The sequence below is a fragment of the Rheinheimera sp. genome, from assembly GCF_037442525.1.
Classification (GTDB): domain Bacteria; phylum Pseudomonadota; class Gammaproteobacteria; order Enterobacterales; family Alteromonadaceae; genus Pararheinheimera.
On the sequence record NZ_JBBIQD010000012.1, the window covers coordinates 1 to 57671 of the forward strand.

At 54.8% G+C, this 57671-nt stretch carries 46 protein-coding genes and 2 pseudogenes (1 of these 48 running past the window's edge); 24 read left to right on the plus strand and 24 right to left on the minus strand.

The annotated features are described in order from the left end of the window. Positions 1–133 precede the first annotated feature (133 nt). The 3 genes from WKJ03_RS15090 to WKJ03_RS15100 are packed head-to-tail and all read right to left on the minus strand — an operon-like array spanning position 134 to position 1760. Entirely contained in the window at positions 134–601 is a 468-nt protein-coding gene (locus WKJ03_RS15090; RefSeq protein ID WP_337843063.1) for a hypothetical protein, read from the minus strand. Continuing rightward, a complete protein-coding gene (locus WKJ03_RS15095; RefSeq protein ID WP_337843064.1) occupies positions 598–1275 on the minus strand; it encodes a hypothetical protein in 678 nt (225 codons plus the stop codon). Before WKJ03_RS15095 ends, WKJ03_RS15090 begins: the two co-directional genes overlap by 4 nt. After that, on the minus strand, positions 1272–1760 hold the full coding sequence (locus tag WKJ03_RS15100; protein ID WP_337843065.1) for an RNA polymerase sigma factor: 489 nt from the start codon (positions 1758–1760) through the stop codon (positions 1272–1274). The genes WKJ03_RS15095 and WKJ03_RS15100 overlap by 4 nt, the downstream gene beginning before the upstream one ends. 117 nt (positions 1761–1877) lie before the next feature. Between WKJ03_RS15100 and WKJ03_RS15105 the strand changes: the two genes are divergently transcribed. Continuing rightward, complete coding sequence (locus WKJ03_RS15105) at positions 1878–3218, plus strand: S8 family serine peptidase (RefSeq protein ID WP_337843066.1); 1341 nt, start codon at positions 1878–1880, stop codon at positions 3216–3218. Here WKJ03_RS15105 and WKJ03_RS15110 read toward each other — a convergent pair. The 3 genes from WKJ03_RS15110 to WKJ03_RS15120 all read right to left on the minus strand — a co-directional run bounded on the left by WKJ03_RS15110 (position 3186) and on the right by WKJ03_RS15120 (position 6697). Continuing rightward, the gene (locus tag WKJ03_RS15110) at positions 3186–4091 is read right to left on the minus strand and encodes a hypothetical protein (protein ID WP_337843067.1); all 906 of its coding nucleotides are present in this window, start codon (positions 4089–4091) and stop codon (positions 3186–3188) included. The two genes, WKJ03_RS15105 and WKJ03_RS15110, sit on opposite strands and share 33 nt — an antisense overlap. Positions 4092–4405: 314 nt before the next feature. Then, entirely contained in the window at positions 4406–5236 is an 831-nt protein-coding gene (locus tag WKJ03_RS15115; protein ID WP_337843068.1) for a hypothetical protein, read from the minus strand. Between the two features lie 102 nt (positions 5237–5338). Further along, the gene (locus WKJ03_RS15120) at positions 5339–6697 is read right to left on the minus strand and encodes a serine hydrolase (protein ID WP_337843069.1); all 1359 of its coding nucleotides are present in this window, start codon (positions 6695–6697) and stop codon (positions 5339–5341) included. Positions 6698–6855: 158 nt separating this feature from the next. Here WKJ03_RS15120 and WKJ03_RS15125 point away from each other — a divergent pair, with 158 nt between their 5' ends. From WKJ03_RS15125 to WKJ03_RS15135, 3 genes are all read left to right on the plus strand, one after another. Further along, entirely contained in the window at positions 6856–8109 is a 1254-nt protein-coding gene (locus WKJ03_RS15125) for a sterol desaturase family protein (RefSeq protein WP_337843070.1), read from the plus strand. Beyond that, positions 8090–10519: a TonB-dependent receptor gene (locus tag WKJ03_RS15130; protein ID WP_337843071.1), complete on the plus strand. Its 2430-nt coding sequence runs from the start codon at positions 8090–8092 to the stop codon at positions 10517–10519. Before WKJ03_RS15125 ends, WKJ03_RS15130 begins: the two co-directional genes overlap by 20 nt. Positions 10520–10594: 75 nt before the next feature. After that, a complete protein-coding gene (locus WKJ03_RS15135; RefSeq protein ID WP_337843072.1) occupies positions 10595–11146 on the plus strand; it encodes a hypothetical protein in 552 nt (183 codons plus the stop codon). A 30-nt stretch (positions 11147–11176) separates the two neighbouring features. Here WKJ03_RS15135 and WKJ03_RS15140 read toward each other — a convergent pair whose 3' ends face one another. Together WKJ03_RS15140 and WKJ03_RS15145 are read right to left on the minus strand one after the other, a co-directional pair. Continuing rightward, the gene (locus tag WKJ03_RS15140; protein WP_337843073.1) at positions 11177–12502 is read right to left on the minus strand and encodes a 5-methyltetrahydrofolate--homocysteine methyltransferase; all 1326 of its coding nucleotides are present in this window, start codon (positions 12500–12502) and stop codon (positions 11177–11179) included. Positions 12503–12573: 71 nt separating this feature from the next. Further along, the gene (locus tag WKJ03_RS15145; RefSeq protein WP_337843074.1) at positions 12574–14967 is read right to left on the minus strand and encodes a TonB-dependent receptor; all 2394 of its coding nucleotides are present in this window, start codon (positions 14965–14967) and stop codon (positions 12574–12576) included. A 331-nt stretch (positions 14968–15298) separates the two neighbouring features. On the opposite strand from WKJ03_RS15145, the pseudogene WKJ03_RS15150 reads away from it, so the two are divergent. Further along, a pseudogene (locus tag WKJ03_RS15150) lies at positions 15299–16057 on the plus strand (GTP-binding protein). On the opposite strand, the gene WKJ03_RS15155 reads toward WKJ03_RS15150, so the two are convergent. The 5 genes and pseudogenes from WKJ03_RS15155 to hemN form a co-directional block, all read right to left on the minus strand. Next, positions 16049–17569, minus strand: a complete 1521-nt coding sequence (locus WKJ03_RS15155) for a diguanylate cyclase (protein ID WP_337843075.1) — start codon at positions 17567–17569, stop codon at positions 16049–16051. The pseudogene WKJ03_RS15150 and the gene WKJ03_RS15155 overlap by 9 nt on opposite strands. After that, positions 17562–18002 (minus strand): nucleoside deaminase, encoded by a 441-nt coding sequence (locus WKJ03_RS15160; protein WP_337843076.1) that lies wholly within the window; start codon positions 18000–18002, stop codon positions 17562–17564. The genes WKJ03_RS15155 and WKJ03_RS15160 overlap by 8 nt, the downstream gene beginning before the upstream one ends. Positions 18003–18097: 95 nt before the next feature. Next, positions 18098–18274, minus strand: a pseudogene (locus tag WKJ03_RS15165) (YfhL family 4Fe-4S dicluster ferredoxin); the annotation flags it as partial. After that, positions 18259–19584: a tRNA 5-hydroxyuridine modification protein YegQ gene (yegQ, locus tag WKJ03_RS15170; protein WP_337843144.1), complete on the minus strand. Its 1326-nt coding sequence runs from the start codon at positions 19582–19584 to the stop codon at positions 18259–18261. The pseudogene WKJ03_RS15165 and the gene yegQ, both read right to left, overlap by 16 nt. Positions 19585–19628: 44 nt before the next feature. After that, entirely contained in the window at positions 19629–20993 is a 1365-nt protein-coding gene (hemN, locus tag WKJ03_RS15175) for an oxygen-independent coproporphyrinogen III oxidase (protein ID WP_337843077.1), read from the minus strand. Positions 20994–21184: 191 nt separating this feature from the next. On the opposite strand from hemN, the gene WKJ03_RS15180 reads away from it, so the two are divergent. The 4 genes from WKJ03_RS15180 to WKJ03_RS15195 are packed head-to-tail and all read left to right on the plus strand — an operon-like array spanning position 21185 to position 27560. Then, positions 21185–22348, plus strand: a complete 1164-nt coding sequence (locus WKJ03_RS15180) for an efflux RND transporter periplasmic adaptor subunit (RefSeq protein WP_337843078.1) — start codon at positions 21185–21187, stop codon at positions 22346–22348. 12 nt (positions 22349–22360) lie between these two features. Continuing rightward, positions 22361–25495, plus strand: a complete 3135-nt coding sequence (locus WKJ03_RS15185; protein ID WP_337843079.1) for an efflux RND transporter permease subunit — start codon at positions 22361–22363, stop codon at positions 25493–25495. Continuing rightward, complete coding sequence (locus WKJ03_RS15190; protein ID WP_337843080.1) at positions 25488–26900, plus strand: efflux transporter outer membrane subunit; 1413 nt, start codon at positions 25488–25490, stop codon at positions 26898–26900. Before WKJ03_RS15185 ends, WKJ03_RS15190 begins: the two co-directional genes overlap by 8 nt. Positions 26901–26948: 48 nt before the next feature. After that, complete coding sequence (locus tag WKJ03_RS15195) at positions 26949–27560, plus strand: TetR/AcrR family transcriptional regulator (protein WP_337843081.1); 612 nt, start codon at positions 26949–26951, stop codon at positions 27558–27560. Between the two features lie 81 nt (positions 27561–27641). On the opposite strand, the gene WKJ03_RS15200 is transcribed toward WKJ03_RS15195, so the two are convergent. Further along, on the minus strand, positions 27642–28190 hold the full coding sequence (locus WKJ03_RS15200; protein WP_337843082.1) for an acyloxyacyl hydrolase: 549 nt from the start codon (positions 28188–28190) through the stop codon (positions 27642–27644). Positions 28191–28292: 102 nt separating this feature from the next. On the opposite strand from WKJ03_RS15200, the gene WKJ03_RS15205 reads away from it, so the two are divergent. Then, positions 28293–29120, plus strand: coding sequence for an AraC family transcriptional regulator (locus tag WKJ03_RS15205; RefSeq protein WP_337843083.1), 828 nt, complete (start codon positions 28293–28295; stop codon positions 29118–29120). Between the two features lie 3 nt (positions 29121–29123). Here the strand turns inward: WKJ03_RS15205 and WKJ03_RS15210 are convergent, their stop codons facing one another. After that, complete coding sequence (locus tag WKJ03_RS15210; RefSeq protein WP_337843084.1) at positions 29124–29588, minus strand: hypothetical protein; 465 nt, start codon at positions 29586–29588, stop codon at positions 29124–29126. A 198-nt stretch (positions 29589–29786) separates the two neighbouring features. On the opposite strand from WKJ03_RS15210, the gene WKJ03_RS15215 reads away from it, so the two are divergent. The 4 genes from WKJ03_RS15215 to WKJ03_RS15230 all read left to right on the plus strand — a co-directional run bounded on the left by WKJ03_RS15215 (position 29787) and on the right by WKJ03_RS15230 (position 35348). Next, positions 29787–30170 (plus strand): hypothetical protein, encoded by a 384-nt coding sequence (locus tag WKJ03_RS15215; RefSeq protein WP_337843085.1) that lies wholly within the window; start codon positions 29787–29789, stop codon positions 30168–30170. Positions 30171–30628: 458 nt separating this feature from the next. After that, positions 30629–31549, plus strand: a complete 921-nt coding sequence (locus tag WKJ03_RS15220) for an ABC transporter ATP-binding protein (protein ID WP_337843086.1) — start codon at positions 30629–30631, stop codon at positions 31547–31549. Continuing rightward, on the plus strand, positions 31539–34406 hold the full coding sequence (locus tag WKJ03_RS15225) for a Gldg family protein (RefSeq protein ID WP_337843087.1): 2868 nt from the start codon (positions 31539–31541) through the stop codon (positions 34404–34406). Before WKJ03_RS15220 ends, WKJ03_RS15225 begins: the two co-directional genes overlap by 11 nt. A 9-nt stretch (positions 34407–34415) precedes the next feature. Further along, a complete protein-coding gene (locus WKJ03_RS15230) occupies positions 34416–35348 on the plus strand; it encodes a DUF4340 domain-containing protein (RefSeq protein WP_337843088.1) in 933 nt (310 codons plus the stop codon). A 45-nt stretch (positions 35349–35393) separates the two neighbouring features. On the opposite strand, the gene WKJ03_RS15235 is transcribed toward WKJ03_RS15230, so the two are convergent. Both WKJ03_RS15235 and WKJ03_RS15240 read right to left on the minus strand, forming a co-directional pair. Then, the gene (locus WKJ03_RS15235; protein ID WP_337843089.1) at positions 35394–36197 is read right to left on the minus strand and encodes a hypothetical protein; all 804 of its coding nucleotides are present in this window, start codon (positions 36195–36197) and stop codon (positions 35394–35396) included. A 185-nt stretch (positions 36198–36382) separates the two neighbouring features. Then, a complete protein-coding gene (locus WKJ03_RS15240; RefSeq protein WP_337843090.1) occupies positions 36383–36775 on the minus strand; it encodes a rhodanese-like domain-containing protein in 393 nt (130 codons plus the stop codon). Positions 36776–36897: 122 nt separating this feature from the next. Here WKJ03_RS15240 and WKJ03_RS15245 point away from each other — a divergent pair, with 122 nt between their 5' ends. After that, entirely contained in the window at positions 36898–37842 is a 945-nt protein-coding gene (locus WKJ03_RS15245; RefSeq protein WP_337843091.1) for a helix-turn-helix domain-containing protein, read from the plus strand. 134 nt (positions 37843–37976) lie between these two features. Then, complete coding sequence (locus WKJ03_RS15250; protein WP_337843092.1) at positions 37977–38438, plus strand: hypothetical protein; 462 nt, start codon at positions 37977–37979, stop codon at positions 38436–38438. Positions 38439–38455: 17 nt separating this feature from the next. On the opposite strand, the gene WKJ03_RS15255 is transcribed toward WKJ03_RS15250, so the two are convergent. Both WKJ03_RS15255 and WKJ03_RS15260 read right to left on the minus strand, forming a co-directional pair. Continuing rightward, entirely contained in the window at positions 38456–39181 is a 726-nt protein-coding gene (locus WKJ03_RS15255; protein ID WP_337843093.1) for a transporter substrate-binding domain-containing protein, read from the minus strand. Positions 39182–39211: 30 nt separating this feature from the next. Then, on the minus strand, positions 39212–41470 hold the full coding sequence (locus tag WKJ03_RS15260; RefSeq protein WP_337843094.1) for a patatin-like phospholipase family protein: 2259 nt from the start codon (positions 41468–41470) through the stop codon (positions 39212–39214). Between the two features lie 232 nt (positions 41471–41702). Between WKJ03_RS15260 and WKJ03_RS15265 the strand changes: the two genes are divergently transcribed. From WKJ03_RS15265 to WKJ03_RS15275, 3 genes are read left to right on the plus strand one after another with little or no spacing between them, the layout of a single operon-like run. After that, the gene (locus tag WKJ03_RS15265) at positions 41703–44030 is read left to right on the plus strand and encodes an EAL domain-containing protein (RefSeq protein WP_337843095.1); all 2328 of its coding nucleotides are present in this window, start codon (positions 41703–41705) and stop codon (positions 44028–44030) included. After that, positions 44027–44857, plus strand: coding sequence for a DUF3034 family protein (locus WKJ03_RS15270; RefSeq protein WP_337843096.1), 831 nt, complete (start codon positions 44027–44029; stop codon positions 44855–44857). Before WKJ03_RS15265 ends, WKJ03_RS15270 begins: the two co-directional genes overlap by 4 nt. Then, on the plus strand, positions 44854–45270 hold the full coding sequence (locus WKJ03_RS15275) for a group 1 truncated hemoglobin (RefSeq protein WP_337843097.1): 417 nt from the start codon (positions 44854–44856) through the stop codon (positions 45268–45270). The genes WKJ03_RS15270 and WKJ03_RS15275 overlap by 4 nt, the downstream gene beginning before the upstream one ends. 30 nt (positions 45271–45300) lie before the next feature. Here the strand turns inward: WKJ03_RS15275 and WKJ03_RS15280 are convergent, their stop codons facing one another. Beyond that, positions 45301–46047, minus strand: a complete 747-nt coding sequence (locus WKJ03_RS15280) for a kinase (RefSeq protein WP_337843098.1) — start codon at positions 46045–46047, stop codon at positions 45301–45303. A 149-nt stretch (positions 46048–46196) separates the two neighbouring features. Between WKJ03_RS15280 and WKJ03_RS15285 the strand changes: the two genes are divergently transcribed. Further along, positions 46197–48161, plus strand: coding sequence for a tetratricopeptide repeat protein (locus tag WKJ03_RS15285; protein WP_337843099.1), 1965 nt, complete (start codon positions 46197–46199; stop codon positions 48159–48161). Here WKJ03_RS15285 and WKJ03_RS15290 read toward each other — a convergent pair. Then, positions 48158–48979: an RluA family pseudouridine synthase gene (locus tag WKJ03_RS15290; protein WP_337843100.1), complete on the minus strand. Its 822-nt coding sequence runs from the start codon at positions 48977–48979 to the stop codon at positions 48158–48160. The genes WKJ03_RS15285 and WKJ03_RS15290 overlap by 4 nt on opposite strands. Before the next feature lie 81 nt (positions 48980–49060). Here WKJ03_RS15290 and WKJ03_RS15295 point away from each other — a divergent pair, with 81 nt between their 5' ends. After that, the gene (locus WKJ03_RS15295; protein ID WP_337843101.1) at positions 49061–49726 is read left to right on the plus strand and encodes a choice-of-anchor H family protein; all 666 of its coding nucleotides are present in this window, start codon (positions 49061–49063) and stop codon (positions 49724–49726) included. Positions 49727–49734: 8 nt separating this feature from the next. On the opposite strand, the gene WKJ03_RS15300 is transcribed toward WKJ03_RS15295, so the two are convergent. Next, positions 49735–51126, minus strand: a complete 1392-nt coding sequence (locus WKJ03_RS15300; RefSeq protein WP_337843102.1) for a PhoH family protein — start codon at positions 51124–51126, stop codon at positions 49735–49737. A gap of 264 nt (positions 51127–51390) precedes the next feature. On the opposite strand from WKJ03_RS15300, the gene rapA reads away from it, so the two are divergent. From rapA to WKJ03_RS15315, 3 genes are all read left to right on the plus strand, one after another. Next, entirely contained in the window at positions 51391–54300 is a 2910-nt protein-coding gene (gene rapA, locus WKJ03_RS15305; RefSeq protein WP_337843103.1) for an RNA polymerase-associated protein RapA, read from the plus strand. An 8-nt stretch (positions 54301–54308) separates the two neighbouring features. Further along, a complete protein-coding gene (locus WKJ03_RS15310) occupies positions 54309–54962 on the plus strand; it encodes an RluA family pseudouridine synthase (RefSeq protein WP_337843104.1) in 654 nt (217 codons plus the stop codon). Positions 54963–55152: 190 nt separating this feature from the next. Continuing rightward, a complete protein-coding gene (locus WKJ03_RS15315) occupies positions 55153–56211 on the plus strand; it encodes an OmpA family protein (RefSeq protein ID WP_337843105.1) in 1059 nt (352 codons plus the stop codon). 63 nt (positions 56212–56274) lie between these two features. On the opposite strand, the gene WKJ03_RS15320 is transcribed toward WKJ03_RS15315, so the two are convergent. Continuing rightward, entirely contained in the window at positions 56275–56949 is a 675-nt protein-coding gene (locus WKJ03_RS15320) for an EF-hand domain-containing protein (RefSeq protein ID WP_337843106.1), read from the minus strand. A gap of 237 nt (positions 56950–57186) precedes the next feature. Continuing rightward, a protein-coding gene (locus WKJ03_RS15325) for a methyl-accepting chemotaxis protein (protein ID WP_337843107.1) crosses the window boundary here: on the minus strand, positions 57187–57671 show its 3' portion. 1417 nt of this gene lie beyond the right edge of the window; only the last 485 of its 1902 coding nucleotides appear in the window; its start codon lies beyond the right edge, outside the window — the gene reads right to left on this strand; it ends in the stop codon at positions 57187–57189.

Below are 57671 nucleotides of genomic sequence, written 5' to 3' on the forward strand. Positions count from 1 at the left end.
CCACCATTTCAAACCAGGTTTTCATGCTGACCCTCACCGGACTAACCCCACTTGCGGCTAAAGCGGCTGCACGTTCAACTCGCATAAAGCAATGCTTATAACTGCGCTCGTTTCACCCAGCTGGGGCTACCCTTTAGTCCTCTGTGGTTATTTTTTTCTGCGCTTTTTCCTGTGCAAACAACAGATCTGCCGCGCTAAACGCCAGAGGCAGTGCGGGTTGAATGCCGGTGCCGAGGCGGATGTCCAGGCGGATCAGCCTGGCTGCTTGAACAGTCGTGCCTTGAACCTGGCTGTCGCTGAGCAGGCAATAAGCTGTGCTGCAACCGGCGGCAGGCCCTGGTTGCCATAACGCTGCTTTCTGGTTGATTTGGCTTTGCTCTGCTTCAATCACAAACCAGTCATAACCTTGCTGTTCAGTCAGCAACGCAGCCGCCAGCAGGCTGCTTTGGGTCCAGGCACCGGCATTCAGCTGGCGGTGAATATAGAGTCGGTGGTAGTTGGAAGCCAGAGCTTCGCTGTGCACCCAGGCGGGCAGCGCGGGCCTGGTACTGCTGCAGCTTTGCAGCAATACCGCCAACAGCAGCAACAGCACCCTGATCATGGTTGCGGGCGCCAGCCGTTTTGCAGCAGCTGTTGCTCCTGCAGCAGCGTCATAGCACCAGATGCCATCTGCTGATCCAACAGGGCATCCAGGGCTTCACTGTGAGTCGCCGTCTGATAGCCCTGCCCGGCTGCACTGGTTTCGCTGTGCATTAAAGTCCATTCAGCGCTGCGGCAGGCCAGCTGTTGTTGTACTTCATTGTTGCTGCCCAGCCGATAAACCCGGCAGTACTGGCCGTTTTGTGCAACAAAACTGAACTGCACTTCCAGCGATCTGCCGTCCGCCAGCACCACTCGCAGGCCTGAGGCTTGCTGTTCCAGGCGCTGCTGCACCAGAGACCAGGGATCGGAAGCAGTACCGCCGGAACCCAATTGCAATAACAGGGCTACAGCAGTCACTGAGGCTGCAGCCGCCAGCCAAGGTAAGGGCCTGCGCCGTAGCGGCACCACGTCAGGCTGTTCAAGTCTGTGCAGGCTTTGAGCTAAACCTGCACTTAATGGGCTGTCATCGATGCTGGCCGCAAACTGCTGCACTTTGCTGTCCACAGCCGCCAGTTCAGCCAGGCGGTCGGCCAGCTCCGGCTGAGCCACAATGGCCTGACGCACCTGCGCCATCTCGGCCGGACTAAGCTCTGCATCCAGAAATGCGCTGAGTTGTTCGTTACTGGGGCTCATTCTGTCACCTCCGAAGGCTGGGCAAACCAGCGTGCCAGTTGTTGTCGTGCCCGTGCCAGCCGGCTCATCACAGTACCACCAGGCACCTGCAGCATCTCGGCGGCTTCGGCATAACTGAAGCCCTGCACAGCCACTAAAGCCAGCACCTCCCGCTGTTCCTGCGGTAATTGCTGCAAAGCCCGGCCAACCTGCTGCAGTTCAATCTGCTGCTGCGGGTCGCTGCTCTGGCCCGGTACTTGTTCCAGCTGCTCAGGTTCTGCCAGCTGGATCCCCTGCTGCTGACGGGCTCTGTACTGATCGATCCACTGATTGCGGATCACCCGAAAACACCAGGCCAGTACCGGCACTTCGGCAGCAGGCGGCGACAGCCAGAGTTTTTCGATGCACTGCTGTACCAGATCATCGGCGTCGGCCGTATTGGCACAGAGCGCGTAGGCAAAACGGCGCAACTGTGGCAATAATACTTTTATTTGGTTGTTGGTCATATCCGGCTCCTTTTTTAACTAAACGAGCCACTCAGAATTTTATTCCAGCCCTGGCGGAATTTTTTTCTGTGCCTGACGTTAACACTGTGAATGATCAAGCAGAACCAAGGAGCTTGTATGCGTTACCTGAGTCTGATACTGCTGCTGAGCACAGTGACAGCGCATGCCCAGCTTAGCCCTATACTGAACCAGTTACCAGTGCAGTTGCCTGTGACACTGCCCGAAGTACGGCCTGAACTAAAGCCATTGAAATCAGCTGCTTTGCCTCAGGCCGAACTCAGAGAGCTGCGCCAGTTACGGCAGCAACTGCAGCAACAGCTGGACCCTTTAACCCGCCTGCCAGAGCGGCTGACTTTGGGCATACCTGGCCGGCAAAGCCTGACTGAAGTGCAGATAAGCCCCGGTCAACGCGCGGTGGAGCGGGAGTGGCTGATGCTGCTCAGCAGCACTCAGTGGCAGGCGTTAAAACCTGTATTGTCTTTGCCCCACCGGGTCCGGCATCTGGCTGCTTTGGATTTGTACCAGTTGACATTACAGGTGAGCACGGAGCAAGACCAGGCAGAGCAGCTTCGGCTGCTGTTGCCCGCGGAGCTGCATCTGCAGCTGGACCGTCATTATATTTATCAGTTGCAGCAGGGAGCGGCGAATGAGGCGGTGCCCAGCCCCCAAACCAGCACCGCGAGCTGGCTGCCAGTTTGCAATGCACCGGTCAGCCTGGGCCTGGTCGACAGTGCGGTCGAGCCCTCCCACCCGGCCCTGAGTTCTGCCCGCATTCAAAGCCGCCGTTTTTTGCCGGCCACAATGGCTGGATCCGCAGCGCATGGCAGCGCCGTTGTGTCAGTGCTGGTGGGGCGTTATCAGCAGCTGCAGCCGTTGCTGCCGCAGGCACAGTTGCTGGTGGCGGAAGCCTTTTACCAGCAGAACCCCTATCAGCATGGCGCCACTTTGGATTCTTTATTGCAGGCGCTGGACTGGCTGGCTGGTCAGCAGGTGAGTGTGATTAATCTGAGCCTGACCGGACCGGCCCATCCGGCACTGCAGCAGGTGGTCGAACAACTGAGTCAGAAATTGGTGTTGGTGGCCGCAGCAGGCAATGCAGGCCCGGCCGCCGCCCCTTTGTACCCGGCAGCTTACCCGCAGGTGCTGGCGGTCACCGCAGTGGATCAGCACAGAACCTTGTATCGATGGGCCAATCAGGGCGACTACATAGATTTTGCTGCGCCCGGTGTGAAGGTATGGACAGCCAAAGCTGGCGGTGCTTTAAGCCAACAAAGTGGCACCTCGCTGGCAAGCCCTGTGGTGGCGGCTTTTGCCGCCTGCGCTTTGCAGCAGGGGGTGCCGCAGCCACAACTGCCTGACTTTTTACGCCAGCAAGCCTCAGATTTAGGCGAACCCGGGCCGGACCCTCAGTTTGGTGCAGGGCTGTTAGAACCCGGAAAACTTGTAACTCAGCCCTAACTGCAGCTGCAACTGCCGGTAATTCAGGCTGTCGGTGCTGGAGTGCACCCACTGTTGTTCCAGCGAGCTTTGCAGCGCCAGGCTGCGCCAGAGCGTCCAGTCCAACCCCAGCCCCAGGTAGCTTTGCCTGTCCTGCCGCGCTTGCGGTTCTTGCTCAGACCAGGGAGCCTGATAATCGCGCCACTGGTAACCGGCTTTGACCTTCCACTGCCGCTGGCTTTCGGCCTGTGTATAAGCCCAGCTCAGTTCCAGCGCTGGCCCCTGATAACTGAAATTGGCCAGGTGCGCCCGCTCCCACTGATAAGCACCGGCCATTTGCACTCGCTGCCGGCCATCTGTGCTGAACCAGAATTGGTCCCAGCGCAGCTGATGCTGACGGGCATCCCTGTCGGCCAGTGCAGCAAACTGTTTCCCGCTCCATTGCCAGCTGGCACGCTGGTACCAGCCCGAAGGCCAGAGCCGTGCCAGATAAAGCCCTGGCTGGTAGAGCTGTAAAAAATCCTGCGCTGCAACATCGGCATCAGCGTAATTCAGCGTCAGTCCGCCGCGCCAGTCGGCCAATGCTGTTGACCAGTCCAGGCTGTGGATCCACAACCTGGTGTCAAACTCCGGGTTGTGCTGCCAACGCTGCAGCTGCAACAGGCTGTTCCAGTTCAGCTGGTGGTCACCCGATTGCCACTGGGCTGACACCGAAGCGCTGTGCTGCCAGCCTTGATCAGACTGACCAGAGGCTTGTTCCAGCTCTTTCACTTTCAGGTTGTCGGAATAAATGCGGGCCGTTTTCAGTTCAGCCTGCCAGTTCGTTTGTGCCGCCAGGGCAGGCGTTGTGGCCAGGGTAAGGGCCAGCAGGGTGACGCTCAGTGTGCTGTTCATTCTCAGATCCTCCCCCCCGGTGCTAGAGCACCGAATAGTTTAAAAAAGCGACAGCAGCGAAAGTCAGAATGGCCGCAGGCAAGGCAGATTTTTGAAGGTTTAGTGGGCCTAAATCGAGAAAATCTAACACCGCATGCGGCCATTCTGATTTCGCCCGTACGGGAGCGCCTGAAAAACCCTCACTCCGCGTTGTAACAGCTCGAAAGAGCCCCACTATTCCTTCGCTGTTACGCCTTGATTGAGCCTTTTTCAGGCTGCTCTGCTGCTCACTTCTTAAACTAATCGGTGCTCTAGGCAGCACCAGGGGATGTTAACTACAGGCCAATACCTAATACGGTGTTCAGGTTCGTTTGCACTGACTGCATCACCTGCTGATTCACGCTCTGCTGCACAGCGGAGGACAGCTGCTGACTGACTTGTTGGTTCAGTTGCTGCTGCACTGAGGTTTGGCTTTGTTGTTGCACAGCGCCCGCCACAGCACCGGTCACTGCAGGTTGCAGCGTCGGTGTTTGTGGCACTGCCGGGGCTTGTGGTAACGCCAGATCCTGGCTGGTGGCCAGAGCTGCCGCACTTGCACTGCTGAGGGCAGTGTTGCCAGCGGAGGCCGTCGTTGCCGTCAAGCCTGCAGCTAAGGTGTTGCTTGCTGTGACCAGCTGCGACTGCGCCACTGCAGAGGTTGTACTTTCGGCCGCACCCAATGCATCCACTGCAGGCAGCTGCAGTGCCTGGCTGGGAGTCGCGCCTGCACTGCCGGTGCCGCTTTGTGGTGAGCCAGTCGTCACAGAGGCCTGGCCAGAGCCTGCAACTTGCCCTTCTGTTGCGCTTTGGCTGGACGCCGTCACGCCCTGACCGCTGCTGGCTGGATTGGAGCTCTGTACGCTGACAGAAGCTGCAGCTGTGGAGTTGCTGTTGGCTGAAACCCCAGCAGGGCTCAGTTGCAGTTCTGTGTTGTGGTGGCCTTGTGCTGAGCCAGCTACACCAGCCTGAGCGCCGGGCGCCATGCTGGCAGCAGGAGTGGCCGTCGTGCTGATGGTGCTGTTGCCAGACGGGCTGGCCGAAGTGGCAGCGTCAAACTGATTGGCCAGCACCAGGCTGCTGCACAGCAGACCCGCTGTGGTGAAGGATAAAACAGATAAAGTTTTCATAACCGTTGCTCCTGTGACGTTAGTGTCATAGCGATAACGGTCAGCAGAGGTTTTTATTCCCGGCAGGCGTAATTTTTTTTACATCTGCACGGAAAAAAGCACTCAGTGGCTGAGCAGCAGGTGGAAATTGCTGGCCATAGGGTAGTCGGTTTTACTCCAGCCAAGCCGCACCAGCACTGTGTTTTGCGACGGGATCATCATCACCGTCTGATGGCGGTTGCCCATCATGGCATAAGCATCAGCAGGCAGCTCAGGCCAGCGCAACGCGGCGTCGCCACTGTTCAGCCAGAACTGGAAGCCATAGGCTTTTTCGTTGTCACTGGAATTGGGCGCCGTCGCCTGCTGCACCCACTTTGCATCCAGCAGTTGCTGGCCATTAAACTGCCCTTGTTGCAGCATTAACAGACCCAGCCGGGCCCAGTCACGCGCCGAGGCATAGAGGTAAGAGCTGCCAACAAAATCACCGGAGGGGTCCATTTCAAACAGAAAATGCTGCATACCCAAAGGCGCAAAAAGTTGCTGGTTGGCAAAATCCACTGTGGCCTGCGGACCACCGGGAATGCGGTCTGACAATAAGCGGCTCAGCAGGTTGGTGGTGCCGGACGAATACGAAAACTGCTGACCTGGCGGCAACAACAAAGGGCTCTGCAGTGCTACATCGGCAGCGCTGGCAGCGGTAAATAGCATATGGGTGGCGTCACTGCCCGGCGCATAGGTTTCATCAAAACCCAGGCCTGAACTCATTTGCAGCAGTTGCTGAAGCCGGATGCCAAAGCGCTGGTCCTGGGCCCAGGCCGCAAATAACGCCTGGTCGTCAAGCTGCAGCTGCCCTTGTTGTATCAGACGCCCCAGCAACATAGCGGTGACACTTTTCGCCATAGACCAGCCCAATAATGGCGTTTGGGCAGTCACCCCATCAGCATAACTTTCGGCCAGCAGTTGACCATTTTTAACCACCAGCAATGCCCGGGTTTCCAGGCCTTGTTGGTTGTCTTGTGCCAGCATCTGATCCAGTTGTTGCTGCAATTGTGGCTGAACAGAACTCAGCCTCTCACCAGCCGGCCAGTCCAGCTCAGCTTGTGCAGGCAACACAGGCGCCGTCAGCCCGGCCAAAGGTTCGGCATCAAGCAACTGCAAAGCACAGCCGGTGGCTGGGTAGTATTTCGCGGTCACGCCAGCCAGGCCAAATAAATCGGCCTGCACAGTGCGCTCAGCCTCCCGATACTGCAAATTCACCTGCCGGTTCACCGGTGAATAAGAGGCTAAATCCTCCACAATACGTTCAGGCGAATAGCCGGAAATGTAACGGGCCGAACAGGCCAGCTTGGCACTCATATGAGTGGATACCTGCAGCGCGTGGCCCAGATGCCAGGGGGCAAAGCCCAGCAGCACCGGCACAGCGGCCATACAAAATGTAAACACAACTAGTAAAGCCACTAAAATAAATGTTACAAATTTCATAGTTTGATAGCTTTTTTTCGGTCAATCTGGGGTCATTTGACAGGAAAAAGCACTGAACAGGCAACAACTCTTCGCCAACAAAAAAAGCTATAGACAATAGCAACAGCTCTGCTAGTCTGGTCTGAACAGTTGGCTGAATTCTGATAACAATAACGCCTATGAATTTTGTCATTTACGCTATACCCGCTTTTTTGTTGTTGATAATGCTGGAGATTTATCTGGACTGGCGCTATCAACGGCACACCTATCGATTTAACGACGCCATTAATTCACTGAACCTCGGCATGATGAGCCAGGTGACTGGCATTGCCCAAAAAACAGTGCAGTTCAGTGCTTACCTGCTGGTGTTTGAGCATATTGCCTTATGGAACCTGGGCCGTGACAGCTGGTGGATTTGGCCTTTTGCTTTTGTCGCTTACGACTTCTGCTACTACTGGTTTCACCGGATCAGCCATGAAATTAATCTGTTCTGGGCCGGTCATGTGGTGCATCACCAAAGCGAAGAATACAACCTGAGTACCGCCTTGCGGCAAAGCAGCGGCACCTTTTTGGGCTTTTTGTTTTATCTGCCGCTGGCACTGATTGGCATTGAACCTTATGTGCTGGTGACTGTGGGTTCGCTGAACCTGATTTACCAGTTCTGGGTGCATACCCGTCATATCAACCAAATGCCGGCCTGGTATGAGGCCATTTTTGTAACCCCCAGTAACCACCGCGTGCATCATGCACAAAACCCTATTTATATGAATAAAAACCATGGTGGCGTTTTTATTGTCTGGGACCGGCTCTTTGGCACCTTTCAACCTGAACTGAGCGAAGAACCGGTGATCTTTGGCGTCACCAAACCGCTGGCCAGCTGGAACCCGGTCTGGGCCAATCTGGATGTGTATTGGGCCTTGGCCAAAGACAGCTGGCGCACCGAAAAATGGTCCGACAAAGTCAAAGTCTGGTTTAAAAAAACCGGCTGGCGTCCGGCCGATGTGCGTAAAGCTTACCCGAACAAAAGATTCGACCCTTACCAGCAAGTGAAATTTGACAGCCCGCTAACCAGCTTACAAAAGCTGTACGTCGCCTTTCAGCACCTGACGCTGATAGCCTTGGTGCTGCAGTTTATTCTGGCCTCAGCCAATATGGCGCACAGCGGCATTTTGCAGGGGGCGGCGCTTTTGGTATTTACCTTATTCTGCCAGGGCTATTACCAGCAGCAGCGGCCCTATTGGCTCTGGCTGGAAGCAGCGAAAAACCTGCTCCTGGCCGCTTTGTATTACCAGTATTTAGGCCCGGCGTCTGCGCCTTACCTGCTGTTATGGCTGCTGCTTGCCAGCCTGCTGCTGGTGACGGCCAGAGGCCAAAAGGTCGCAACATTAAAACAACAACACGACAGGGGAGACTATGAGTCACAACAGCAGTAAAGCACGGACGCCAGTATGCCTGGCCGTCAGCCTGGCGCTCGCCAGCGGCCTGGTGCAGGCACAACAGACCGATGAAGGTATTGAAGTGATTGAAGTGACAGCACAAAAACGTGCTGAGAATATGCAGGAAGTGCCGATTGCCATCACGGCGTTCAGCGCCGACACCATTGATAAAATGGGCCTGAAAAATATCAACGATCTGGGCCTGATCACACCGGGCCTGGAAACCAACAACGCCACAGCCACCCAAACCAGTTTTAATATCCGCGGCATTTCCACCAACGATTTTGGCATAGGCCTGGACGCCGCCGTGGCTGTCTATATTGACGGCGTTTATGTCGGCCGTCGTGGTACCTCCAACCTGAACTTCAACGATGTGGAGCGGGTGGAAGTATTAAAAGGCCCTCAAGGCACCCTGTTTGGCCGTAACTCGGCCGCCGGCGCCATTCATATCATCACCAAAGCCGCCAGTGCTGACCCGGAAGGCCAGTTTAAAGCCACCTTGGGCAGCCATGGTAAAAATAAAATGGAGTTCTCTGGCACTGCGGCGCTTGGCGACAATCTGAACGGCCGCATCAGCCTGAACCGCAATAAACGCGACGGTTATCTGGATGTGAAAGACAGCGACGAAAAATACGGCAATCAGAATGACTGGGCGGTGCGTGGGTCGTTGGAATGGGCCTGGGAGCGGGCTGAACTGGTACTGCGTGCCGATTATTCCGATATCGATCAGCAGGCACGCCCTGCCGTGACCTTAAACACCACCTTTGGCAGCGGTGACCCCTTTGGCCCTATTGAATACGACTTCGAAGGCAAAGAAACCCGTGAAGCAGGTGGCCTGTCAGCTGAACTGAATTACGATCTGGGGGATGAGATGAGCTTCACCTCCATCACGGCTTACCGTCAGTTTGACCGCGGTAATGCGATGGAAGATGACGGTTCAGCCTACGCCAGCGCTTATTTTGTCAGTAACCTGATTGAAGACCAGAGCCAGTACAGCCAGGAATTCCGTTTAAGCCAGAACACGGAAAACTTTAAATGGACCTTTGGCACCAACTGGTACAAAGAAGACATAGACCAGACCACTCAGGCCACCTTTAATACCCTGACCTTCGACAGTTTAGCCGTGGTGCAGATGGGGCTGGACCCACGTATTGTGCTGCCGATGGGCACTGGGGTGGCCGGTGCTTATATGACCATGGGCACCGCCAAAGCTCAGCAGGCCGTTGCCAGCGAAATTGGCCGTCTGATGATGCAGGGCCTGACCTTTGCCCAGGCCCAGGCCTCGGTGGCCAACACCCTGATCAACGCCAACCTGACCAAAGTCTTGGGTCAGCATATGGAACAGTTTGACAACAATGGCGTGACCGAAAGTGTGGCCATCTATTTCGACGGCACTTATGCGCTGACCGACAAACTGGACCTGACGCTGGGTGGCCGTCTGACCTATGACGTAAAAGATTTTTACCTGCACAGCGAGCCACAAAACTTCTTTACCGTGCCTTTTGGTGGGGTAGGCGAAGTGCCGCTGGCAGTGGCTTTTATTCCACAAAGCGCCACTCAGGAAGCGGATTGGTCTAAGTTCACGCCACGTGCCGTGCTGGATTACCAGTGGACACCAGAGCTGATGACCTACATTTCGTATGCGGAAGGCTTTAAAGCTGGCGGCTTTAATACCCTGGGTGAAGCCCCTGCGGTCAAAGAAGAAACGGTTGAAAACACCGAAATTGGTATGAAATCCAGCTGGCTGGACAACCGTCTGCGGGTCAACCTGTCGTTGTACCAATACGACTACACCAACCTGCAGCAACTGGAACTGGTGGGCCCACCGGGCGGCGTCCCGACTTACAACCTGCGTAACGTCGATGCGGAAGGCAATGGCTATGAAGCCGAAGTGATTTGGCAGGCCACGCCGGATCTGCGCCTGACCGCCAACTATGGTCATGTGGAAACTGAATACACCAAATGGCAGTACTTTGCCTGGGAAAACTCAGGCAGCAAAGTGGGCCAGGCTATTTCAGGTATGCCGGAAGATCAGGCCAGTGTCTGGCTGGATTATTATTTCAGCGGCCTGAGTGGTCAGTTTAACCTGCACTTAAGTTACGCCTACACAGGCGACCGCACCCAGGGCGTCGACGGGCCTGAACTGGCGGTATTGCCTTTTGAACAAGGCAGTGTCACTGGTCTGAACGACGATGAATTGAACTCCATTAAAGGCTATGGCCTGCTGGACGGGCGTTTAAGCTGGCACAGCGACAACCACCCCTTCTCTCTGTCGTTTTATGTGCATAACGCGCTGGATAAAGAATACATTATCCAGACCGGCGGTCAGGCCATGGCGGTAGGTTCGCCTATCGCCACTCCGGGCCTGCCACGGATGTACGGCTTTGAGTTTGGTATGACCTTCTAAGCCTGACCGAACCAACCCCGGTGATCAGCCTGGCTGCGCCGGGGTTTTTGTTTGGTCCTTTTCTGGAGCAAAGCAATGATGATTCTGGCTTTTGCCGGCGAGCTCTGCCTGATCGCCGCGTTATTTTGGGCTATTTACAGCTTAAACCGGCACGCGACAGCCCCCAAAGCCGCAGTCTTGGTATTCGGTGTGGCCTTAGGTTTTATTGCCGTGACCGCCAGTATGGGGGCCGGCCGTTATCTGGGGGACAACGCTGTAATTGCCTGGCATGACTGGGCCTCTTACTGGTCTAAAACAGTAGCGATGCCGCTGTATCTCTGTGCAGTGCTATGGCTGTGGAGCCCGTCAGGCCGCTGGTTGGCCTTATTGTTTGGCCTGTTGGGTTGCAGCCCTGTGCTGGGCGCACCGGCCATGCTGACGGATCTGGCGTTAGTACTGGCGCTGCTGCGGCTGATCCAATGTTGCGCCCCTAAAGCCAGCATAATAGCTGCCTTGCTGGCACTGGGCCTGGTGCCGCTGTGTGCTTTGCTGAATGACGCCGATCTCGCTATGGGCTTATTCCACTTGGCACTGGCGCTGCACTTTGGGTTGATCGCTTGGTTTATCCAACAACAAAAAGCGGCCTGACAGCCGCTTTTTGTTCGTTTCAGCACAGCCTTAGTGGCTGTGTTCTTCGGTTTCCCCCGCCACACCTAACCACACCAGTTTATGTGGGGTGTAATCCAACTCCAGTGTGGTGCTGATTTGCGCACTTTCCAGTTCGACAGTTTGCAGGGTTTTGCTGGCCGGGTTCAGCACAAAAGCCTGCTCAGCACCGGCTGATAAACTCAACTGCAATGCAGAACCTGTGGGCATCGCGCTCAGGTTAGTGGCCACCTGAATTTTACTGGCCAGGCTAAAAGCCGGTTCAGCCTCGTGGCCCTTGTAGTGCAGAATACTCAGGTAACCGGCAGAATCGAGCAGCACAAAGTGGTCACCTGAGGCAGAAAAACCATAACCTGCAATAGTGGCTCCTGTGGTGATAGGCCAGTCAATTTTATCCAGCTGTTCATGTTCAGCATCCACCGCAAACAGGCTGGTACCGGCAATACCGACAAAGTGTTCCACCGCCGGGTGAGCTTCCAGAGTGCCGATCCGCATGGTGCCGGTAAAATCGGCGGTATTGGCCAGTTTTTTACTGCTGAAGCTGTCACCGTCCTGCTCTATCAGCAGCACACCATCACTGCAACCAAAAGCTATCCAGTCTTCTGTCTGCGCGCTGCCATGCAACGAAGGGCAGCTGTCGGCAAACACCTCTTCATCATGGTAATGGTCGCCATGTGCATGGAACAAGCCCACTTTATCTGGCAGGGTGCCGGTGGCTCCGGCATCACGCAGCGTGGCCAGCAAGTAATCACCACGGGCCTGTGCTGCGCCATGCTGATAAGTACTTAGCTGCAGTACAGGGTAATCGGTTGCCGCTTGACCAATTTGCTCGTCAGTCAGTACCACAGCTGAAGCTGGTAAGTTGCTGGCTGCCAGCCCGTCGTTAAAAATAGCTACCTGGCTGCTGTTGGTTTGCACATGAGTCGGCCGCACACCACTCAATTGAAAACTCAGTAAGCTGGGCTCTTCTTCGTAGCCATGCTGATGGTCGCCGTGATCTTCGGCATAAACGCCACCATCAATAAACTGCACCTTGTCTGAAGTGCGGTGTACCGCCAGCGCATAGCGGAAGGTCGGCGACGCATACAGATACTCCGGGCTGGCCAGCAGATCAAACTGCTCCACCAGTTCTTTGTCTTCCAGGCCATAAAGCCGCAGCACCGGACTGTCTTTATCAGAAATAGCCAGACGGCCAACACCGCTTTCTTCGTCATGATCATGGTCGTCTTCGACCGGGATCGGCTCTTTTTCCACAATCTGGGTGGTGCTGTCGCCACAGGCAGCCAACAAAGCCGCAGACATCAGCACAGCCAGTAAGTGAGGTTTGGTTTTCAACATAAAAAAACTCCGTGTAAAAAAAGCTGCAGCACCGCCAGGAACAAGTGCACAAGGCACTGCAGCCAGAAAAGTTAAAATTCGCCGCGAATACCGACACCAATGGAACGGCCTGGTAAAGGCGCCAGGTCTTTCAGGAACGAGCTGTGCACCCGCGCTTCGCGGTCGGTCAGGTTGCTGCCTTTGACATAAAAGGCCATGTCCTGGCCAGCCCAGTCGAAGTAATAATTCAGGTTGGCGTCCAGCACTGTGTAACTGGCGCTGGCAGTTTCCAGCGCTTCCAGCTTGTCTTGTTTACCGTAATGGGTCAGACGGACATCAGACGAGAACCATTGGCCCTGATACGCCAGTTCTGTGCTGAAACGCAGTGGTGGCGTGCGGGGTAAATCCCCCCCCTCTTTTAAGCGGGCACGGATATAGTCAGCCTGGTTGGTCCAGGTCCACTGTGGAGCCAGCTTCCAGACCAGCTGGGCTTCGAAACCATGCAAAAGCGCATCGGCTGGCTGAAACAGATAAACCGGCAGCTCATCGTTATGTTCTTCGTGCTCTTCGCCTTCATGCTCATGTGAATGGCCACTTTCAGCAAACAGACCTGTATTGGCCTGGTAGTAGTAGTTGTCCACCTGGTTGTAGAAAGCATTGAGCACAAAACCAAAGTCACCACTGATCTTACGCAAGGTCAAATCCAGGTTATTGGCCGTTTCCACTTCAATGGGGTTGGGGTTCAGCACAAAGGCGGCTTCACCTTCTGCATCCGGGTTACGGATAAAAAGCGCCCCCACTTCATAGGATTGAGTCCCAATATGCGGACCAAAAGATAACAACTCAGCCGCCGAAGGCGCCCGCTCTGAATGTGACAACGAAACCCCCAGGTTATAGCCGTCGGTAAAATCCCAGACTAAACCGGCAGACAAACTGGAAGGTTCAAATTTGTGTTCAGCGTCAAACACCCGAATGGCATTGCCACCATACCCGTGGTCGTCGCCCTCATGGCTGTGGGCCGATAAAGGCGGCAACAGTACATCTGAGGCTGAAATTTTCACCTGTTCAACCCGGGCCCCCAACTGCAGTAATACAGCGCCAAAATGCCGCTCTTCAATCCAGCCCAGCGCCAGGCTTTGTGACTCTGAAGGCGGGGTAAAAGCTTCTTCACCTACAGCTTCGAAATCACTGTGTTTGTAATGCAGGCTGAGGCCACCTTTCCAGTTCAGCCATTCGCGGTGCAGCAGTTCAAAGCGGGCTTCTTCACTTTGGTTTTTGAAGGTGGTGCCAACTGTGTCGCCCTCAATTTCAGCGTGCTGGTAGTCGGTGTAGCCAATACGGCTGTTCAAGCCGCTGATCCAGCTGTGGTCAAAATGCAGTTCACTGAGCAGCTGTACCCGGTTCTGTGTCATATCGGCGTAAACCGCTTCCGCTGATTCGTCCTCTTCCGCCTCATCACCTTCTTCCCCGTGGTGATGGCCTGGGATACCGTACTGACGCTCTAAGCGGCCAAAAGACAAGCCGACATAGCCATTGTCCAGCAGGTAGCTGCTGCCAAGCGTGTACCCTTGCGCTTCGCCCTGCGTGTTTTCCACCCGGCCTGTCTGCTCTTCCCCTGCTTCCGGGCTCACTTCTGCTGTGCCCGGAATTTTGTAACTGTCATTTTCGCGCCAGAAGGCGTCTGCATAAAAGGCTACAGCACCGACAGCCGACTGACCGGCGGCAGAGACCAGTTTTTCGTTATTGACCGATTCGCGTTGCAGCAGATAACTGGCTTTGGTTTCATCCGTGGTTGGGATACGCTGGTCCACCACATTCACCACTCCGCCTATAGCGCCACTGCCATAAAACAAGGTGGCTGGGCCACGCAGCACTTCAATTTGTTCAGCGGTACTGGCTTCGGCCGACACACTGTGATCGGGGCCAACGCGGGACGCATCACCGGCATCCAGGCCATTCTGGGTGATCAGCACACGAGGGCCGTCCAGGCCACGGATAATAGGGCTGCTGGCGACAGAACCATAAAAATTGCTGTGCACACCCACTTCATTTTTCAGGGTGTCGCCCAACGTCGCCGCCTGGTTCATTTTCAGTTTTTCACCGGATAACACAGTGACCGGCATGGCGGATTCAACCACCGATGCGTGGAAAGGACTGGCTTTGATATCAATCACTTCCAGCGCTGTCGCAGGCAGGGTCAGCACCAGGCCATTCAATCCTTCGGCTGGTACATCCAAACGCCAGTTTTTATGCACAAACTGCTCTGCTTCCGCATGCAGCTCAATCACACCAAAGCGATTCAGCTGCAGTGAAAAACTGCCGTCTGCCGCTGTTTTGAAGTCAGTGTTGGAACCCGCCAGACTGACCTGCGCATTGGCCACAGGCTGGCCCTGTTCATCAACAATTTTACCCGTCACCTGCTGCGCCGCAGCCACATTGCAGCACAGAGCGGCAACAGCCAGAGCCAGCTTATGTTGTTTTCTCATCACGCTTTTTAATCCCGCAGTTTGACCTTTAAAGTGAAATCAGATTCTGTGATAGTGTCACAAAAACAATGCCGTGATACTATAACATTTTCTCACGTTATACTATAACAATTCATCGCTTTACGCTGGAGGATGGTCGGAACGAACGACTTAGTTGCAACCTGATGTTCCGGCTTTGTCAGATGACGCCTTGCTGCTTGGTTTAGCCCTGAAGAGCTGGCCGTCTGGTGTCCTGTCGCCGGCACCTTATTGCAGATGTTGGGTCAGGAGCTCAATCACTCGGATTGAACGCAACAACAGCTGTTGCCTCATTATTCAAAGGAGCATTCGAATGCCACGTCTTTTGCCTGTCACAGTGTTATCCGGTTTTCTTGGCGCCGGTAAAACCACCTTATTACGGCATATTCTGCAAAACCGTCAGGGCCTGAACCTGGTCGTGATTGTCACTGATAGAAGCGGACTCACTATTGATGCCGCCATAGTAGAAAACGAAGCGAACCTGCGCCGTGCAGAAGAAAAGCGGGTCGAACTCAGTAGTGGCTGAATTTGCTGTACCCTCAGAGAAGATTGGTTGCAGTAAACCAGCCAACTGGCCGCAGCACAGCCTTTTGATTATCCGGTGATCGAAACCACAGGGATCTCGGAGCCTTTGCCTATTGCCGAAACCTTTACCTTTGAACTGGAAGATGGCTCATCATTGCAGCAGATTGCCAGGCTTGACAGCATGGTCACAGTGGTCGATGCGGTGAACTTTCTGCGTGATTACCGTGAGGCCAAAGCGCTGCAGGACACACAGCAGCACCTGGGTGACGAAGACGAACGCAGCGTAGCGGACCTGCTGGTAGAACAGGTGGAGTTCTGTGATCTGCTGGTGCTGAGCAAAACCGATTTAGTCAGCGCCGACGAACTGGCTGAACTGCAGGCCATTTTGCGCAGCCTGAACCCTGACGCGGAGCAACTTTGTGCGCGCATGGGCGAAGTGCCACTGGATAAAGTGCTGAACACTGGCCGTTTTAACTTTGACAAGGCACAGCAGGCACCAGGCTGGCTGAAGGAACTACGGGGTGAACATCAGCCAGAGTCAGAGTGAACAGCTTTGGTATTTGTGCTCGTACATCCGTTGGTCAGCCACTTTCATCAGTTCCAGATCGGTCAGGCCGTCATGTGGATAGTGTGCCGTCCCCACAGAACAGCTGATCTGCACCCGAACTTCATTCAGCACAAAATCCAACTGCAGCTGCTGGCGGATTTTCTCTGCAACCGCCTGCACCTCGATGTCCGTCTCCACCTGATGAAGCAGAACAACAAATTCATCACCACCAATCCGGGCCACAGTGTCTGAACTGCGAACGGACTGCAATAACCGCTGTGCCACCTGCTGCAGTAACAAATCCCCGACCGCATGACCGTAGCTGTCGTTCACAGGTTTAAAACGGTTCAGATCCAACAGCAACAAAGCCAGACCTTTCTGGTGACGATGAGCGTAATGCAGTGCAGTCGCAAAACGGTCCGCAAACAAGGCCCGGTTTGGTAAACCGGTCAGGCTGTCGTGTTGAGCCATATAACGCATTTGTTGTTCAATTTTGTGCCGTTCGGTTAAATCCCGGCCTACGCCCAGAATACCGATAAAGCGACCGCTCTCGTCATACATACCACTGGTTTTTACTTCCAGCCAGAGCGTTTTTTTGCCTTTGCAGATGAGCTCCAGTTCGGCGACGAACTCAGGATATGCAGACTGCCCATCCATTTCTTTTGTTGCGTGACGCCACTGGAGCAACACTTTGCGATAAGAGGCCGGGCTTAACAGCTGTCTCAGACCCGCTGCTTTGAGCTCTGCACGGCTAAAGCCGGTCAGCTTGCTGGCCGATGGGCTGATGTAGGTCAGCAAGCCTTTTTTATCCATGGTCCAAATCAGGTCTGTGGCGTTGTCGGCCAGCAAGCGGTGACGCTCTTCACTGCGTTTTAACAGCTGTAATGATTTACTGTGTTCAATCGCAATCTCGGCCAGCGCAGCACTTTCTTCAATCAGCTGAATATCCTGCGCCGAAGGCGTGGAGATGCTCTTGTGGTAAATCGCGAAAGTACCCAGTACTTTGCCGGACTTATCTTTGATAGGCTCAGACCAGCAGGCCCCTATCCCTGCCAACTCAACCAGGGCCTGGTAAGGTGCCCAGAGTGGATCCGTGCTGACATCAGTCACAATGATCCGTTGCCCTGTCGCCGCTGCAGTGCCGCAGGAACCCACGCCATATCCGGCCTGAATACCTTCGATCGCCTGATTGTAAGACTCCGGCATTCCATGCGCCGAAGCCACATGCAGTTTGCCCTGCTCATCCAGCAGCAATACGGTGCAGGTCGCTGTCGGATCCAGCTGCTCAGCGCCTTCCACCAACGCATCCAGCAGCTGCTGCAGAGGGACTTGCTCAACCAGCAGGCTGAGTACCCGGCTGCGGTGCTGCTGCAACAGGCTGGCCTGACGCTCCTGACGCAGAGCCGCCTGCAACCTGCTGTTGATCCTGCCGATATACCAGAGCAGCAACACCGCCAGAGCAACGCCAGCAGCCGCCAGCACTCCCCCGTAAAACCAGCCTGAACTATTCACCAATATCCTCATTCCACAGCTCTGGCTGTTGTCGGATAAAATCCTGCATCAGCCCGATGCATTGTTGATCCTGCTGCACCACCAACTGCACACCGCGGCTCTGCAGGTAGGCCTCAGGGCCCTGGAACGTCTGGTTTTCCCCCACCACCACTTTACCAATGCCATAGAGCAGCACAGTGCCACTGCACATATCACAGGGGGACAAGGTGGAATACAGCGTGGCTTTACGATAATCGCTGGCTTTCAGCCGGCCGGCATTTTCCAGGCAGTCCATTTCGGCATGCAAGACGCAACTCCCCTTCTGCACCCTTTGATTGTGCCCTTGCCCGACGATCTGACCGTCGATCACCAGCACAGATCCAATAGGGATGCCTCCTTCTGCCAGACTTTTTCTGGCCTGCGCTATTGCTGCCTGCATAAAGGGATCCTGCATGCCTGACTCCTTGTTGTTTACGCCATTTGTTTCAAACTATAGTCAGTGAAGATTGCAAAAGATAGTCAGTATTTTCAGACAGATGGCAACGTCTCAATGCAGTCCAGCGGACAGACCTCCACACAGGCAGGCTGGTCGTAAAAACCAGCACATTCAGTGCAAAGGTTGCCGTCTATCTGGTACTGCCTGCCATCATAGGCAATCGCCTGATTCGGGCATTCAGGGGCACACATATCACAGTTGATGCAGCTGGCGTCTATCCGCAACGACATGAGGCCTCCTCACAGTGCGGTACATTCCGGCTCTGGCGGATTAACATGGCATGCTGAGGCTCCAGGCCGTCAGGCAACGCGAGATACAGGGTGTAACCAGAACCCGGGGCCACCAGCACAGCCTGGCCTTGGGCATCCCGCAGATCCACTGCCGTCAGCCATTGGTTACCTGAGGGATGCATCAGCAGTAAGGCGTCTGTTACCGCAAAGCGGTTTTTCACCTCCAGCTCTGCCCGGCCCATGCGGTCAATACCGCCCGTAAATTCGCCCACCAGCACCTGTTGCCCCTCGCTGTGGCTGGTCTGGTAATTTTGCAGCTGTTGTGGCTGATGGCGCTGCAGAAAACCGGCGGTAAAACCGCGATTGGCCATGCCTTCAAGTTCCTGCAGCAACGCCGGGTCAAAGCCTTTGCCCGCTGCAGCATCGTCAATGGCGCGTCGATACACCTGAGTGGTTCTTGCCACGTAATAAGGCGATTTAGTCCGGCCTTCAATTTTCAGCGAGTGCACGCCCATGGTCAGCAAGTCAGGTACAAACTCCACCGCTCTTAAATCTTTGGAGTTCAGGATATAACTGCCATGCTCGTCTTCTTCCATGCTCATCAGTTCGCCGGGGCGGCCCTGCTCTTCCAGCAACACTGGCGCAGAGACAGGCACAAACTGGCCGACTGCATCTTCGGTGGCCTGATGCAGCTGATAACTCCAGCGACAGGCGTTGGTGCAGGCGCCCTGGTTTGGGTCACGTTTATTGAAATACCCTGACAGCAGGCAACGGCCAGAGTAGGCCATACACAAGGCACCATGCACAAAGACTTCCAGCTCCATTGCCGGTACCTGGCGGCGGATTTCGGCAATTTCGTCCAGCGCCAGCTCACGCGACAAAATGACGCGTTCAATGCCCAGCTGCTGCCAGAATTTCACCGCCGCCCAATTCACTGTATTGGCCTGTACTGACAAATGCAGTGGCACCTGAGGAAAATGCTCACGCAGCAAATACAACACGCCGGGGTCGGAAACAATAAGCGCGTCAGGCCCCAGCGCCACGGCCGGAGCCATCTCCTCAACAAAACGGCTCAGTTTGCTGTTATGCGGCGCTATATTGACCACCAGATAAAACTTTTTCCCCTGCTGATGCGCTTCGTCTATGCCTTGCTTTAAGCGGGGTAAGTCAAATTCGTTATTGCGCACACGCAGACTGAAACGCGGCTGACCGGCGTAAACCGCATCAGCACCATAAGCAAAAGCCAGCCGCATGGCTTTTAAACTGCCAGCTGGCGCCAATAATTCAGTGTTCACAAGGACCTCAAAAATAAAAAGGCGGCGGACCCGAAAGCCCCCGCCAGACTCACGAATGCTTACACCACTTTGGAGTAGCTGGTTTGCACCGCCAATTGCAGGTAGCGGTCAAAACAGGCGCAGACCAGCCGCACCAGCAACCGGCCCAGCGCTGTCACTTCAATCCGCTCCGGCGTTACTCTGACCAGGCCATCCGCAATCAACGGCTGCAGCTGGCTGCGGCTTTGTGCAAAATAGTCCCAGAAATCGCTGAGCTGCCACCTGGCTGAAAATGCCGGAATATCCAGCTGGAAGTGGCACATCAGCTGGCTGATTAAAGCGGCGCGGATTTTGTCGTCGCCGGTGGAGCTGTACCCACGTTCCACTGGCCAGGCCCCCTGTGCCAGCAACGTCTGGTAGGCTTGCAGTTCTTTATGGTTTTGCCACATGACACCGCCGACCTGGCTGATGGATGACATGCCAAGTCCCAGCAAGGCATCCTGTCCCTGCGTGGTATAGCCCTGAAAGTTACGCTGCAGGCGGCCCTGTTGCTGCGCCTGTGCCAGTGGGTCCGAAGCTTTGGCAAAATGATCCATCCCAATGGCCTGATAACCGGCCTGAGTCAGGCGCTCAATGGCCAGCTCTAACAAGGCGAGTTTTTCGTCAGCCTGAGGCAGACTCTGTGTCGGGATTTTGCGCTGGGCTGCAAAGCGGGTAGGCAGATGGGCATAACTGAACAGTGACACCCGATCCGGGTTCAGTGCAATGACCTGCTGCAGGGTGCTGGCAAAGCTTTCAGCCTGCTGCAGCGGCAAGCCATACACCAGGTCCAGGTTGACCGACTCAACCCCCAGCTGCTGCGCCTGACGCACCAGCGCTTCGACCATGTCATAAGGCTGAACCCTGTTAATGGCCTGCTGTACCTCAGCGTTAAAGTCCTGCACACCAAAGCTGACCCGGCGAAAGCCCAACTGGTGTAAATGCGCCAGCTTGACCCTGTCACAGCTGCGCGGGTCAATTTCGACCGACCAGTCGGCGTCCTGCTGTACTGGCAAGGAGCCGCGTAATAAGCCAACCAGCCGGCTCAGCTGGTCTTCTGTTAAAAAGGTTGGTGTACCGCCCCCTAAATGCACCGCATTGAAGCGCTTGTCACGCAACAGAGGCTGATAAAGCGCCACCTCCTGTTCCAGTGCATCCAGGTAGCGGTCTGCTTTCAACGAATGCCGGGTCACCTCTTTGGTGCAGCCACAGTAATAACAAAGCTGCTGACAAAATGGGATATGCAGGTACAGGCTCAGTGCTTCGGGCCCTTGTGCCAAAGCAGCCTGAACCGCAGACACCGGAAAACCCGGCTGCAAAGATAAAGCCGTTGGATAAGAGGTATAACGAGGCCCATGCACATTGTATTTCTGCACTAAATCAGGCGACCACAGCAGCTCAGTCACGTTCGTACTCCAGATGAAATCTGGTCGCAAGTGTACAAACAGCATCTGTATTTAGTTTTGATCCAGCACAACAAAACGTTGATTCGGTTTGCACCCATCAGACCAAACCCAGATTTTTGGCGACAAAATGAGCTGGAAATGACCGATCAAAAAGTTTAGAATGAACGTTCACTCTAAATGGAGATTTACTCATGCAGCCTAACCGCATCACTTTGTATTTATGTTCAGCCCTGGCGGGCACTCTGTTACTGGCCGGCTGTGGTCAGGCTGACCAAAGCGCAGCAGCAGGCCAACAAGCACCCGCTGTAGGTGTGATTGAACTGAAAGCCCAGACCCTGACACTGAGCCGTGAACTGCCGGGCCGCACCAGCGCTTATCAGATGGCGCAAATCCGTCCTCAGGTCAGCGGTATTATTGAAAGCCGCCAATTCACTGAAGGCGCCGAAGTGAAGGCAGGCCAGGCGTTGTACCAGATTGACCCTGCGCCTTTTGAAGCTGCACTGGCCAGCGCCAAAGCCGCAGAAGCGCGCGCTGTGGCTGCGATAGCCAGCACTGAAGCCAAAGCCAGACGTTACCGTGAGCTGATTAAAATCAAAGCCATCAGCCAGCAGGAACTGGATGAAGCCGAAGCCGCCTACAAACAGGCGCGAGCAGACCTGCTGACGGCTCAGGCGCAAATTAAAACGGCACAAATCAATCTGAATTACAGCCAGGTGAAGGCCCCTATTGCCGGTCAGATCAGTAAATCCAGCGTGACAGCCGGTGCTCTGGTCAGCGCCAATCAGGAAGAAGCCTTAGCCACAGTGACCAGCCTGGACCCGATTTATGTCGATTTAACCCAGTCCAGCACTGAGCTGCTGCAACTGAAAAAAGCACTGGCATCAGGCGAGCTGGGCACTGCGGAAGCCGTGGTCGAACTGACGCTGGAAGATGGTACCACCTACGCCCATAAAGGCAGCCTGCAGTTCTCGGAAGTCACTGTGAACCCGGACACCGGCTCTGTCACCTTAAGAGCCCTGTTCCCCAATCCGGAGAAACTGCTGTTGCCTGGTATGTATGTGCGGGCCACTGTGCCTGAGGGCGTAAAAAACAATGTCATTCTGGCCCCACAACGGGGTGTCAGCCGCAATGCCAAAGGCCAGGCAACGGCCATGGTGCTGAATCAGGAAGGTATTGTGGAGCCACGTGTGTTGAGCACAGAACGCAGCATAGGCCATGAATGGCTGGTGACCTCAGGCCTGAATGCCGGCGATCGCTTAATAGTGGAAGGTTTGCAAAAGATCCGTCCCGGAGCTCCGGCCACAGCAACAGCCGCTGAATCCACCCCAAGCAGCAATGCTGCTACTCAACACTAAGGGAGAAACCGGATGTCCCGTTTTTTTATTGACCGCCCCATTTTTGCCTGGGTGCTGGCCATAGTGGTGATGCTGGCCGGTGTGCTGGCCATTCAATCCCTGCCCATTGCCCAGTATCCGTCCATTGCGCCGCCAGCCATTGCCATTCAGGCCAGCTACCCTGGTGCATCGGCCCGGACTCTGGAAGACACAGTCACTCAGGTTATTGAGCAGAAAATGAAAGGTCTGGATGGGTTGATGTATATGTCATCCACGTCAGAGTCCAATGGCTCCGTGACCCTGACCTTGACCTTCAGTGCCGACACCGATCCCGATATAGCCCAGGTTCAGGTGCAGAATAAACTGGCATTAGCCACCCCACTGCTGCCTCAGGAAGTGCAGCGCCAGGGGGTGTCTGTGGCCAAATCTGCGCGTAACTTCCTGCTGGTCGCCGGCTTTGTTTCCGAAGACGGCAGCATGAGCAATGTCGATATCGGCGACTATATTGCGTCCAACGTACAGGACGTGGTGTCGCGGGTGGAAGGCGTGGGCGAAGTGCAGTTGTTCGGTTCGCAATATGCGATGCGGATTTGGCTGGACCCGGCTAAATTGCAAAACTATAAACTGACACCTGCGGATATCAGCAGCGCCATTACGGCACAAAACGCCCAGGTTTCCGCTGGTCAGCTCGGTGGCATGCCAGCCACTGCAGGCCAGCAACTGAATGCGACTGTGACAGCGCAAAGCCGGCTGCAAACCCCAGAGCAGTTCCGCGCCATTCTGGTGAAAACCAACAGCGATGGGTCAGTGGTGCGGCTGAGCGATGTGGCGACAGTGGAGCTGGGCGGTGAAAGTTATGGCGTCGTGGCACGTTACAACGGCAAACCAGCCTCAGGTATTGGTGTCAAGCTGGCCAGTGGCGCCAATGCACTGGCCACTGCTGCCGGGGTGAAAAAAGCCCTGGCCGATCTGGAGCCTTACTTCCCCGCTGGCCTGAGCGCGGTGGTGCCTTATGACACCACACCTTTTGTGTCGCTGTCGATTGAAAAAGTAGTGCACACCCTGATTGAAGCCGTGGTGCTGGTATTCCTGGTGATGTATCTGTTCCTGCAGAACTTCCGCGCTACCTTAATTCCAACCATTGCGGTGCCCGTCGTATTGCTGGGAACTTTTGCCATTCTGTATGCCTTTGGTTATTCCATTAACACCCTGACGATGTTTGCGATGGTACTGGCGATCGGCCTGCTGGTAGACGACGCCATAGTGGTAGTGGAAAACGTAGAGCGGGTGATGACCGAAGAGAAGCTGTCACCACTGGAAGCCACCCGTAAGTCGATGGACGAAATTAAAGGGGCGCTGGTCGGTATCGCCATGGTGCTGTCCGCTGTCTTTGTACCTATGGCGTTTTTCGGCGGCTCCACCGGCGTGATTTACCGCCAGTTCTCTATTACCCTGGTCTCTGCGATGGCGCTGTCTGTGCTGGTTGCCCTTATTCTGACACCGGCGCTTTGTGCCACCTTGCTCAAACCCAGTCATGTGCATAACGAAAAATCGCTGCTGGGTCGTTTCTTTACCGGCTTTAACCGCGGCTTTGATCGCACCAATAAAGGTACGCAGAGTTTTGTCGGCCGCATGATCCGCCAGGCCAAACGCTACCTGGTCATTTATGCGCTGATTGTTGGCGGTATGGTGTACATATTCAGTCAGTTACCTTCTGCCTTCCTGCCAGACGAAGACCAGGGCATTCTGTTTAATCAGGTGGTGCTACCCGCTGGCTCCACCACAGAGCAGACGCTGAACGTGGTGAAAAAAATGGAAGACCACTTCCTGAATGATCAGGGGGAAGCGGTGAAATCCGTCTTTGCTGTGGTGGGTTTCAGCTTCGCCGGTTCAGGTCAGAATGCTGCCCTGGGTTTTGTCAACCTGAAGCACTGGGACGAACGCCAGCGGCCGGATTTATCCGTCGGTGCCGTTGCCGGTAAAGCCATGGCCTATTTCGCCACCATTAAAGAAGCCTTTGTGTTCGCCTTCCCACCACCGGCCGTCGTGGAACTTGGCACCGCCAATGGCTTTAACGTCTTCCTGCAGGACAGAACTGGCATGGGCCATGAACAGCTGCTGCAAGCCCGGAATATGCTGCTGGGTATGGCAGCGCAAAGCCCTGTGCTGGCGGGCGTGCGGCCAAACGGCCAGGAAGATATGCCAGAACTGAAACTGGATATTGATTTAGCCAAGGCCACAGCCCTCGGAGTCAGTCAGTCCGATATCAACAACACCCTGGCTACCGCCTGGGGTAGTAGCTACGTCAACGATTTCATTGACCGTGGCCGGGTGAAAAAAGTCTTCCTGCAAGGGGATGCCGACAGCCGGATGGCGCCAGAAGATCTGAACAAATGGTATGTGCGCAATCAGCAGGGCGACATGGTGCCGTTCTCTGCCTTCGCCAGTTCACACTGGGCCTATGGTTCACCACGGCTGGAGCGGTATAACGGCTTCTCGTCGATGGAAATACAGGGCGCTGCTGCCCCGGGTTACAGTACAGGCCAGGCGATGGAGGAAATGGAACGCCTGATCAAACAGTTACCTGCAGGTATTGGTTTTGAATGGACAGGTATTTCGTATGAAGAGCGCGCCAGTGGCGGCCAGGCTCCGCTCTTGTATGCCTTGTCATTGCTGGTGGTGTTCCTCTGTCTGGCTGCCTTGTATGAAAGCTGGTCTGTGCCTGCCGCCGTGATGATGATAGTGCCGCTGGGGGTCTTTGGTGCCGCCACCGCCGCCTTGCTGGGCAGTCTGTCCAACGACATTTATCTGCAGGTGGGTTTGCTGACCACTATTGGTCTGGCCTCGAAGAACGCCATTCTGATTGTGGAGTTTGCTATTCACCGGATGGAACAGGGCCTGGGACTGGTCGATGCGGCCATTGAAGCGGTGCGCCTGCGCTTGCGGCCTATCCTGATGACGTCCATGGCCTTTATCTGTGGGGTGTTGCCGCTGGCCATTGCATCCAGTGCAGGTTCTGGTGCGCAAAACGCACTGGGGATCTCGGTGATTGGTGGCACCCTGGCGTCCAGTATTCTGGCTGTGGTCTTCGTACCGCTGTTCTTTGTGCTGGTACGCCGCCTGTTCCCTCTCAACGCCAAAGCAGACGAAGGAGTTCCGCATGAATAACCCAAGTTTTCTGTTATCGGCCCTGAGCCTGCTGGTGTTGTCGGCCTGTTCTCTGGCCCCGGACACCCCGGCACAGCTGGCTGAAACGCCTGCGAGTTACCCACAGGACGCCACCGCATCCGTGGATCAGAAGGCCAGCACTTTGCATTGGGCTGAATTTTTTAACCAGCCGCAGCTGCAGCAATTGATGAAGCAGGCGCTGGAGCAGAATAAAGACCTGCGCCTGGCCGCACTCAATGTGGAAAAGGTACGTGCCCAGTACCAGATTGCCGATTCCGCCCGCTACCCAGGCCTGGATCTGTCAGGTTCCGGCACCCGGCAGCGGCTGCCGGGGGATTTAACCGGCACAGGGCAGGCGGCTGTTTCGTCGCAGTATGGCCTGAATGTGGGCGTGACGGCCTATGAGCTGGACTTATTTGGCAAGGTGCGGAACCAGTCCGAACAGGCCCTGCAGCAGTTTTATGCGTCAGAGCAAAACCGGAATTCAGCACAGATCAGCCTGCTCAGTGAGTTAGCGGCCAACTGGTACAGTTATGCCGCCAATCAGCAACTGTTGGAGTTGGCCACCCATACGCTGCACAGTCAGCAAAAAACCCTGGAGCTGACCGAAAAACGCTTTGAGCTGGGGGCTGCCTCGGAGCTGACGCTGCAGCAGGTGCGTGGCACAGTGGCAAACGCAGCGGTAGAACAAAGCCGTTACCAACGTTTGCTGCAGCAAACGAAGAACGCGCTGGATGTGTTAGCGGGCGGTCCGGTCGCCCCAGAACTGCTGCCAAAGCAGCCCTTGTCAAAACTGCTGACACTGCCCGATTTACCAGCCGGTGCTCCCTCCGATTTGCTGGCGCAAAGGCCGGATCTGAAAGCAGCGGAGCATCAGCTGAAAGCCGCCAATGCCAATATTGGTGTCGCCAAAGCGGCTTATTTCCCCAGCATCAGCCTGACAGCAACGGCCGGCACCGCATCTGCTGAACTGGGCGGCTTGTTTGAAAGCGGCTCAGGTGCCTGGAGCTTTGTACCGCAACTGTCCATGCCCATTTTTAACTGGGGGCGAACTCAGGCCAATGTCGGGATTGCGGAAACGGACGGAAAAATTGCGCTTGAAACTTACCAGCAAAGAGTGCAGCAGGCGTTCCGGGAAGTGGCCGATGCGCTGGCCGACCAGGTGGGCTACCGCCGCCAGTTGGAGGCATTGCAGCAGCTGTCTCAAAGCAGTGAACGTGCCTTTACGCTGGCCAATGCCCGTTATCAGCAAGGGACCGACAGTTATCTGGAGGTACTGGATGCGCAGCGGAGCTGGTATAGTGCGCAGCAACAGTTGATCAGCGGACAGCAGGCCAGGTTACAGGGCCAGCTGACCCTGTATAAAGTGTTGGGTGGCGGCTGGCAGCCGACCCCGGCTCCCTAACCGGTCATTCGGGGCTGCAGTAAGGCTGCAGCCCTGTGGAGTAGTCCTATGTCTGAAAAACCTAAACGTCACCTGGACCCGGAGCTGGCCAGAACCCGTCGTGCGCAGGTGATTAACGCCGCCTCCGACTGCTTCAGGCGCAAAGGGTATCACGGTGCCGGTATGGCCGAGATTTCCAAAACAGCGGGCATGAGCGCGGGCCATATTTACAATTACTTCGACAGCAAAGAAGCCATTATTGAAGCTATAGTCGAACGTGATAAAGAAGAGATGTTTTCGGTATTTAATGGCTTTTTGGAGCAACAGGGCGATTTGCTGAACATTATGCTGGATGGGGCAGAGGCTGGTGTGGAAAAACATCTGGATGTGGAACGCGCCGCTTTGGAGCTGGAGATGCTGTCTGAAGCGGCCCGCAATGCCAAGGTGGCCACATTGCTGCAACAAGGTGACGCCGCCGCACGGGCTCTGATGAAACAGCTGATGCAAAGTGAACGCAGCCAAATCCGGCATCTGCCGGAACATGAGCTGGAGGGCCGAATTGCCGTGATGTTTGCCATGATCACCGGTCTGATGTTGCGCCGGGTGCTGCACCCGGCACTGGAAAAAAACACGGTGCAGCAGGCACTCAAGCCACTGATCAAGACCTTATTGACCCCTTAAATGTGGCACAGCCCGACGCACGGCGCCTGCAACGCCGGGCTGAACTGACTCAATGGCCTGGCAACAGGGCCGTTCAGCACTTCAGAAATAATAACTGTACGACAGGCTGACAAAGTCCAGCCCCGGATTCGGGTGTTTCAGACCGGCATTCGAATAATGCAGGTAACGCACACTCAGGCTTTCATGGCCGGAGATCCAGGCCAGCAGACCCAGTCTGTCCTCAAACTGGTAGTGGGTACTGACATTTTTCCCGGCAAAATAGGTGTCATCCAGAAAAGATACCCCTATACCAAACTCCCCCTGCCAGTCCAACCCCCAAGCCTGCCCCAAGGACCATCGTACTACCGGAGACGCCGCCACAACCAGATTGCGATCCGAACTGTTTTGCGGGCCATAACGCCAGAAGTTGGCGCTGCTTTCCAGCCACAATGCCACCTGATCCGGCAACCAATCCGGATTGGTGACCCTGTACTGGTACGCCAGTTTGATCCCCTGGACATCCCCTTCTCCTTGCAGATAATCGACCGTGACAGCCCGCTGGTTTCCTGCATGGGCCTCACCAGATCCGAAACCACACAACAGCATTGCTGCCAGCAGCACACTGCGCCCTGTTTGACCACCGATACTCATAGCAACCTCATTCACTCTGACTCTGGCCAGGTTTAATTCAGGCTGCTATTATCCAGAACGATTGGAGACAAAAAGTATCATTTAATTATCAAAAAGTATCAAATGGACAGACTCAGCCCGTTATTAACCCAGTTTGCCCCTCAGGCCACGCTGTATTTTCATGGCTCCAGTTGCCAGAAAACGGATTTTTGCCCGCAGCAACAGCGTGCCTACCTGCACCTGATTGAATCCGGCCAGGGGCTTGTCCGGGTTGGACAGCAACAGTGGAGCGTGAACGAACCCAGCCTGTTATTTATTCCTCAGGGACTGGCACATCAGTTTGTGGTGCCTTCAGACTCCAGCCTGGCTTTGTATTGCGCAACTCTGGATTGCGGCGCGCAGGCGGGTAACCCCTTACTCAGCGCCCTGCCAGCATGCAGCCTGATCCCTTTGGAACAGTGCCCGGATCTGAAAACAGTGATGTGCATGATTTGGCAAGAGAATCAGCTGCAACATTGCGGCTATACCACCGCAGTGCAGCGGCTGACCGAATACCTGCTGGTGTTGTTATTGCGCTGGATTATGGAGAAAAACCCGCCAGAGCAAGGCGTATTGGCCGGCCTGGCCGATCGAAAGCTGGCTCCCTTATTTAACCTGCTGCATCAGCAGCCGCAGCTCCCCTGGACTCTGGAAGGGATGGCACTGGAAACCGGCATGTCCAGAGCCCGTTTTGCCGAACATTTCCGTACTGTGGTGGGCCAGACTCCGGCCGACTACCTGCTGGGCTGGCGATTAAGCCTGGCACGCAAAAAACTGCTGCAAGGTGACGGGTTAAAACAAATAGCTCCGGCTGTGGGTTATCAGAGCCTGACCTCATTCCACCGGGCTTTTAAGCAAAAACTGGGGCTTTCACCAAAAGAATGGCTGCAACAAAGTCAGCAGGCGGCCTGAGCCTCAGGCCACTTCCCCCTGAAACTTTTTCATAGCGCCAAGTGCCTGAGCCCAAAATGCCATACCACTGCTGTCTTTGCGCAAAATAGCGGCCCGTAAACCGGTTTTGGCTTTCTCCAGCAGGTCCAGCTGTTCTTTGCCCGCCGCTTCGCGGTCACTGCTGTCGGTGCTGCCGGTAAAGAGCAAGGTTCGCATCGCGGTGATTTCACTTTGAGTCAAAGTTCCGGCCTGTACCTGTTTATCCAGCCATTGCTGCGCCTGGCCGCGCTGGATTTGACTGAAATCGAGTTTTTTCGAAGCCGCGTTGTCTTCTGCCGGAACTGAGGGGTTGGCAGCCGTACTCCCCTGACCTTCTTTCAGCTTGTCCTGGTAGATTGCCCTGTATTTCTGACTCAGCGTTTCTCCCTGGACCTGCGCCTGTTGCCGTATTTGGATCAGCGTATCAAACAGAGAAGTTCCAACATTCATCCTTTTGCCCCCTATTTAACCGAAAGTCATTTGTGGGTACAGGCAAAATCCGGGCCAGCGAAAATTTGACGTCCGATTCAGCTTTGGCACATTCATCCCCCAGAGCGGCGTTTTATCCCAGGGCACTTGGCTGACCTGCAAAACCGGTTTTAACCTGCAACAGTCCCCGCTTGGTCGGGCTGCCACTAAGGATGAATCATGAAAACGCTACGAAGAACTACGATAGGAAAGACGCTTTTTACGTTGATGCTCTGCCTGAGTGTATCCGGCTTAAGCCAGGCTGAACCTCTCCCTTTGCAGCAACTGAAAGCAGCAAAACCTCTGCTGGACGCCAGTGAGCAAGAGCGCTACAGCTATCATGGTTTGCAACTGGAGCTGCCAGCGGCCTTACTGCAGCACTATAGCTATCTGGCTGAAGGGGGCCGCCGTCTGGATTTAAAACATGGCAGCCGGATGCTGAGCCAAACCAGGCACAGATATCAGCTGCACACCGAAGATAACAAAATAGTGATCCGGATCAGCAAAATCGATGGCAGTAAAATCGACCTGCAGAACCTGGTGCGCCGGTTGCGTCTGGTCTGAACCGCCGCTGCTGGATAACCCAGCCTGCAGAGCGCACTGTTAGCTGGGTTTTCCCTGTTCTTGCCGTGACAACAGGTCCAGCTCCAGAACACAGTTTTTGTTGCCATGCCGCCAGCAAGCCGCACAACTGCTGTGTTTTCACTCTGACGGTGGGGGTTGGCCCTGGTCATAAACACAGACTGCCAGGGCGGCAAAAAGTCACCAGCCTTTGTTGCTGTCCATCACACAACAGGACAAAATCCGGGCCAGCAAAATTTTGACGCTGCTTTCCCGGTCAAAACTCTTGAAACAAGCCAAAGCGCCCTTATATCGGCCAAGTCAATCATCCGACACTTTGTTTTTGCAGCTGTCCGGTTTGTGCCGGCAGGCATAGGCTTTCCCTCAAAAACCAAGCGCCTTATGACTGCCACCTGCCGTGCCGCTGCTGATGAAATTTATGATTCATCTGGGGAGGACCTATGTTGCATGTGACAGGGATCAGCAGGCGTTATGGCCAGTTACTGGCGGTAAATAACGTCAGCTTCACCATCAAAAAAGGCGAAATTATTGGTCTGCTGGGCCATAACGGCGCCGGTAAAACCACCATTATGAAAATGCTGAGCGGTTATCTGGACGCCGACAGCGGCACCATCGAACTGGACGGTTTGAATATAGTTCAGCACAGGGCGCAAATTCAGCGCCAGCTGGGTTACCTGCCCGAGCATCTGCCACTCTATGCCGACATGACAGTGGCCGATTACCTGGACTATGCAGCGCGGCTGAAAGGAATTGCGCCTGCCGAGCATCTCCCTGAAATTAAACGGGTTGTGCAGGCCACGGCCATTGCCGACAAACTCAGTGCCCCTATTGGCACCCTGTCACGGGGTTACAAACAGCGGGTGGGGGTCGCTCAGGCGCTGCTGGGCAAACCGCGTTTGCTGATCCTGGACGAACCGACCAACGGTCTGGACCCGGCTCAGACCCTGCAGATGCGGGCCCTGATCCAACAGATCGCCACCGAAGCGACTGTGATTCTGTCGACCCATATCATGCAGGAAGTGCAGGCGCTTTGTGATCGGGTACTGCTGATTGAACGCGGACAACTGGTGCTGGACCAGCGGATCGCAGAGCTGACCAGCAGCAAAGCCTTGGTACTGGGCTGCTCTGCTTCGCTGTCAACACTGCAGCCTCTGCTGAGCCCGCTTGAGCTCAGTGCCAGCGAGCTGTCCCCCCAACTGTACCGCCTGACCGCTGCAGACTCTGTGGACTGGAAAGCACTGGCCGCCGCTTTATCCAAAGCCCTGATCCGGCATGACATTGAATTGTATCAGTTGCAACCTGAACAACGCGACTTAGACAGTCTGTTCCGCCGTTCACAGGAGGTAGCCCATGCAGCCTGAAATCCGTCCTCTGTATTTAAGCTGGCAAATTGCCCGTAAAGAGCTGACGTTGTTTTTTTCATCCCCTGTGGCCTGGTTGTTTCTGGCCTGCTTTGCCGCAGTAGAGCTCTTTGTGTTCTTCTGGGGCGAAGCTTTTTTTGCCCGTAATATTGCCGATGTACGGCCTTTATTCAGTTGGATGCCATTGCTGCTGATGTTTCTGACCAGCACCCTGACCATGAAAGTCTGGAGTGAAGAACGCCGGCTGGGTACCCTGGAAGCCGTCATGACTCAGGGCATCGGACTCTGGGTTTTTGTCCTGGGTAAATTTGTTGGCTGCCTGGTGCTGTTGCTGCTGGCACTGCTGGTCACCCTGCCACTGCCGCTGACTGTGGCCAGTATCGCCAGCCTGGACTGGGGCCCTGTATGGGCCGGCTATCTGGCAACCTTGCTGCTCGGCAGCGCCTACCTTGCAATGGGCCTTTTTGTTTCAGCACGCAGCGACAACCAGATTGTCAGCTTATTGCTGAGCCTGGCGCTGTGTGGCAGCTTTTACCTGGTCGGCCACAGCAGCATCACGGCTCTGCTGCCACGCGACCTGGCGGCACTGTTCAGCCAACTGGGCACCGGCGCCCGTTTTGATGCCATTACCCGCGGTATGCTGGACCTGAGGGATCTGTATTATTATCTGGCCCTGACGCTGGTGTTCCTGCTCCTGAACTGCTGGGTGCTGGAAAAACAACGTTTTGCTGTCAGCACGTCCGCCCGCGCCCGCCGGCTTGGCTGGCTGACCGCTCTGGCCGTACTGAACCTGCTGACCGCCAATCTGTGGCTCAGCCCGCTGCATCAGCTGCGCTACGACAGCACGGCTGGCAAACAGTTCAGTCTGTCAGACGCCACAAGGCAGCAGTTGGCTGGCTTGCAGGAGCCCTTGTTGATCCGCGCTTATTTCTCTGCCCAGACTCACCCACTGCTGGCACCACTGGTCCCTCAACTGCAGGATTTGCTGAAAGAATACCAGGTCGCAGGGGGTGACAAGATCCGGGTAGAAGTGGTCGATCCCGCCAGCGAGCCGGAACTGGAACAGGAAGCCAACCAAAAGTACGGTATTGAACCTGTGCCCTTCCAGGTGGCAGACCGCTACCAGGCGGCCATTGTCAGCTCCTATTTTCATCTGCTGGTGCAGTATGGCACTGAGCACCTGGTGCTCGGCTTCCGCGAGCTGATTGAAGTCAAAAGCCGCGGCGAAGCCTCGTTGGACGTCCAACTGCGCAACCCGGAGCTGGACATCACCAAAGGGATCAAACAGGTGCAGCAGCAGTATCAGGCCGGCGGCAAGCTGTTTGACAACCTGCGGCAGGACGTCCAACTGACGGCTTACGTCTCTGCTGACACCAGGCTGCCGGCGGAGCTGAAACAACTGAAAACCGGGATCCATCAGGTGCTGGCGGACTACCAACAGCAAGCCGGGGACAGGTTTAGCTTCAGCTGGGTCGACCCGGAAGCCAAAGATGGCGCCGAAGCAAAACGGCTGACGGAACAGCTGGGCTTGCAGCCACTGAAATTCAATCTGTTATCTGCAGAATCTTTCTGGTTCAGCCTGGTGCTGCAGCAGGGCGAGCAACTGCTGCTGATCCCCCTGGACGATTTAAGCAAAGCCGCCTTTGAACGTAACCTGGCGGCGGCACTGAAACGCTTCTCTACCGGCTTTCGTAAAACTGTGGCGCTGGTCAGCCCGACCAATGCCGTGACCCCGTACGGCAACAGCGAGTTTTCACAGTTGCAGGCCACACTGGGCGACAACTTCAACCTGCAGAATGAGGATATTACCGACGGTCAGGTCAGTGGTGACGCGGATGTGCTGGTGCTGGTTGCCCCGGAAAACCTGTCAGAAAAGCAACTCTTTGCGATAGACCAGTTTTTGATGCAGGGCGGTACTGTAATTGCGGCCACCTCCCCCTACAAAGCCAGCCTGTCGTCACGTCAGTTATCTGTACGGGCTTATGATTCCGGTCTGAAAGACTGGCTGGCGCACTATGGGGTCAGTCAGCAGGACAGCCTGGTCCTGGACAGTCAGCATGCCGCCCTGCCAATACCGGTCAACCGTCAGGTAGGCGGGTTCAGCTTCCGGGAAATGCGCCTGTTGCCTTACCCCTGGTTTGTCGATATCCGCGAACAGGGTATGAACGCCGACACACCGCTGCTGGCTGGGTTGCCACAACTGGTGATGCCCTGGGCCAGCGCCATTGAGGTGGACAGCAGCAAACAGCAGGGCCGCACTGTCACACCGCTGCTGTACAGCAGCAACAGCGCCTGGCAGAGCAAAGAGCTGAATGTAATGCCTGTGGTGGATGCTGAAGGCAACAGCAGTTACCCGTCCGGATCCGAACCAGGCCAGCGTACGCTGGGGTTGATGCTGCAAGGTCGTTTTGATTCCTATTTTGCAGACAAAGCTCACCCCTTACTGCAAAACAGCTCCACTGAAACCGAAACAGCCGACAAAGACAATACCAGCAGCAAAGCGGCGACGCTGCTGACGCACTCAGCACAGAGCGCCCGCTTGTTGCTGCTGAGCTCCAACGACCTGTTCAGCGATGCCGTAGTGCAGCTGGTCGGAGGCGCCCAGGGCACCAGTTTCCTGAACAATCTGCAGTTGCTGCTCAATAGCCTGGATTATGCGCTGTCGGATCCTGCATTGCTGGACATCCGTGGCCGGGGTCAGTTTAACCGCACCCTGCCGCCACTGGACAGCAGCACTCAGCAATGGCTGGAATACCTGAACTATGGTTTGGTGCTGGGCCTGATCGGTCTGGTTGCTCTTGTTCAGCGGCTAATGGCCAGACGCCGGCTGCAGAAATTACAACTTGCGTTGCAATAAGGAGGCACAATGAAACACTGGACTCTGATCCTCAGTCTGGGGCTGGCCATACAGCTGGGGCTGACCGCCTGGCTCTGGTGGCCAGCACCGGCCCCTCAGACCACAACACTGTTGCAACTGGACCGGCAACAGCTGAATGAAATCCGTCTGCAGCAAGGCGAGCAGCAGCTCGTACTGCACAGGCAGGACGGTCAATGGCGCTTACCTGCGCTGCAGGATCAGCCAGCCAACAGCGGCAAAATTGCCTTGTTGCTGTCGCAGCTGGCCGGGCAGCGCCTGGGTTTTCCGGTCAGCCAGAGTGTGGCCAGCCATCAGCGTTTTTCGGTGGCGGATGACAATTACCAGTGGAAACTCAGCCTCAAAGCCGGACAACAGCAACAAGAATGGCTGATTGGGAACAGCCCGGCTTTTAAGCAGCTGTATCTGCGCCAGGCCGGACAGGATCAGGTGTATCAGGTGGCGCTGAACAGTACAGACTGGTCCACTGACGCCTCCCGCTGGTTTGATACCGGCTTATTGCAGGTGCCAGCGCTGCAGCAGCTGAACACAGACGGGCTGGAACTGAGCCAACAGGACGGCAAATGGCAACTGAGTCAACCCCAGGGCCAGCCAGAGTTGGCGGATCAGGCAGCGGCTGAACAACTGCAACGCCGCTTTGCCAGCCTGCAGGTGACAGGTCCGGCGCTGCCGGCACCGGCGATACCAGCCCAGGATCCTGTGAAAAACTTCAGTGTCCGAAGTGCCACAGGGCAGTGGCAGTTCCGGCTGAAAAGCGGCGGTGATCAGTACCTGATCCAACGCTCAGACCGACCACACTGGTACCCAATTGCCAAGGCCGACTTTGACCATCTGGTCCAGCTCAGGCCGGATCAGCTGGTGGCCCAATCCAAGCCTGCTCAGGCAGAGATCGAGACTGCCGCCCCCCAGCAGGCAGAACCATAACCCCCCTCGCAGACCAGGCCCGAACCAGCGGCCTGGTCTGTGTTCTCATCCAGCCGGATTGATTGACTGACTCAGCAGAGCTTCCTGCTCCAGAAAGCAGTCCTTTTGTTGCAATGCAGCGAGCAAGCCATACAACTGGTGTTTTTCCGCCAGAGCCAGCGCTTTCACCATGGCGGTGGGTTGTTTGGCTTTGTGCACAAACAAAGGCAACCAGGGGCTGCAGTCGGCCGGTGCAACAAAGCGCACTTTGTCGCCCAGCCGCTGGCGTAATAAGTCGAACAGCTCCAAAGCCGCCGCATCAAAGTCAAAGGCACAGAAAATACCTGAGTACTGCTGATAAAATGCAGTCAGCAGCGCTGAACTGGCTTTGCTGCCACTGGCAAAAGCCAGATCGCAGTTGCACAAATCCACTGGCATCGCCAGCATCTGGCTCAGCACCAGCAAAAACTCCGGGTAGCGGAAAAAGCAGTGTTCATTTTCAATCAACACTAAATTGCTTTTGGGCTGGTAACTTTGCCAAAGCTGTCTGCTGGTCAGCACCACAGCCTCAGGTTGCTGGTTCTGACACTGCTGGTGGTACACCAGCTGAAACAGGACACCAGTGCCTGACTGATGCGAATCGCCCAGCAGCGCCGCTTCACGCCTGGACGCCGGGTGAGCCGCATACTGCTCCAGTTCGGCAAAAAGTGGCTCCGACAGAATATGCACCTGCCAGCGGCCAGAGCCTAACTGCCTTACTTTAAAGAGTTCGGATTTGCGCCTGACAAAATCTGCCGGCAATAACTCCAGCATCCGGCCATAATGCACGGCTTTGCCCTGACGAATTTGTTGCAGGTATTTTTTCAGCATGACCCCTCCTGTTGCCCCATTCTGACCTGTGGCGCTGCTGTCGCCAAAGTTTTATTTTCAGGTCATAAATTTGTAACCGGGCAACGGCATGATAGCGGCCGGAAAAGACACCCTGTTGTGTTGTTTCTCTCTGGATTGTCCTGGATACTTTTATGGAGGCCTGGTGTTTACCTTGCCTCCTTTTTTTAGTGCTCCAGGGCAAAACCTTCATCCAGCCAGCCGGTCACGCCTCCCAGCATTTTTTTCACCGGCCGCCCTAACTGGGCCAACTTGAATGCCGCTTTATCGGCACCATTGCAATGTGGGCCGGCGCAGTACACCACAAATAAGCTGTCCGCCGGGTAGGCCGCCAGGCTCTGAGCTGAAATCCGCAGATGCGGCAGCGACAAGGCTTTTGGCAAATGGCCGGCCTGATATGCGCTTTCTCCCCGGACATCGAGCAGCACAAAATCCTGCCGCTGATTGCTGATGGCATGCTGCACATCATAACAATCGGTTTCAAACTGCAATAAGGCGGCAAAATGCGCCTGAGCTACCGCGGATTCAGCCGCTTGGGGCCTGGATACCATAGAGGACATCTGAATTCTCCTGTCATTTAAGTTAGGGTGCCAAAAACCAGACCAGTCTAGAACTTTTGTGGCTTGCCCGCTTCTGGCTAAAATGCCATATTAAGTAACATTCAGGCCAAAAAGGAGCGTCGATGCACAAGGTTGCTATTTTATTGGGTCCAACTGTGTCCAGTTTTGAACTGGGCTGCGCCAGTGAACTCTTTGCACTCTGCCGGCCAGAATACGATGACTGGTACCAGACCGATATTGTCAGTTTCCACCCCGGCCCTTTGCTGGCCACAGGGGGCTTGCAACTGCTGGTGCCCCAGGTGCAGGATTTAAGCAGCTACCACAGCATCATTATTCCCAACTGGTCGGTCAGCTCGCCACAAGCTCCGGCTTTGCTGCGGGACCAGTTGCTGCAGGCCTATCAGCGTGGCTGCCGGCTGATCTCCTTTTGTTCCGGGGCTTTTTTATTGGCGGAACTGGGGTTGCTGGACGGCAAAGCGGCCACCACCCACTGGCGCTATGCCGCTGAGTTTCAACGCCGCTACCCACAATGCCGCTATCAGGACAATGTACTCTATTGTTTTGATGGCCAGCTGGGCTGCTCAGCCGGCAGCGCGGCGGCACTGGATCTGGGGCTGGAGTTAATTCGCCGCGATTATGGCTTTGAAAAAGCCAATCAGGTGGCCAAACGCGCTGTGATTGCCTCTCACCGCCAGGGAGGACAGGCTCAGTTTGTTGAAATGCCACTGCAGAAAAAAGCCAATCTGTTCAGCCAGACGCTGGATTGGGCGATCACCCGCCTGGCCGAGCCCTTAACTGTCGATCGACTGGCGCAGCAGGCCTGTATGTCCAGGCGCAGTTTTGATCGTCAGTTTAAAGCCAGTACAGGCTTAAGCCCGCTGCAGTGGCTGACCCAACAACGTTTACAGCTGGTGCGGCATTACCTGGAACAGGAGCAGTATTCGCTGGAGCAAATTGCCGATCTGACGGGTTTAGGCTCAGTGCTGAATCTGCGGCAACAATTTCGCAAGCACTATGGCGTCACCCCGCGACATTACCAACAGCAGTTTTGCCGCAACCCGACCTGAAGCGGCATTTTATTGCCACACTGTTGTCACCTCAGGCAGGCTAACAGGAGGATTTGCCACCGTTCCCAGGGCCTGCTCAGACTGGCACCAGATTTGCTTTACCTCAGGGCAATCACCACCCAGGAGAAGCCCTGATGATCAGTTCAGCCCTGAGCTCCCTGAGCTACGTTGCTGGCTACCAGCTCCAACCGACAGGCTTATCAGCCCAGCCAGCTCCGGACTCTGATACAGAAGCAGTCAAAGTGACCTTATCGTCCGGTGTGCGGGATCCGGATTACACCTACCAGCGACTGCTGAATCAGGCCAATGCAGCGGCCAACCGCCAGTACGAGGCGGATGCCGGTAACACTGCAACAGATGAAACTCAGGGACAGATTGATTCAGACCGACTGGAGCAAATGCTGCAGCAGGTGCTGGACAATAAAACCGGCCTGGACCGGAAAAAGCTGGAAGAGCTGCAGCAAAAAATTGATGCACTGATGGCCAAAGAGGGCGAGCTGACAGACGCAGAACAACAACAGCTTGAATTGTTACAACAACAAAAAGAAGCCGTCATCAAAGAGGCTGCTGCCAAACTGGCGGGGGAACAGAATTAACAGGGCCATGTCAGCTGTTAATTCTGTGAGTTTTGTTGTTGCCGGATCTGTTGCCTTAATCTGGCCAGGGCACCATTGTCCTGCCATTGCTGCAGTTTCCGGTCAAGCGCCTGGCACAATGCGGCCTGATGGCAGGCAAAACTGTGGCTGGCTTTGGCGAACAACCCGAAACTCTTCACCTGCGCCAGCTGACCACCAGTTTCCCGCCAGCGCCGCTCAAAAGTGACCTTGTCCAGCACCAGCAGCTCCACCCGTTGTTTTTTTAATAAATCCACCAGTTGGGCATGGCTAATCACTTCCCGGTAAGATGGCGCTTTGCTGACCACGGCAGCAAATTCAGGCCCCAGGATCTGACGGGCATTCTGAAAGCTGGCCAGATGATACCGGCTTAAATCCTGCACCGAATTCAGCGCACCACGAAACGATGCCAGGGCAAAAACTCTGTTATCAAATTGCAGATAAGGCCGGGTGTAAAACAGTCCGGCTTGTGGTGTGCCGCCCTGCCTGGCCGCAATATCCAGTTGCCGCAGCTGCAACATGCGGGTCATGCGGGCATGGGGAGCCGGCACAAACTCAGGCTGATAACCCAGTTCAGTGAACAAAGACTGCAACAAGGCCCGTTCGAAACTGACGGTATTGCCGCTTTTGGCCGGTAAAACGTCCTGGCTGATGCCCACCAGCACGGGGCTGGCAGACAGGTAAAGGCTAAAGCAGCAGCCGATCAGCAAAACAACTAATTTCATTTGCGCCTCTCAGAGGTCAACTTCATACCCCTAATAATTCTGTCCAATACTTAAGTAATATCGTTGGGTGCGATGCCCCTGCTCTTGTTCTGCCATTCCATAACCCAGATACACCGGACCAATGGGGCTATCCCAGCCAGCAAAAATACTGCCCGCCCATATCCAGTCCGTTTGATTGGCCAGCTCCCGGATATTCAGCATATTGCCCGCCACTTTGCCCCGCTCCAGCGACGTGCCCAGATAAAAAGGCGCACTGACGATGCTGAAGCGATTTTCATTCATCCGGTACAAATACACCAGGCTGGCAAAACGGACCTCAGAGCCAAACAGATAGTTTTTCGGGTAGCCGGACAAATTCAGCAAGCCGCCCAACGAATGCTGCTCCAGCGTCAATGCCCCTTCGGCGCCCTGATACTTCTGCCAGTGCCAGCGGGCACGTAAAGTGTGACGCTGCCAGCTGCGTGCCGCCATCAGATCCAGATCCTGGCTCTGACTGCTGGTCTGTTGGTGCAGCACATCATCCTCAAACCAGGACCGGCTGGCTCCGATGCGCCAGCCCCGGCTCGGAAAGGCCGGGTTGTTCAGCCGGTCCCAGACAAATTCCAGCCCAGGGCCATCCCGGTTATAACCTAAATCATGGGTGCCAAGCTGTTCCCCCACCAGGCGGGGAAATTCATACTGGCCACGAATTTGCTGCCATTTCAGACTGAGCCGTGCATGGTCGGATAAGTCCCAGCCGCTTTCGGCATACAGCAGGTTCTCCTGATGCAGCAATTCCCCTAACGACAATAACCCCTGGTCTTGCACCCCCAGCACTTCATTCTTAAGCACAGCGCCAAGGCTGACATAAGTGCGGGCAGACAACACAGGCCAATACAGTTCAGTCTGCAGTTTTTTGTCTGTCCCTATCGCCAGCGCACTGTGCCACTCGGCGCCAAGCTGAGACAAATTGGTATAAGTGTAAGACGCGGCCAGCTGATAATAGCGGTTAGCACGAAAATCATCTTCCACCGCCAAGCGGAAATTCAGGTAGCCAGGCCCCCAGGATTTCTCCTGAGCCAGCACCTGCAATTCGGTTTTATCGTCCTGCGGTACCAGTTGCATTGAAACCCGTTCAAAGGTGTCAACCCCATACACCTGCCGCAACCCTTCTTTTAAATCAGCACTGCGATACAATTGATTTGGCTGCAGTGCCAGCCGGTCCAGGATTAGTTGATCCCCTAAACGGCTTTGGTTGTCCAGGCGGATACTGTCAATGCGGACCCGTTCAGTGCGCTCAGCCCTGTGGTGGGCCAGCCAAAGCTGGTAGTCCGCGTCCGTCGTGTGAAACCCGGCCCACTGGGCCTGCTGCGCCGCCAAATCACCGGCGCGCACCGCCTCGGGCAAAAGTTCAAAATCCAGGGTGCCTATGCTGTCAAGTTGTGGCTGGATCAGCAGATCCTGTGGGCCTAAGGACGCAATTTCACGTTCCACCACTTGTCTGACTAAAAAGTTGGTCAACTGGTCAGTCACGGCAAAGGCAGAGTCCAGTTGGTCTTTTTTCAGCAAAGGGGCATCAATACTGACGGCGATCACCCGTTCAGCCCCCAGAGCACGGGCAATACTGACCGGCAGATTATTGGCCACCCCACCGTCCACCAGCATACGGCCGTCCAGCTCCATAGGCCGGACTACGCCGGGGATCGACATGGATGCCTGGACTGCATGCAACAGACTGCCCTGAGCCAGCACCACAGTGTCCCTGTTGCTCAGATCCGTCGCTATGGCCCTGAATGGAATGGCCAGCTGATCAAAATCTGCATGGTTCAGTTCAGCGCCATAGGCCTGCAGAATCAGTTCTGCCATCGCCTGCCCCAACAACACCCCTTTGGGTGTTTTCAGACCAGACTCATCCACCCCAAGCCCCAGGCGGACAGGAAATGCATCCTGCTGCTCTTTACGACGCAGCGGCATTTCATCCCGATGCACCTTGTCACGAAAACCAGAGCCCCACTCCAACCGCTGCAGTATCTGTTCGATCTGTGCCGGACTGTGGCCTGTCGCATACAGACCACCAATAAAAGCCCCAATACTGCTGCCGACGACCAGATCAATAGCTATCCCCTGCTGCTCCAGCTGTCGTAATACGCCCAGATGAGCTCCCCCTCTGGCGCCACCGCCCCCCAATACCAGCGCAGTGCAGGGACGGTTTTTGGCCTGGGCGCAAATCACTTTCTGCTCAGCCTTCAGCTCCCATGACCAGCAACTGACCATAAAAATGGCAATACCCAGAGCAAAGTTCAGTTTCATTTTGCAATTCCCTGCCAAAATCATCTTGGTTATTCTGTGTAAAATCAGCCACTTTTCCAATGCTTTTCTTGTTTTACGGTTGAGGTCAGCGGTGCTTATTGCTAATGTTTGACGCAGTGCCGGTAGAAAACAGTGTTTCCGTATAAGGGAACAGGCGCCATCAGACAGAGGGCGACCGGATGCATAGCGCCCTCCTGAACAGTTCAGGTTTTCATTCTCAAGACGAGGTCAGATGTTTGATTCATTGCGCAGCCGCCTGATCCTGACGTTACTGAGCCTGCTCACAGTGCTGGCGATTGCCAGCGGGCTGGCCACCTTAACCACCATGAAACAGGACAGTCAGCAGCAGGCTGAACAGGCGCTGCAGGTGGCCGCCAATGTGTTGTTGCAGGCCTTGGAAAACAGAGCCACTCAGCTAAGTAACTCGGTCCGTTTACTGGCCAGTGATTATGGCTTTCGCCGCGCTATTGCCACCGCAGAACAAGAAACCATTTTATCCGTGCTCGACAATCACGGCAGCCGGGTCGACGCCGCGCTGGCGGTGTTATTTGCACCGGACGGTCAGTTGCTGGCCAGTACCAATCCGGCACTGAAAAGCTCCGATTTCAGCCCGTTTTTTGACCCAACCCAAAGCCGCAGTGCTGCCGCCTTCAGTGATATTCAACGACTGGGCGATGAGTCTTTTCAGCTGGTCCTGGTGCCGGTCAGAGCGCCTCAGGTCATCGCCTGGATCGGTATGGGGTTTCAGTTGGACCAGCAACTGGCCGAACAGATTAAAGGCATTACAGGCCTGGATATCAGTTTTACCAGTGCCCAAGGCAGGAACCACTCCTCAAGAAACTCCACCCTGGCGTCCCACCTGCAACCTGCCGTGCTGACGGCCTTACCCGAGTTAAACGCTGGCCAGCAAAGCCCGTTTTCCAGCCCGGATGAACAGTATCTGTCATTGGCATTGCCATTGGATCAACATCATGCATTGTGGGCATTGCTGCATTACCCGACTGAACGCTGGCAAAGCAGCTACCAGCAAATCCGCCAGCAATTGCTGACCATTTTTGGCGTCAGCCTGGCACTGGCTTTTATTCTGGCACTGGTGATAGCCCGCAGTATTACCCAGCCTCTGAATCGCCTGACTCAATTTGCCACCGCCATCACCAAAGGTGAATCCAAGGTCCGCTTACCAGAGGCGACAGGTGAAGTCGGAGTGCTGAGCCAAACCCTGTCCCAAATGCAGCAGGCGGTGCAGCAACGAGAAGAGCAGTTAGTGCATCAGGCACGGCATGACCACTTAACAGGCTTAAAAAACCGCACTTATGCCGAGCAGGAATTGCAACAACTGTTAAGTCAATACCATTGCAGTCTGATCCTGCTGAATATCAAAAACTTCCGTCATATCAACGATTCTCTGGGTTTTACCAGTGGTGATTCCTTATTGCAGCAGGTGGCTGAGCGCCTGAAGCTGGTGAAACCTGTTGCCAGCTTGTTAGCCCGGCTTGGCGGTGACGAATTTTTAATGGCCTACCCCAGGCCTTTTCAGGATTCGGATGCGCTGATCCTGAAGATGCAGCTGCAACAGGATTACCATCTGGATGGTTCAGCACTGAGCCTCAGCTTTGTACTGGGAATTTATTGCATTGAAGCCGACAGCCAACCCGTCAGCGACGCGTTACGACGGCTGGATATTGCCCTGAGCCGGGCCAAGCAGTTGCAGGAACAATACAGCTTCTACCAACAGGGCCAGGATGAACACCACCAGCGCCGCCTGACCATTCTGCGAGACTTACCAACAGCGCTGCAAAGCAACCAGCTGTTCGTGGTCTATCAACCCAAGGTGGACCTGAAACAGTACCGTTGCCATGCTGCAGAGGCGCTGATCCGCTGGTCTCACCCCGAGCTTGGATTCATTCCGCCGGACGAGTTTATTCAGTTGGCCGAACATGCGGGGTTAATCAATCAGGTCACCGACTGGATGTTGAGCGCAGTGATCCGGCAACTGGCGCTGTGGCGCAGCCAGGGCATCGAGCTGAAAGTCGCGGTGAACCTGTCAGCCCATGACTTAAACAACCCATCCTTGCCTGAACATATTGCCGCTATTTTGCAACAACACCAGCTTCCAACCAAAGCGCTGGCATTGGAAGTCACTGAAGGTGCGGTAATGAAAGATCCCAAGCAGGTGATCCATATTTTGCATCAGTTGCGGCAGATGGGCATTGAGCTGGCCATCGATGACTTCGGTACAGGTCAGTCGTCCCTGGCCTACCTGAAGCAATTGCCCGTGCATGAAGTCAAAATTGACCGTGCTTTTGTCAAAGACATTGAAAATAACTACCAGGATGAACTGATCGTCAGTGCCACAGCGCAACTGGCACACGGTCTTGGTTTGAAAGTCACCGCAGAAGGGCTGGAAAATAAAGCTGGGCTTTCCATACTGCGGCAGCATCAATGTGACACAGTGCAAGGTTACTTTTTCTCCAAACCACTGACAGCAGAACAATTCAGCAGCTGGCTCGGCAGCTTCAGCCTGCAACCCAAACAATGGTTTGCTCCGGAGGACCTGTGATCACAAAAGTATTGGGTGTGCTGTGTCTGATCAGTGCGTTGCCAGCCCTGGCAGGCACAGATAAAGTTATCGCCACTGGTGGTGCCACCAGTATCGAAGGGGCTGCTGGTGGCGGTATTGTGCCATGGGCCGTAATAAAGGGTTACGCCAGCAGCGATCAATGGTCAGTGAACAGTTTTGCATCCACAGTGCAGGTGGATGATTTTACCCTGCACAACCTGGGACTGGGTCTGAGCTTTGATGACCGCTGGGAATGGTCCTTTGCCCGGCAAAAACTCCAGCTGGACAGCATTGGCGGTGAACTGCGCCAGGACGTCTGGGGGCTGAAATACCGGCTGGCCGGTGAACTGCTGTACAGCAGCATGCCGCAACTGAGTCTGGGTCTGCAGTATAAAAAACAGCGGGATTTCGCCTTACCTGCTGCGGTCGGCGCCGCTGAGGATTCAGGCATCGATTATTACCTGGCAGCCAGTAAGCTGTTCTTTCACTCTGTGGCTGGCCGCAATCTGCTGCTCAATGCCACGGTACGCAATACAGAAGCGCATCAGATTGGCTTGCTTGGTTTTGGAGGTGACGGCGTGAAACGCCAGTGGCTGCTGGAAGCTTCTGCGGTGCTGTTGCTGAATTATCAGTGGGCGCTGGGTACGGAATTCAGAGAAAAACCCAATCAGCTGGCATTCGCCGATGAACAGCACTGGCGCGATGTTTTTGCCGCTTATTTTGTCAATAAACACCTGTCGCTGGTGCTGGGTTTTGTCGATTTGGGCGACATTGCAGGTTTGCAACAACAAGATGGCTGGTATTTTTCAGTGGAGGGCACCTGGTGAAATGGATCAATCTGCTTTGGCTCAGTCTGCTGCTGGCAGCCTGCCAGCCTACGCCAGCCGGAACACTCTACCAGCGCCTGGGTGGGCAAACCGGGTTGGAGCAGATGGTTGATCATTTGCTGCAGAGTATTGCCACGGATCCCAGCATAGTGCATCACTTCGAAGACACCGATATTGCCCGCTTCCGTACTTTGCTGATCGAGCAACTCTGTGAACTGAGCCAGGGCCCCTGTAAATACTCAGGCGCCAGTATGCAGGAAAGCCATACCGGCTTTCAGATCAGTAAAGCTCATTTTGACGCCCTGGTGAACCATCTGATAGACGCCATGCAACAGCAAGGCATCAGCATCAGTGCCCAAAATGAGTTGCTTGCATTGTTGGCCCCTATGTACCCGGATGTGGTGTACCGCTAAAGGCATCTGGGTGGCGAATCAGCTGGCCCCTCAGGTCACTGGGTGATGGCGGCAGCTTAGTTGCAGCCACTGACGTTGTGGCCCCAATTGCAGCTGACAGTCAGCCAGGCTGGCCAGCACCGGACTGAAACGGGTCAGCCGTTCATAATACAGCATAAACCTGGCCAGCCCGGCCGGGCTTTGCCCCAGACCTTGTTGCCACAATGCCTGCTCCTGCTCGGCACGCCAGCGACACACAGTCGGCCAGTCCGGGGCCTGCAGCCACAGCAATTCGTCTGCCAGCGCATTCATCTGCTGATAAGGGCCCGCCAGGTGCTGATTGACCCAACGCCGCCAAACCTGCGCTGAATCCTCAAGTTGCTCCAGTGCATTCACGGGCTGCAGTAAATCCTGCTCAGGCTGAGCAGGCAACCCCATGCACCAGCCTTCCAACACTAACAGATCCGCCAGATCCGGTCTGTCCAGCCAGCTTTGTTCTGTGCCTTTGTCAAAGCGCCGCCAGGCTACGGCCTGGCCATTCTGAAAGGCGTGCAGATCCTCAATCAGTTGGCGGATATGGTGAGTGCCGGGCACGCCGCGCTGCAGACAAAGCGGGTGCACCTGCTGTGCAAGCAACTGCCGTTCGGCCCGGTCCAGGTAATAGTCGTCCAGCGACACTACCGCAACAGTCAGCCCCTGTTGCTGCCATTGCTGCTGTAACTTCCGGCATAAGGTGCTTTTGCCACTGCCTTGGGCCGCACTTAACGCCAGAATTACCGGCCTGCCTTCTGTTGGCATTGGTAGCGGCTGTTTTAACGAAAAAGACTCTAAAATCCGGAACCAAAACGACAAACCGGAACTGGAAACAGATGACATCACTAGAACCTGCTTGGCGCTCTTGTTGACCTCAAGTACACTGCAGTATCTCCCGACAACAGGTAAATTGCATGCGTTTTCTGATCATCTGCCTGCTGGCATTCAGCGCTTGGGTGCAAGCGGATTCAGCCAGGCAACAACAAATGGATTTAATTAATCAGCAACCGCAACAGCAACTGCAGAAGTTGCTGGATTCATCTCAGGATTCAGCGGAGCAGCACTTTTATCTGGCATACGCCTATTACCGGCTTGGCAATGCCGATAACACTCAGAGTCACAGCCAGACCGCGCTGGATAAAACCAATAACGCAGAACTGCGTAGCCGCCTTTATCTGCTGCAGGCGCTGAATTTCGGTGTGCACAAACGCGATACCAATAAAGCCCTGGCCTTACTGGAGCAGGCTGAAAAAACCTTGCCTGCCAGCAAAAACCCCGATCTGTTGCGGCTGCACATGGATATTCTGGAAAGTTTTGCCCAAGCCTATAACCAAAAAGGCTTACAAGACAAAGCCTTGAGTTATGCACGGCAAAGCCTGGCGTTGGCGGTGGAACACCAGGCGCCAACACGGGAACTGGACGCCAGAGTCATGTTGGGACGGTTGGAGCTGCAGAACAATCAGCTGGCCGCTGCGCTGAATGAATTTGAACGGGCCTTGGTACTGGCCAGAGCCCAGAAAAATGATAAAGCCCTGGCGGCTATTTATGTGCGCCTGGGCATGTTGTATCAAAAAATAGGCCAGCATAAAGCGGCCATAACCCAGTTCAGCCAGGCGGCCGAGTTGTACCAGCAACTGGAGCTGACTTCTAATTTAATTAACACTTTAACCAATTTGGGAGATTCGCTGCTCAGTGACCAGCAACAGGAGGCAGCAGAACTGCAGTATCAGCAGGCTCTGGACCTGGCGTTGCAGGCACAGGATCCTCACGTCATAGGTGCGGTGTATGTCAGTCAGTCTGAACTGGCCATCGAACGGGGCCAGCTGACTCAGGCCAAAGAGTTACTGGAAAAAGCCTATCAGCTGTTCAGTCAGAACAATAGCCTGAGTTCATTAAAAGAAGTCAGCCTGTTTCTGGTCAGCCTCTATATCAAACAACAGGACTGGGCTGCAGCGGCTCAACTGCTGACCGAAGTTGGAGAAAACATTTCCGTCGCGCCGAAATTCCTGCAAAAACGCTACCATGAACTCAATGCCCAGCTGGCCGAGCAACAACAGAACTGGCAGCAGGCCTATCTGTCTGAACGTCTGGCCAATGAGCAGGAACAAAATGACCTGAAAATCCAGCAGCAGTTGCAGGCCAACAGCCTGCAACAAAGCCTCGAGCTGCACCGGGCTGTTGAGCACGCAGAAAGCCAATTGGCGAGTCAGAAAAAATACAGCCTGTGGGCGCTGATTTTGGGTGTCATTCTGAGCCTGAGCACTGCGTTGCTCTGGCTGAAAGGCCGCAAGCCCAACGGCTCACAAACTCAGCGGCCACAGTCCGGCTGGCGCCAGTTTCAGGAGCTGGTGGCTCAGTCAGCACCAGGCCACACCGAAGCTTCAGTTCTGGTGATCACGCCAGCCGACCTGAGTCAGCACTTGTTGGAGCAGGGACCAGACTTTTATCAGCAGCTGCCCCAGCTGTACGCCCCTCTGAGTCGTTTGGCATTGTTTTATTGCTGGCATGAGCAGGAACTCTGGCTATACAGCCACCAGCTGGATTTAACCGAACGGCTGGCAACCCAGGCAACTCAGCTGGGGTTACCCTGCCATACCGCCTTGTTGCAATTACGTCAGTTCACGGCGTCTGCGCAGGCATTACCCGATTTAGCGGACATCCGGAACCTGATCTGGCAATGCTGGGCGCTGGCAAAACACCAGCAATTAACCGGCCCTTACCATGCCAGCCTGTTTTGCCCAAGCCCTATCAGTTTGTCCTGGCATAAAGACAGCCTGAAGCAGGATTTATTTAATGCCATCAGTCTGGGGCAGCTGGAACTGGTGATCAATCAGGAGTCAGTGGGGGCCCGTCTGCAGCATCAGTTGCGGCAGATTTAACACTGCCGCAACGACGCAGGTAACTCAAAGACCTGTAGCTTTTTCAGCAAGGGGCAACGAAAACTGAGCCGAATGGCCTGCAGCATCAGGCCCTGCTGGTTTTTATTACCACTGCCGTAAGCAGGGTCGCCCAACACCGGGTGACCAATAGCGGCAAAATGGCGGCGGATCTGGTGTTTCCGGCCAGTGATCAAGTCTACCTCCACCACACTGCATTGTGCCTGCTCGTCCGTACTGATGCGCTGATATCGGGTCTGGCAGTCTTTGCCGTCCAGTGGCAGCTCAATTTTACCTTGCCCGGCCGGCAAACCTTTGACCTTTATCCGGTACGTTTTATTGATCTGATGCTGCTGCAGCAGTTGCCCTAAAGCGGCAGCGGCGGCTTTGCTGTGCGCCAGCAACACCAGACCACTGGCTTCCCTGTCCAGCCGGTGCAATAAAAACACCGGTCTTTTGTTTTGCCAGTGCTGCTCAGCAAAACGCAGCAGGCTTAAATGGTCACCCCATTCATTGCCTTGCGACAACATACCTGCTGGTTTAAACCACAGGCTGTAGTGTTGCTCATCCTGAAGCAATACTGCATCGTCGCAATGCCGGGCCAGCAGTTCGTCGTCGTAATTCAGCTCCAGCCGGTCGCCGGCCAGCAGTTCTGCCTGAGCCCGGCGTAAACGCTTGTGCTGCTTAGCGCGACGCCACAGCACAGCGCCTTTGCTCATCGCATCTTTCAACCGCGCTTTACTCAGTGCAGGTACCGCAGTGGCCAACAGCTCAATGGCAACACCAGGGGCTGCCACCACAAAGTTTTTACTGATCTTCAAAATAAATTCCGCACTGTCAGAAATTCAGCCGCTATTCAGCGCCCCAGGCCTGTAATGATACCAAAGCACAGGAGGCTCTGTATGCGTAAAATCAGTCCGTTCGTTTTTCTGTTGTTGCCCTGGTTCAGCCTGGCTGCCGAAACGCCAGTGGCCAAGACTCAGGAATCTTTTTCACTGCCGTCGGAAGTGGCCAGAACAGCAACCCCCAAAGCCCAGCCCCTCAAAGGCGGTTCCAACCTGATCCAGGCCGTGGAAAACAATGTCTGGTTTGACAGTATTGATATTTCGCTGAGCGGTGACAGAAATGACAACGCCTTTTTCCACAATCTCTATATACGCTTTGATGCAGACACTGCCTATAACGAAGTCCCGGTTTTTGTCCATTACGCACTGCGTCGCCCCGGTCAGCCCGAAGTGATCATTCATACCAGTTCGGTCTTTACCTTGTATGGCACCAGCGCCAACGACTGGTTCGCCATTGAATCCGAGTTGGTGCATTCGGTACCTACGGGTTACTACGACCTGGTGCTGCGGGTGTATGACGCTGATTACGGCGACTTGCTGGCCGAGATCAGCGGCAACGACAGTGGCGCTCTGGCCGATTTGGCGCTGGAAGATTTAACTTATGATCGGGCTCCGGTGGTGATCGTCGAAGAAGACAGTGGCAGTTGGCACTGGGGCGGGCTGGCAGCGTTACTGCTGCTGTCAGCGTTCAGAAAGCAGGCCCTGCGGTTACACAGGGCCTGAACAGCCGCTTACAGATTGGCTTCAGCAAAAGAAGCCAGCCGACTGCGCACCACGCCATTCAGATTAATGGTGGTACTGCCTTCAAAGTTTTTAAAACGTTCGACGATGTAAGTTAAACCCGAGGTCACGGCGGTCAGGTAGTTGCTGTCAATTTGTGACAGGTTGCCTGAACAAATCAGTTTGGTGCCTTCACCACAACGGGTAATGATGGTTTTCAGCTGAGCCGCACTCAGGTTCTGGCATTCATCCAACAACACTATCGCGTTCTGAATGCTGCGCCCGCGCATAAAGTTGACCGACTTAAACTGAATATTGGCCTTTTCCATAATGTAATTGACGCTGGCATGCGGGTGTTCATCGGTTTTATGCAGCACCTCCAGCGAATCGGTGATCGCCGCCAGCCAGGGGGCCATCTTCTCTTCTTCGGTGCCAGGTAAAAAACCAATAGACTCGGCAATTTCCGGGGTATTGCGGGTCACAATGACCTTGTCGTACAGCCCCTTTTCAATCACCAGCTCCAGCGCGGCGGCCAGCGCAATCAGGGTTTTACCGCATCCGGCCGGGCCGGTCAGGATCACCAGGTCCATATCCGGGTCGAGCAACGCATTCATCGCCATCGCCTGATAAATATTTTTCGGGTGGATACCCCAGGCATGTTTGTGCATCAGCCGCTCAAAACCCAGGTCAAGAATTTTGATTTCATTGTCAAAAATATCCAGCACCCGGCCAGCAAAGGTTTTGGCTTCATCAATCAGGTACTCATTGATATAGGCATTCGGCAGCACTGAACGCGGTACAAAGTGGTAGGTGTCACTGCCCTGATTGTGGCTGCGGCAGTCTTTCACCAAAGACCAGAAATCCCCGGGAAATTTGTGGTACCCCTTGTAGAGAAAACGCACATCGTCAATCAGCTGGTCGGTGCGGTAGTCTTCCACATGCTTCAGACCTGCCCCTTTGGCCTTCAGCCGCATATTGATATCTTTGGTCACCAGCACCACTTTGGTCGGCGCTTTTTCCCGCTGCAGATAAAGCGCAGTGTTGATAATCAAATGGTCGTTTTCACCACCGGGCAAGCCGGGGATCTGGTCACTGATATGGTGGTCATTGACAATAAACAGATGCCCTGTGCTCTTCTGCTCGCCATGAGTCGGCATCGCCACGCCTTGCAGCATCTGTTCTGGTGTTGCGTCTTTAAGCGCATCTTCCATAGCCCGAATCGCCACTCTGGCTTCCCGGCTGACGTCTTTGTGTTTGTCTTTGATATGGTCGAGTTCTTCAAGAACCGTCATCGGGATGACCACATCGTGTTCCTGAAAGTTTAAGAAGGCGAAAGGTTCATGCAGCAGAATATTGGTGTCCAAAACGTAGATTTTTTTATCTTTAGATCGTCTTCGCGCCATAAGAGCTCCTTAGCGACAGGGGACGCCATGCAGCGCATGGCAGTTACAACAATCCTGATGGGTTCAGCCGCGGAGAACTGAGCTAAGTTCATGTGCCGGGCCAGTTTTTCGTTTTGATAATCTAAGCTTAGAGCAAAAATCGGCCTAGAGGTATGACAATAACATGACGTTTTTTAATCTGTCAGCCAACTTCAGCAATCCAGCTGATGCAGTTGCTCTGGTTTCCCTGTACCATGGCGCGCCATTTTTTGCAGTGAGGTCAGCATGAATAAATTCGCGTTAGGTCAACGTTGGATCAGTGACAGTGAATCCGATTTGGGATTAGGCACAGTAATAGCTCTGGAAGGACGGATGCTGACGCTGTTGTTCCCGGCCAGTGGCGAAACCCGGCTGTACTCGATGCAGGAAGCACCGCTGACCCGGGTCGTATTTAACCCGGGTGACACTATCAAAAGCGCCGAGGGCTTTGAGCTGACGGTCAGTTCAGTGCAGGAAAAAAATGACTGCCTGGTCTATGTTGGCCAACGTACCGATACCGGTGAACTGGTGGAGTTACGCGAGATGTTTCTCGATCACTTTATCAGCTTCAGCCAGCCGCAGGACCGCTTATTTGCTGGCCAGATTGACCGCTTTGAAACTTTCCCACTGCGTTACCAAAGCTGGACCCAACTGCACCAGTTGCAACAAAGCCCGCTGCGGGGCCTGACCGGCGCCCGGATGAGCCTGATCCCACATCAGCTGTATATCGCCAACGAAGTGAGCAGCCGCCACGCGCCTCGTGTTCTGCTGGCCGACGAAGTGGGCCTGGGGAAAACCATTGAAGCCGGCCTGATTATTCATCAGCAATTACTGGCCTCTCTGGCCAAACGGGTGCTGATTGTGGTGCCAGAGTCTTTGCAGCACCAATGGCTGGTGGAAATGCTGCGCCGCTTTAACCTGAAGTTTTCCATTTTTGATGAAGAGCGCTACACCGAAGCCCTGATTGACGGTGGGAATCCGTTTGACACTGAACAACTGGTGCTGACCAGCCTGGAGTTTTTCTGCAAAAAACGTAACGCCCATCAGCACGCGGTCGACGCGGACTGGGATTTACTGGTCGTCGATGAAGCCCATCACTTGCAGTGGAGTGAAGACAAAGTCAGCACTGAGTATCAGCGCATTGAAGAGCTGGCGCAGGGCACGCCAGGCTTAATTCTGCTGACGGCGACCCCTGATCAGTTGGGCCACCAAAGCCATTTTGCCCGCCTGCGTTTGTTGGACCCCAACCGTTTTTATGATTACCAGGCCTTTTTAGCTGAAGAGCAAAGCTACAAACAGATTGCCAGCCTGGCCGCTTCCTTGCAGCAAGAGCAACCGTTAAGTGCAGACACCGCCAAAGCGCTGACAGCCATCCTTGGCGAAACCGATATTCATGTTGAACTTGCGATATTGCGGCAAGGCCTAGACGCGCAAGGCTGTAATACTGCCCGCGAAACCGTACTGCGCAAATTGCTGGACCGCCACGGCACGGGCCGGGTGCTGTTCCGTAACAGCCGTCATACCATTCAGGGCTTTCCACAGCGCCAGCCGAATCCTATTGCGCTGCAGCTGCCAGACCAATACAAAAACGCGCTGAAAGTCCAGCGCAGTTTCAGCGGCCAGCAAACGGTTCAGCAACGTGCCAAAGCCAGCCTGTTTCCGGAGCGGGTGTTTCAGGAATTTGAAGGCAGCAAAAGCAGTTGGTGGCAGTTTGACCCAAGGGTGGACACACTGATCCAGTTACTGAAGCAGTTTAAACGCGAAAAATTCCTGCTGATTTGTGCCCATGCCGACACCGCTGTGGCTCTGGAAGAAGCCTTAAGGGTGCGTGAAGGTATACGTGCAGCCGTGTTCCATGAAGGCATGAGTATTCTGGAGCGGGACCAGGCGGCCGCTTATTTCGCTCAGGAAGACAACAGTGCACAAATTTTATTGTGTTCTGAAATCGGCAGTGAAGGCCGCAACTTCCAGTTTGCCCACCATCTGGTGTTGTTTGATTTGCCGTTAAACCCGGACTTGCTGGAACAACGTATTGGCCGTCTGGACCGTATTGGTCAGACGCAAGATATCCAAATTCACCTGCCCTACTTTGCCGGTGAACCTCAGGACTGGCTGTACCAATGGTACCAGCAGGGCCTGAATGCGTTCAGCCAGACCTGCCAGACCGGCCGGGCTGTGTATGACGACGTCAGCGAAACCCTGCTCAGTCTGCTGGCCGGCCAGTCCGACGCCACCTCCCTGCCTGACCTGATTGCACAAAGCGCCACGTTGAATCAGCAGTTAAAAGAAAAGCTGGAGCAAGGCCGCGACAAACTGCTGGAACTGAACAGTGCCGGTGGCCGGCAGGCGCAACAGCTTGCAGACCAGATTGCCGCACAGGACAGCCATGTCGGCTTGCCGATGTTTATGCTCAAAGCCTGGGATGTGCTGGGGGTTAACCAGGATGACCGCGGTGAAAACAGCATAGTACTGAGTATTTCTGAACAACTGCACAGCCACTACCCCATGCTGGACGACGATGGCATCAGCGTGACTTTTGACCGGGCCACAGCACTGGCTCAGGAAGATTTGCAGTTCTTAAGCTGGGACCATCCTATGGTGCTGGGCACTTTGGATATTCTGACCAATGCCGAACTGGGCAACAGTTCAGTGGCCTTGTTGCCCAACAAAGCTTTGCCGGCCGGCACCTATTTTGTCGAGCTGCTGTATATTCTCGAAGCCAGCGCCCCGCCAGAACTGCAACTGGGCCGCTACCTGCCAGTCACCCCCATCCGCTTGCTGCTGGAGAAAACCGGTAAAAACCTGGCCGCCAACGTCGCTTTTGAGCAGTTTAATAAGCAATTAAAACCAGTGGGCCGTCAGACAGCGTCCAAACTGGTCAAGGCTTTGCAAACCCTGGTGCACCCTTTGCTGCAACAAGGTTTACAACAAGCCCAGGCCCAGGTGCCCGCTCTGGTACAGACGGCAGAGCAGAAGATGCACACTGAGCTGAATGCGCAAATTGAGCGTTTAAGCGCATTACGGCAACTCAATCCTTTGGTGCGTGAAGAAGAAATCAGCCACCTGCAATACAAGCAGCAGCAACTGGCGCTCTATATGCAAAAAGCCCGTTTAAAGCTGGATGCACTGCGTGTCGTGGTGGTCAGTCATGATTAAGAGTGCCCATGTTGCTGGACTATAAACCACCACTGTCACCTTACCTGGATATTCTGTACCAGGACGACGCTATTCTGGTACTGAATAAACCCAGTGGTTTGCTGACAGTGCCAGGCAAAGCGCCGGAACACTTTGACAGTCTGGATTACAGGGTCCGCCGGGTCTGGCCGCACGCCCGCATTGTGCACAGGCTGGATATGGCCACCTCAGGTCTGGTGGTGATGGCCATGCACCTGGACGCTCAGCGTCACCTGAACCGGCAGTTTCAGCAGCGCACGACTCAAAAACGATATATGGCGGTTTTAGAGGGACAAATACGCACCAGCCAAGGGGCGGTTGAACTACCTTTAATCTGCGACTGGCCAAACCGGCCCAAACAAAAAGTCTGCTTTGAATATGGCAAACCAGCCCTGACGTATTTTGAGGTGCTGGAAAAAAATGCAGACTCCAGTCGGGTTTTATTAAAACCTGTCACTGGTCGCTCTCATCAATTAAGAGTCCATATGCAATGGTTAGGGCATCCGATCCTTGGAGACAAATTTTATGCTTCAGAGCAGGGGTACCAAAAGGCAGAACGCCTGTTACTTCATGCCTTTAGTTTGGCTTTTGTTCATCCGGTAACAGCAAATGAGCTATATTTTGAAGCGTCTTGTCCTTTTTAAAGGGGATGACAGGAGAAAAGACTGCCCTGTTAACTTAAGGTTCAGTTTTACAAAGTAAACTGGGTGACAAAGCAGAAAGAAACACAAAAATGGTAAGGCTACTATTTTTGTCATAACTGTCGGTCAAAATTTGTTAAATCTGTAGTAATCAAATAGAATGCCGGCCGCAATTTACTCTTAGGAGAGAAGGATGAAACTAAGTACTAGCGCATTAGCCATTTTGGCTGCTTTATCGACATCAGCCGTTGTGGCGGCGGACAAACCTTTAGTGTCTGACCGCGTTTTCGGTTCTGTATTCACTGAATATTACCTGCCTGATCAAGACAAAGGCGAATCTGCCGCTTTTGGCAATATCCATGAAGGTTGGGGTTACGGCGTGGAGCTGGGCTACAACCTGGACGAAATCTGGGCCTTGCGCCTGGATCTCGCCAAACAACGTTTACCTCAAACCACTACAGACAACAAAGTGGACGGTGATCGTATTGGTCTGAACGTTGTGCATACATTAGCTGGCAGCAACTTCTATATTCTCGGCGGTCTGAACCGTATGGATGTGGAAAGTGCCAATGACGAATCTGCCGTAAACCTGGGTGTGGGTTACCGTGCTTACCTGACAGACCGCGTGTCAGTCTTTGGTGAAGCCAACCGCTTCCAGGGCATCAGCGAAAGTTTTGCTGACGCCAACGTAAAACTGGGTATGTCAGTGCTGTTTGGTGATGCACCGGCCGCACCTGCGCCGACATCAGCGCCAGAACCAGTAGCGCCTGTACAGGCACCAGCTGACAGCGATAAAGATGGTGTACCAGACAGCAGCGACCTGTGCCCAGGCACACCAATCACTGACAAAGTAGACGCCACTGGCTGCTCCATTTTCATGGAAAAAGAAGTCAGCTTTGCACTGAAAGCCCAGTTTGACAACGATTCTGCGGTCGTCAAACCAGCCTACGATGCTGAAATTGCTGAGCTGGCTGCGTTCCTGAAACGCTTCCCAGGCACAGACGTGGAAGTAGGTGGTCATGCCTCTAACGTTGGTACTCCGGCTTACAACCTGAAGCTGTCTCAGCGTCGTGCTGACGCCATTGCCAGCATTCTGGTGAACCAGCATGGTATTGCTGCCAGCCGCGTGTCTGCCCGTGGTTACGGCATCACTCAGCCAAAAGTAGCAGGTAATACACCAGCCGCTCACGCTGCAAACCGCCGTATCGAAGCAAAAGTGACTGCCACTGTCAAAGAGAAAGTAGAACGTTAATCTGCTCTTCACTCTGTTGAAAAAGCCAGCCGCAGCCATGCGGCTGGCTTTTTTTGCTGCCAATCAGGCCGTTAACTGCAACGCCGACTCATTGCCGGATGGCTGGGCAACAGAACCGTAAGTCTTCATCAGTTGCTGCAGGGTACGCTGTAACAGCTGCCCCATAGGATCTGATTCTGTACTTTGCGTTTCAGCGGTTGCACTGCTGGTGCTGGCTGCAGTGTCAGATTGCTGAGACTCCTGATAAGCCTTAGCTTCCTGCATGGTCACTTTGCCGTCACCGTCTGCATCCGCCGCATCAAAGTTATCAATCAGACTTTGTAACATGCCCGACATCGGGTCGCTGCTGTCGGTCTGCTCCAGCATTGCGCTTAGCTCATCGGCGGTTTTTCCGCTATCCTGCTGGCTTGGCATGCCACCCCGCGGAGGTGGCGGTGGCATTTGGCCCTGGGCGTTGTACATCAGCTGACTGGCCTGCTCACTAAACTCTGTGCTGGTGAGCTTGCCGTCACTGTCACTGTCCAGCGCGGCAAATAAATCCGCACTGCTGTCGCTGACCGCACTGTCATTCAGACCACTGAGCAGGCTGTCAAAATCGGACTGTTCCAGATACCCCTTGTTCGATTGATCCAGCTGACTGAACAACTGCTGGCTCTTCTGTTGCAGTTGTTCAGCCGTCGGCATCGACCTCATTGTTGCATAGCCTCCGCCGGAGACTGATGAAAATTGAATCGCCATAGACTGGCTCCTCCTGAAATCGCGATCAGAATTAATCGCCCTGCTATGGCTGCAATGTCACGGCCAGTCCGGGTTCAGAAAGGTAAAGGCAGGGTAAAGTTGAGTCAGACTCTGAGTGCCCAAGGCCGCCAAAACTGCCAATGAGGATTTAAACCACCAGTGCGCAGTCATTCGTTGTGTTCCCTTCAGCAGCCGCACGCCTGGGGCGGCAATAAATTGCCGCTCCGGCAGCGGGCCTCAGGCAGAAAAACGGCCGGTCAGCTGGGTTAAAGCCGAAGATAAATCGCCCAGTCTGGCGGCCAGCTGCTGTAACTCGCCGGCATTTGCCAGATTTGAATCGCTGATCTGATGCATAGTCTGTACTTGCTGCCCCACATCCTGCACCACCATTGCCTGCTGCTCAGTTGCCGCAGCGATTTGAATACTCATACCTTCAAGCTGCTGAATTTGCGAAGTAATTTGCTGTAATGAGGCTTCAACTGCATCACTGCGGCTGACATTGTCCAGTGCCTGCCTGCTGGCCGCCGCCGTTGCCTGCACCGCTTGATCCGTCTGACTGAGTAAATCGCTGATCACCTGCTGAATCTCTTTCGTCGATCCCTGAGTTCTGGCCGCCAATTGCCTCACCTCGTCAGCAACCACGGCAAAACCCCGCCCATGTTCACCGGCCCGGGCTGCCTCAATAGCGGCATTCAGCGCCAGCAGATTGGTTTGTTCGGCTA

Coding starts and splice junctions, on each gene's coding strand:
- WKJ03_RS15250 (WP_337843092.1), top strand. CDS start 37,977: ATGATCAGTTCAGCCCTGAGCTCCCTGAGCTACGTTGCTGGCTACCAG.
- WKJ03_RS15120 (WP_337843069.1), bottom strand. CDS start 6,697: ATGAAATTTGTAACATTTATTTTAGTGGCTTTACTAGTTGTGTTTACA.
- WKJ03_RS15205 (WP_337843083.1), top strand. CDS start 28,293: ATGGACAGACTCAGCCCGTTATTAACCCAGTTTGCCCCTCAGGCCACG.
- WKJ03_RS15100 (WP_337843065.1), bottom strand. CDS start 1,760: ATGACCAACAACCAAATAAAAGTATTATTGCCACAGTTGCGCCGTTTT.
- WKJ03_RS15260 (WP_337843094.1), bottom strand. CDS start 41,470: ATGAAACTGAACTTTGCTCTGGGTATTGCCATTTTTATGGTCAGTTGC.
- WKJ03_RS15210 (WP_337843084.1), bottom strand. CDS start 29,588: ATGAATGTTGGAACTTCTCTGTTTGATACGCTGATCCAAATACGGCAA.
- WKJ03_RS15240 (WP_337843090.1), bottom strand. CDS start 36,775: ATGTCCTCTATGGTATCCAGGCCCCAAGCGGCTGAATCCGCGGTAGCT.
- WKJ03_RS15285 (WP_337843099.1), top strand. CDS start 46,197: ATGCGTTTTCTGATCATCTGCCTGCTGGCATTCAGCGCTTGGGTGCAA.
- WKJ03_RS15315 (WP_337843105.1), top strand. CDS start 55,153: ATGAAACTAAGTACTAGCGCATTAGCCATTTTGGCTGCTTTATCGACA.
- WKJ03_RS15110 (WP_337843067.1), bottom strand. CDS start 4,091: ATGAACAGCACACTGAGCGTCACCCTGCTGGCCCTTACCCTGGCCACA.
- WKJ03_RS15145 (WP_337843074.1), bottom strand. CDS start 14,967: ATGAGAAAACAACATAAGCTGGCTCTGGCTGTTGCCGCTCTGTGCTGC.
- WKJ03_RS15105 (WP_337843066.1), top strand. CDS start 1,878: ATGCGTTACCTGAGTCTGATACTGCTGCTGAGCACAGTGACAGCGCAT.
- WKJ03_RS15190 (WP_337843080.1), top strand. CDS start 25,488: ATGAATAACCCAAGTTTTCTGTTATCGGCCCTGAGCCTGCTGGTGTTG.
- WKJ03_RS15265 (WP_337843095.1), top strand. CDS start 41,703: ATGTTTGATTCATTGCGCAGCCGCCTGATCCTGACGTTACTGAGCCTG.
- WKJ03_RS15215 (WP_337843085.1), top strand. CDS start 29,787: ATGAAAACGCTACGAAGAACTACGATAGGAAAGACGCTTTTTACGTTG.
- WKJ03_RS15195 (WP_337843081.1), top strand. CDS start 26,949: ATGTCTGAAAAACCTAAACGTCACCTGGACCCGGAGCTGGCCAGAACC.
- WKJ03_RS15310 (WP_337843104.1), top strand. CDS start 54,309: ATGTTGCTGGACTATAAACCACCACTGTCACCTTACCTGGATATTCTG.
- rapA (WP_337843103.1), top strand. CDS start 51,391: ATGAATAAATTCGCGTTAGGTCAACGTTGGATCAGTGACAGTGAATCC.
- WKJ03_RS15130 (WP_337843071.1), top strand. CDS start 8,090: ATGAGTCACAACAGCAGTAAAGCACGGACGCCAGTATGCCTGGCCGTC.
- WKJ03_RS15160 (WP_337843076.1), bottom strand. CDS start 18,002: ATGCAGGATCCCTTTATGCAGGCAGCAATAGCGCAGGCCAGAAAAAGT.
- WKJ03_RS15300 (WP_337843102.1), bottom strand. CDS start 51,126: ATGGCGCGAAGACGATCTAAAGATAAAAAAATCTACGTTTTGGACACC.
- WKJ03_RS15255 (WP_337843093.1), bottom strand. CDS start 39,181: ATGAAATTAGTTGTTTTGCTGATCGGCTGCTGCTTTAGCCTTTACCTG.
- WKJ03_RS15095 (WP_337843064.1), bottom strand. CDS start 1,275: ATGAGCCCCAGTAACGAACAACTCAGCGCATTTCTGGATGCAGAGCTT.
- WKJ03_RS15115 (WP_337843068.1), bottom strand. CDS start 5,236: ATGAAAACTTTATCTGTTTTATCCTTCACCACAGCGGGTCTGCTGTGC.
- WKJ03_RS15280 (WP_337843098.1), bottom strand. CDS start 46,047: ATGCCAACAGAAGGCAGGCCGGTAATTCTGGCGTTAAGTGCGGCCCAA.
- WKJ03_RS15235 (WP_337843089.1), bottom strand. CDS start 36,197: ATGCTGAAAAAATACCTGCAACAAATTCGTCAGGGCAAAGCCGTGCAT.
- WKJ03_RS15220 (WP_337843086.1), top strand. CDS start 30,629: ATGTTGCATGTGACAGGGATCAGCAGGCGTTATGGCCAGTTACTGGCG.
- WKJ03_RS15135 (WP_337843072.1), top strand. CDS start 10,595: ATGATGATTCTGGCTTTTGCCGGCGAGCTCTGCCTGATCGCCGCGTTA.
- WKJ03_RS15225 (WP_337843087.1), top strand. CDS start 31,539: ATGCAGCCTGAAATCCGTCCTCTGTATTTAAGCTGGCAAATTGCCCGT.
- WKJ03_RS15200 (WP_337843082.1), bottom strand. CDS start 28,190: ATGAGTATCGGTGGTCAAACAGGGCGCAGTGTGCTGCTGGCAGCAATG.
- WKJ03_RS15295 (WP_337843101.1), top strand. CDS start 49,061: ATGCGTAAAATCAGTCCGTTCGTTTTTCTGTTGTTGCCCTGGTTCAGC.
- WKJ03_RS15180 (WP_337843078.1), top strand. CDS start 21,185: ATGCAGCCTAACCGCATCACTTTGTATTTATGTTCAGCCCTGGCGGGC.
- WKJ03_RS15245 (WP_337843091.1), top strand. CDS start 36,898: ATGCACAAGGTTGCTATTTTATTGGGTCCAACTGTGTCCAGTTTTGAA.
- WKJ03_RS15125 (WP_337843070.1), top strand. CDS start 6,856: ATGAATTTTGTCATTTACGCTATACCCGCTTTTTTGTTGTTGATAATG.
- WKJ03_RS15140 (WP_337843073.1), bottom strand. CDS start 12,502: ATGTTGAAAACCAAACCTCACTTACTGGCTGTGCTGATGTCTGCGGCT.
- WKJ03_RS15185 (WP_337843079.1), top strand. CDS start 22,361: ATGTCCCGTTTTTTTATTGACCGCCCCATTTTTGCCTGGGTGCTGGCC.
- WKJ03_RS15090 (WP_337843063.1), bottom strand. CDS start 601: ATGATCAGGGTGCTGTTGCTGCTGTTGGCGGTATTGCTGCAAAGCTGC.
- WKJ03_RS15320 (WP_337843106.1), bottom strand. CDS start 56,949: ATGGCGATTCAATTTTCATCAGTCTCCGGCGGAGGCTATGCAACAATG.
- WKJ03_RS15230 (WP_337843088.1), top strand. CDS start 34,416: ATGAAACACTGGACTCTGATCCTCAGTCTGGGGCTGGCCATACAGCTG.